Source organism: Polynucleobacter sp. 15G-AUS-farblos, assembly GCF_018882445.1.
Classification (GTDB): Bacteria; Pseudomonadota; Gammaproteobacteria; order Burkholderiales; family Burkholderiaceae; genus Polynucleobacter.
The window spans coordinates 284,269-341,939 of sequence record NZ_JACVOM010000004.1 but is presented as its reverse complement, the minus strand read 5'-3'; the positions used below and the strand labels follow the sequence as shown (position 1 = coordinate 341,939).

The following is a 57,671-nucleotide window of genomic DNA, read 5'->3' as shown; positions in this document are numbered from 1 at the left end:
TAACTGGTGCACCAACCACTCTCGGTTTTGGGCAATTCGTAACCTATAACGGTACAAACGCAATACAAATGCAGATGTTTACACCTGTACAGGGCTTGTACGTCACACACTGGGCTAATATGGTTCCCTATGATGGAACGAATGCAACCCAAATTACATCAAACCCGACAACTACTGCCAACCCAGCATACTCATGGACAGCTGGAACAGTTTGGAAAATAGTTGACCCTATTTTATTTGGAAGCACCAAGCCCGGACGCTTCACAATTAATAACTATAGTGGCGGCTATTTCACGGGGACTGGCATTGGGCCAGATGGAAAAACAATTACCTTTTCTCAATTAGGCTCTGTGACTCCTGAGGGTAAGGTACTTTTTGCAACTCTGAAAACAGGAAGTGCAGAAATTGCCACTTCTTATGGCAGTATCACTGGCTCCAATACAAATGCTTCGATGGTATTGGCAGGTTATAACAACGCTACTGCTGCCTATACAGGTTATTACACAATTCTCACAGAAATCACCCCTTATGTCAGCGTCACTGCGGCAGCTAACAATCCAGCAGCAGCTGGTGCAGCTGCATCTTTATATAACCTTGGCGGAACTGCTCTTGGTTTTACTGGTGCTATGGCACCCGTCATCACAGCGATTGACAATCTCTCGGGAACCGCGCAATCAAATGCCATTAGTCAAACTATGCCGGTACTGACTGGAGCAGGCTCACAAGCAACTGCTAGTTCGCAGCGAATGTTTAATCAAAATGTACTTGCTAGACAAAATGCCTTAGCAGGTAAATCAGGTGGTGAAGATATTATTGGGAATAAAGAGGTTTGGGGTAGGATTTACGGCGCTTGGGGCAACCAAGCTACCTACGCTAATGTAGCTGGCTATAACAGTAATACTGGTGGCTTAGTTTTAGGTGCCGATAAGGTAATTTCAAGCGAAATAAGCTTAGGTGCTGTTTTAGGAATATCAACATCATCTATGAGCTCAAATAATTCTGCAGCTCCTAGCAACTTAAACATCAACAGCTACCAATTAGGGGGCTATGGAGATTACAAATTAACTCCAGCTTTAAAATTAAATTATCAGGCTGATATTGCCGTCAATCAAAATTCTGGCTCACGCAATATCAGTTTTTATGGAGTTACTGCAAACTCCAGCTATACAAGCTACACAGGCCACCTTGGAACAGGCGTACAACAAAACTTTGTTCTTAACGATAAAACCTCGATCACCCCAACCTTTCGCGTAGATTACCTCACCGTACAGTCTCAGGCCTATAACGAATCTAATGCTGGCGTATTAAATTTAAATATTAACAATCAAACATGGAATGAGTTATTTACCACTGCTGGATTAAGGGCTGATTATGAGTTCATGCCGAAAGTGAAACTATCCACCAATGTGAGCGCTGGATATAACTCTCTAAATCGTCAAGTTCTCTTGGGAGCTAGCTATGCAGGAGGAGGCAATTCATTTACCACTTACGGACTTCAGTTGTCACCATGGCTTTATAACGCCGGGGCTGGTATTTCTGGAGTGATTACTAAAGATATTGAGCTCAATGTTCGTTATGATCTTCAAACAAGCACATCAGGCTATCTAAATCAAATTGCCTCTGCTAAATTAAAGTTCTACCTATAAAAGTAGTTGAGTATTTCCATGCTACTCTAAATCCGTCAGCGTCTACCTTGCCCTTTTAATCCGTTGGTCGCGAGTTCGAATCTTTCCTGACTGCTTCTGGCCGATAGCAGCCATCAAGCGTCCTGTAACTAGACGCTGAAATTTATTGTTCTAAATGGAATACAAATTTTTGTACCAACTCAAAGCTGCGGATGCCAATTCAGGAATATAGGAAACCGCTGGGAGCCATAAAATTCAGTGCAGATAGGGCAGTGAGTCTTGCTCAGCTAGGACCCAATGAGTAGAGGACTATTAATCCTCTCGCCTACGTTTTCAATCCTCTGCTCTACCGACTGAGCTACCAGGCCAAGACTGGGAATTATAAATGAAACTGTGTTTTAGCCTAAAAAATGTCCTTTACTGCGTCTGATCTGGGGTGAGCCGGTGCTTTCACTCTATCTAAGCAAGCCTTTAGAATCAAGGCATGAAAACACTGCTTCGTTGCCCATGGTGTGAAGGCTTTGATCTATATCGGCAGTATCACGATACTGAATGGGGTGTTCCAATTCATGACAGTAGACAGTTATTTGAATTGCTGATCTTAGAGGGCGCCCAGGCTGGCCTATCTTGGTCTACGGTATTAAAGAAGCGAGAAAGCTATCGCGAAGCATTTAACCAATTCGACCCAAAGAAACTAGCTAAATATGACGATCAGAAGGTTGTCGAGCTGTTGGCAAATCCTGGAATTATTCGTAATCGCCTAAAAGTAGCTGCCACAATTGGTAACGCTAAAGCCTATTTAGCGCTAGAGAAAAGTGGACAACCATTCAATCAATTTCTTTGGTCATTTGTTAAACATAAATCCATTCAAAACAAACGCCATGCCTTAAGCGAAATTCCGGCAAGCTCACCTGAATCAGATGCAATGAGCAAGGCACTACTGAAGGCTGGATTTAAGTTTGTTGGAACAACAATTTGTTATGCATTTATGCAGGCTAGCGGAATGATTAATGATCATCTCGTCTCTTGTCATCGATATTCAGCAGTACAAAAGATCGGGAATACTCAGCGCAACCCTAAATAGTCTCTAGCTCAAGGGCAATATTTAAAGGCGCTCTAGGATAGTTGTATCGCTAATTGCTCTGCTTGTTTGGCAATTGCGCTCGCGGCTATCACATCACCCAGGCTTCCCATGGTTCCGGGCCCAATCATCCACAAACTATTCCAGTGCTCTCCAGATAAATGCATAACCCTAAAGTTTTTATCAACTGCAATCGCATGACCAAGCGGATCTGGAATGGCGAGGCCAACTTCAATTAGCTGCTGTAGCAATTGATCAGATGCAACACCAGTGCAGTTTAAGATTCGATCACCCTCAACTTCAATACCGTTTCCTAAGAGCGCTGTGACATTCATTTCAGAGCATTTAATTTCTTTAGCTCGTCCCATTACAAACTGAATCTGATTTTTCTCTTTTAGTCGCTGATACGCGGCAATAGTTTGGGGCGATGCTCTAAAACGATATAAAGACCAAAGCCAACCCAAACGCTTAAATAAGGACTTTTTTTGATGCGGTGAAAATTGTTGCCAGAGTGCATTCAGGTTTGGCCTTAACTCTTCCCAAGCGCTCTGCCACTCTGCGCTATTTGTGGGCGCAGAAGGCAAATAATTACGCATAAAACGAATGAGTCTCGCAGGACTTACATTCTGAGGCCAGCTGGGCTGCCCTTGTTTTTGCCAGGGAGCTTGTTCGGGAGGAAATAGAGCTCTTGGAGCAATCACATAAACCATCCCCTGATGCTTGCGCCCCTCAAGAGCATTGATAGCATCTAAGGCTGTTAGCCCTCCGCCAAGCAAAATAATATTTTCTTGGGCATCAATACTTTCTAGAAAGTGTCCTGTCCATGGATTCTCAATAAGACGGGGGGTTACTGAAGTAGGTTGTTGTAGGGTAACTTTGCATGGCCAATTAGGCGATGGGTTTCCAGCAGCAATAATGACTTTTTTTGCAATCAGCGTGCTCTGATTATCAAGCTCAAGATGCCAGTTGTTTTCTGCACCAGTTAAGTTCAGTACTTTGGCTTTGATTTGCTCTAGTTGATCCGACTCACACTCTTGGGTGATCAGCTCGCACACATAGCGCCCAAAGTCTTGGCGTCGATAGAAGTAACCTGCCTCTGTTTTTGCCTGTGGATCATTTATATTCTGCTCGGCCCACCTCGCAAAATGCAAGGGGTCTTCAGAAAATACAATCGGCAGATCCTCACGTACATTGAGTCGAAAAAATAGACTAGCGCAGTTATAGGCATTGCCTTTGCCCAAATCTCCCGGACCAATTACCGTGATCGATGATCTCGAAATACCGCGCTGTAAAAGATGCACGACCATCACTGCGGCGGCAAAGCCATCCCCAATGATGACTAACTCTTTTAAATTCGGCATTATTAAATTAGTGCTGGCTTTGGCCTAGCAAAAAACGCTTTGGAAAAATATACGGTGTATTTTTATCGGCCATCCAAATAATCATTTTGTAAACACCAAAGTAATTAAGCGCAATGCCTAAAGCTATTCCAATAAACCAATCTGATGGCCTTGCCAGGTTTTGCGAAATCACTAGATCAAAGAACAAATAAACAATGGGGACAAAAAATAGCCAGCAGGTGATTAAGCCTGGGTTGTAAAACGTCTTGCCCTTAATGTTAAAAATAATAGTGTGCGCAAGAATGTTTCCTGTGGAAACCAAAATGGTTGCAATAGCCAGCCAAATCGCGTGTTGCCAAAGCAAGGCTGCCAATACATAGCCGCCCCAACCCAAGACCACATTAACTAACATTCCGCTATTGGCATTTAATGGATAGCGATCTGGGAGGTCGCTATTAAACATCGCCTTATTTACCATGCCAGGAAAGTAGCCCGGATAGCGCCACTCTTCTACTTGGTGCAAAAAAAGCGAGCCCAAACTAAGCCATAGCAATAAAGTCATCCCCGTTGGCTGAATTAAGAAAAGGGCTAATACGAGTATGGCCGCGAGCATCAATGCAATATCAAACCAGTGGTATCTAAAAAAGTTCATTTATGCCTTAAGGAGTAATGAGAAAGTCTAGCCCGCAGCCCTCGCTCGAGCAGCATGCAATTTTTTATAGCTATCAATCATACGATGGTGCCTATCAAGTCCCTCTAGCTTCATACTGGTTGGAGTAAGCCCATAGAATCGCACACTGCCATCTACGGAGCCTAAGACAGCTTCCATTCTTTCATCGCCAAACATCCGACGAAGATTGATGAGATAGTCCTCAAGCTCCAAGTCATCATCCAGCACAATCTCTAGCACTGCATTGAGGGCTTGATAAAACAATTTACGCTCAACTGTGTTGTCGTTGTATTGAAGAAATGCACCCACTAATTCAAGGGCCTCGTCATAGTGACGCAATGCAAGCTGAATTAATAACTTCAACTCGAGCACCGTCAATTGTCCCCAAGTAGTATTTTCATCAAACTCAATACCAATCAATGTAGCAATATCACCATACTCATCAAGCTCGTTATTTTCTAAGCGCTCGAGCAATGCCTCTAAGCTAGCGTTGTCTAAAGAGGACAGATTCAAAATGTCTTTACGGAACAGTAGCGCCTTATTTGTGTTGTCCCAAACCAAATCCTCAACCGGATAAACCTCCGAATACCCTGGAACCAAGATCCTACATGCTGTTGCACCCAGCTCGTCATATACAGCTATATAAGCTTCTTTGCCCATTGATTTGAGGATGCCAAACAAAGTTGCTGCTTCCTCTGCGTTAGCGTTTTCGCCTTGACTAGAAAAGTCCCACTCAACAAATTCGTAATCTGACTTTGCACTGAAAAAGCGCCACGACACAATGCCGCTTGAATCAATGAAGTGTTCCACAAAATTATTTGGTTCAGTCACCGCTTCGCTTGCGAAAGTAGGCGGAGGCAAATCGTTCAAACCCTCCAAGCTACGGCCTTGAAGTAATTCTGTCAGACTTCGCTCCAGCGCAACCCCTAAGCTTGGATGCGCGCCAAAAGAGGCAAAGACGCCACCCGTGCGTGGATTCATTAAAGTAACGCACATCACAGGATAAGTGCCACCCAGGGAGGCGTCTTTTACTAACACTGGAAAGCCTTGTTCTTCAAGGCCTCGGATACCCGCCAGTATGCTTGGGTACTTCTCAAGCACATGCAGTGGCACATCAGGCAAGGCAATTTCTCCCTCTAAGATTTCACGTTTAACTGCTCGCTCAAAAATCTCAGATAGGCACTGGACCTGGGCCTCAGCCAAGGTATTGCCAGCACTCATGCCATTGCTGACGTATAGATTTTCAACGAGATTGGATGGGAAATACACAAGCTCGCCATCAGATTGGCGGACATAAGGCAAAGAACAAATGCCGCGCTCATGATTGCCAGAATTCGTATCGATTAAATGGGAGCCACGTAATTCACCATCAGAATTAAAAATACTCAGGCAATAGTCATCCAGAATTTCTTTTGGTAGTGCGTCATTTTTACCAGGCTTAAACCACCGCTCATTTGGGTAGTGCACAAAATTCGCATTGCCAATCTCTTCGCCCCAAAATGCTCCGGCATAAAAATGATTGTTACTCAGTCGCTCGATATACTCGCCCAAAGCCGATGCTAGAGCGCTTTCCTTTGTTGATCCCTTGCCGTTGGTAAAACACATTGGTGAGTGCGCATCACGGATATGCAAGGACCATACATTAGGAATAATGTTTCGCCACGAGGCAATTTCAATCTTGATTCCCAGATTAGCCAACACCGCAGACATATTGGCAATGGTTTGCTCAAGCGGTAAATCTTTTCCCACTATGTAAGTACTAGCATCAGCAGCTGGCTTCAAAGCCAGTAAGGCCTGCGCATCTGCATCTAAGTTCTTAACTTCTTCGATGACAAACTCAGGTCCTGCTTGAACCACTTTCTTTACTGTACAGCGCTCGATAGAGCGCAGAATACCCTGACGATCATGTGCAGAAATATCTTCGGGCAACTCAACCTGAATCTTAAAAATCTGCTGATAACGATTTTCAGGATCCACAATATTATTTTGGGAGAGACGAATATTTTCTGTAGAAATATTGCGTGTGTCACAGTACAGCTTTACAAAATAGGCAGCGCATAGCGCTGATGAGGCTAGAAAGTAATCAAACGGCCCCGGCGCAGAGCCATCGCCCTTATATCTGATGGGCTGATCAGCAATTACCGTGAAGTCATCGAACTTGGCTTCGAGGCGCAGCTTGTCAAGAAAATTAACCTTAATTTCCATACGAAATCATTCCGAAAAGGGTATGAGCGCCATTATCCGCCTTAACGCGAATGCGTTGCTGCTTTCAAAAACAATACAACAATGATTGATTGCGGATCCGCGATATTTGCTGAAGTACTTATTGCTCGCCCTTATTGCGCGAAGTATCTATGCCCAGTGCTTTGAGCTTGCGATATAGGTGGGTGCGCTCAAGACCGGTGTAGTCCGAAATCTTGGTCATGCTGCCACCCATCATTTGCATTTGATGTTCAAAATACGCCTTCTCAAACAAATCGCGCGCCTCTCTCAGCGGAAGGTCAAAGTAAGTTTTGGCAATGCCACTGATGTATTCACCCTCAGCAGGTGCTTGGCTAGTTGTTTCAGCAAGGGCTGGCCTTGGGGCTGTACTTGAGGGTACGCTGGACTGTGCTGGCTTCGCATCTTCAGCCTCAACATATTTGGGCGACAGCTCAAGCGCCTTATTCACAGTCTTTAAGAGCTTTTGTAAAGCAATCGGTTTTTCTAAGAAATTTAAAGCGCCGATACGAGTTGCTTCCACTGCTGTATCAATCGTTGCATGACCAGACATCATCACTACTGGCATAGTGAGTTGTCCCGTTTTTGACCACTCTTTTAATAAAGTAATACCGTCGGTATCGGGCATCCAAATGTCAAGCAACACCAAATCGGGTCGCATTTGTTCACGAATAGTACGAGCTTGTATGGCGCTCTCTGCGGCATACACGGTATGACCTTCATCTGTGAGAATCTCATTGAGAAGCTCACGAATTCCCATCTCGTCATCAACAACCAAAATACTAGCCATGTTTAGGCTGCCTCTTTTGCTAGATTCATAAACAACACAGATACTTGTGCCCCAATCACTTCATCTCCCCACATGCGGTTTCGGATTTCAATTTTGGCGGCATGATCTTCAATGATTTTCTTAACAACCGCCAAACCCAATCCAGTCCCTTTACTCTTGGTAGTTACATAAGGCTCAAATGCTCTTGCCAATATCTTAGCTGGAAAACCTGTTCCACCGTCACTTATTGTTAAGCGCACTGCATTTTGTACTTCCCCATTTTGCTCACCATAGGGCACAAGCTCAGTTTTTACTTCAACTGCTTCGTTTTGGTTTTTACCTTCCAAGGTTGCATCTTGAGCATTTTGAAGCAAATTGTGAATAACTTGTCGCAATTGTGTAGGGTCGCCCATGATGTCAGGGCAATTCGGATCTAAATGTGTTTGGATGTGACTGCCCTCATATAAACCCAAAATTTCAGCAGTCAAAGTATTAATCGAAATCGGCTTGAGTTGCGGGGTTGGTGTCTTTGCAAAATCTCTAAAGTCATTAACCATTTCCTTCATTGCCTGCACTTGACCAATAATTGTCTCGGTGCTTCGATTAATCATGTCCTCTTGTTCAGGGCTCAGCTTACCCGCCAACTTATGCTGTAATCGTTCAGCAGACAACTGAATTGGGGTTAATGGATTTTTGATCTCATGCGCTAAACGTCTGGCCACCTCGCTCCAAGCGATAGATCTTTGTGCAGTGACCACATCCGTGATGTCATCAAAAACTACCATGCGAAGATCGCCGGTTAATTCTGTACCACGCACAAATAAGGTAACTCCTAGTTCGTTTTCATATTCATTGGTAGCATGTAATTGAATTTGTTTTTGCCAAACTGGTGCAGATTCTTGCTCTCCGCTAGCTATGCCCTTCATCCCTTCACTGGTCACCGCCAACTTCATCGTGGCGAAGCCTCCTTTGATCGCCTCTTCAAACTCTGCGAGAGTAGGGCTGTGGCTTAATGGTCCGCTTTCTAAATTAGTCAGATCTTGACCAAAAATTCGGTCAGCGCCTGCGTTACTAGACACCAAGTTATATCCTTTATCAAAGATACAAACGCCTGCAGTTAGGCTTCCCAACACTGTTTCCAAAAAGGCTTTGGACTCCTGCAAGGAGGTGCGGGTATCTGCAAGCTGTCTTGTCATCACATTAAATTGGCGGGTCAACATGCCCAGCTCATCGCCGGTATCTAACTCTGGCTTAGGTGATAAATCGCCTTGCGCAACGGCTTGAGTTCCTCTCAGCAACATGAGAAGGGGGCGCGCTAACTGACGGCCGAGCATTAGAGCCAAGGTGATGGCCACAAACACTGCGAAGAAAAGGGTGAGCGTAAGCGTACCCACAAACATTTTTCTAAGGCCAGAGCGACCTAAGGACTTTTCTTGGTAATCGCTGTAAGCAGCCTGAACAGCAAGGGAGTTTTTAGAAATACTCTCGGGCACTGCCTTGGTTAACTGAAGATACCAAAGCTCTTTTTGGTACTGTGTATTAAGTCCAAAACCCCGCGTGCTTACAGTGCTTTCTTTTACCAAAGGGAGAACTACCCGTAATGAGTACGCTTGAGGCCCACTAGCTGAAACAGGCTCATCAATAATGCTGACATGGCCTACCTTGGATGCTTGTACCATCACCTCTGAGCTTGGAGAGGGCGACTGCTTCAGAAGAGCGCCTGAAGCCGCTGTGGCAACTACAGCCTGATGACTATCAAAAATAGTAATTTCTTGAATGCCGAATTGATCTCGCATTCTTGAAAGCAATAGGGTCAATTCCGCAGGGCTTGAATAATTGGGAATGGTGCGGATTTGATCAATCACAATCCGCCCCTCATCTTGTAGCTCTATTAAAGAGCTGCTCAAAGTAGCGCGCCCCAATTCAAGGCCAGCCTCAAGCGCTGATTCAACCTTAACGTCAAACCAGGTTTCAATACTGCGGGATACGAACTGCAGAGACACTCCATACAAAATCAGCCCTGGAACAACGCCCACCAAAGCAAAAATCATGGCCAACTTTGCAACTAGGCGCGTACCAAAATGCCCGCGATACCAGCGCACTGCAATGACAGATACCAATATCAAAATAACAAGTGTGAGGCATATGCCAATCACTACATTGGCTGCATACAACCAAATAAAGTAGTTATCGAAAAACTGTGTATTGGATGATGCAAGAAAAAGCAGAACTAACAAGAGTAATGCGAATGCCCCAATAATCCCGATTGCAACAGGAATTATTTTTCTTCTCCATGAGCCCGATGCAAGAAAGTCGAGCTTAAGTACGCGATCTAGCAATCTCATCGCTTAACTAAATTAGGGCCTGTAGGCGAAAAGGGGAATCGATACCAATCGCTCGATACACTCCAATCGCGATTGTTTAGCGCATTAACCTGAAACGGCTTTGGTAGCTTGCTCAGATCGAGGACCATCCGCAAGGCAGCCATATAGGACTTACCTTGATCAATCTGCGCATTATCAATGACACGCCAGCCCCCAATACTGCCAACCGCCTGCAATGCTTCAGCAATGGTTGGGGCTGAAAAAGTAAACCCTTCTGAGGCAATACGAAATTGTTGCGTTAAGGGTTGATAAGAAAGGCGTATTTGTCGTTGTGCCAAAACCGCTTTTTCTTCAAACCAATACCAACGACCACGAGTGAGCTCAAACTCTGTTTGAAAATATAAGACAACGCCTTTTTGAACGGCATCCTCTAAGCCTGGTGCTAGCTCAATTTGGAATGAGGCATTTAAAAGCCAATCGCCCTCAATCTTCTCGAGCTCAAAGGACTTAATTTTGATTCCTTCTGCGCTGGCGTTTGTCATATGAACGCCTAACAACATCAGACACAAAAAGATAAATTGTTTAATCCTGTGACTCATGGTCCATTTTTCTTAAACAAAGCATAGTAAAAGCCATCATTTACTTCCGTGGGCAAAATCTGCCCTGGAGCGCCTAATCGTACCGCATTGGTATGCTCCGCCGCAAACCACAAGGCCTGCCCTTCACCCTCTTCAGGAAATATTGAGCAAGTAACGTAAAGCAATAGGCCCCCAGGCTTAAGCATCTTCCATGCTTGGCTCAAGATAGCTCGCTGCTTTTGTTGTAAAGATTTAATGTCTGCTTCACGCCTTAAAAAAGGGATATCCGGGTGTCTAGAAACGATTCCGGAAGCAGAGCAAGGGGCATCAAGGAGGATTTTGTCGAACAGGACTCCATCCCACCATCCGCCCTTAGATGCATCGCCACGCAAAATTTTTACATTATCCGAATGCAAATCAAGTCGATCTAAGTTTCCGCCGATTTTGCCTATACGTTCCCCATCTAATTCCAGGGCCGTCATTTTGCAATCAGCCAACTCCAATACATGGGCAGTTTTTCCACCTGGGGCTGCGCAAGCATCTAGCACCAGATCGCCATCTTTGGGGTCCAACAAAAGAGCGGCAAGTTGTGCGCCAGCATCCTGCACGGAAACTGCGCCACTATAAAAACCAGGCAAGTCTCCCACGGGTACGGGGCGATCTAAGATTAAAGCAGAATTCAATGGTATGCCGGCCACTGATTCAATTGGCCTTGAAGCAATGCCTACCTCATTTAATAAAGCTTGGTAGTGTTCACGCGTCTGATGTCGTAGGTTCACGCGCAATATCAAAGGAGCACGTTTTGCTTGTGCAAATAAAATCGCCTGCCAAGATTGGGGGTGATTGCGCTTCAGATTTGCTCGCCACCAAGGCGGAGTAAACACGGGGATGGGATCTGGGGGGTAGCGCGTTTCTCCCTCGGGAGCTCTTACTGCAGAACTTACTTTACGCAGTACGGCATTTACCAATCCCTTGGCATACATAGTCTTGTCATACTCGCCGCAAGCCTTCACCGCCTGATCCACAAGGGTATGCGTGGCATAGTAATTGCCATCCCCGTCTTCTTGCAAAAACAGTGCAATGGCAACACTCAGTAAATGATCGACCTCTGGCGGTGGGGCTTTAGGAATGAATTGCTTGATGAGCTCATGAGAGCGCACCCATTTACGCAATGCTTCAAAACTAAGGCTTTGTACGATTGGCCGCTCATGCACTTCTAGCTCATCTAAAACTTCTGTTAGCGATCTCCCACTCATCACCTCTCCCAGAGCTTGGGCCGCAATAGTAATTGCTTCTGATAATGGAAGGCTGCGTAATTTTTTTTGCTCAGTCAAATGGATTTACTCTGGGTCGGTACCTGAAAACGTAATGGGTTCTCTTGGTCAAGAAAAGATTGCAAACACATTTTTGCACTCATTTTTTTTCCGCCAGGTCTTTGCATTTCTAAAATTTCTATAGCGCCTTTACCGCACTGAATGTAAGCGCCATTCTCACTAAACCCTAACACCTTGCCAGGCTCGCCTGTTTGACCGCCTGTATTCTCAGCCGATAAACGGGAACTCCAGCATTTCAAAGGAACATCATTTACCAGGCCTGTTGCACCCGGGAAAGGATTAAATGCGCGGATACGGCAATCAATCTGCTGTGCACTTAAGCTCCAATCAATTTCTGCTTCGCTCTTTAATATTTTTTCTGCATATGTAACGCCTTCACTTTCTTGTGGCGTAGCTTCTATCGTTTTTTCTTTTTCTAAGGTGCCAAGAGTTTGCACAATGAGTTTGGCACCCAGCACGGCCAAACGGTCGTGCAAAGTAACGCTCGTTTCATCTGCAGTAATTTCTAGGACTTCGATTAAAACAGTATCGCCCGTATCAAGGCCGGCATCCATCTTCATAATACAAACGCCTGTTTGCTGATCGCCCGCCTCAATGGCCCTTTGAATTGGCGCTGCGCCCCGCCACCGTGGTAATAGTGAGGCATGGATATTAAAGCTGCCGTACCTGCCTGGACGCTGGGCAATATCCAAAATCTCTTGGGGCAAAATCAGGCCATAGGCCACAACAACCATGGCATCAAAATTGATTGTTGCTAGCTGTTGATACGCCTCTTGTGCTTCTACTTTATTTTGTGAATCAAGACTATTGCGTCTTAAGCTGAGTGGCTGCAAAACTGGAATCTGGTGTTCTAGTGCAAAGGCTTTTACAGGGCTTGCCTGTAAATGCATTCCTCTACCAGCCCTACGATCGGGCTGCGTCAAGGCCAAAACAATTTCATGACCAGCATCATGAATAGCGCGCATTGCTTGCGCAGCAAACTCCGGAGTTCCAGCAAAAACAATTTTCATGGGGCGCTTAGCGCTCTTCCAATAATTCTTTGGCGCGCTTTTTTAATTTTTGCGAGATGCGGGTACGTTTCAGCAAAGACAAATACTCAACAAATACTTTTCCTTGCAAATGATCTAGTTCATGCTGCAAGCACACCGCCAACAAACCGTCGGCCTCCATTTCAAACTCTTTGCCGTCAAGATCAAGTGCTCTGACCCTAATTTGAGAGGGTCTTTCAACTTCGTCGTAAAAATCTGGCACAGAAAGACAACCCTCTCTCCATGATTTTTTCTCAGGACTAGACCAAATAATTTCTGGATTAATAAACACCCTTAATTCATTCTGCTCATCAGATACGTCAATCACTACGATGCGCTCATGGATGTCCACCTGAGTTGCTGCCAGACCAACTCCTGGGGCTTGATACATCGTGTCAGCCATATCAGCGACTATTTTCTTTATGCGAGCGTCTACTTGCGCCACTGGTTTTGCAACTTTGTGTAGGCGTGGATCTGGATAGCAAAGGACGGTTAATAGGGCCATGTAGGGAATTATCCAACAGAGTAATCAGGCTTTGCTGATTGTGCCAATTTCTTTCAAAGTCAAAATCATTTGATGCTAAACCCCTCCGAACACGCCATCATCAAAATTCAACGGGATAACCCGCTTTACCCCGCTCGGCTAAACCACTTATATGATCCACCAGATTGCCTCTATATAAAAGGGGATATACGCTTACTGGCAATGCCAATGATTGCCGTTGTAGGCTCGCGCCGGGCCAGTAGCGAAGGGCTGAGAAATGCCCGGGCTTTTGCTCAAGGCCTCTCCAAAGCTGGTGCTCTGATCGTATCTGGCCTGGCAAGGGGCATTGATGGGGAGGCACATCAGGCCGCTATCGATCTTGGCAGGCGTCATTACACCCTAGCAGTTTGTGGCACTGGCTTAGACCAAACCTACCCTCGAGAGCACCTTGGTCTCGCTAAAGAGATCAGCCAACAAGGCCTCCTGATCTCTGAGCTCCCATTAGGGGCGGGACCAAAGGCCTTTCACTTCCCAAGGAGAAATCGCTTGATTGCAGCGCTGGCATTGGGTGTTGTCGTCATCGAGGCGGCAGAAAAATCAGGCTCCCTCATTACTGCTCGCATCGCAGCCGACCTGGGAAGGGAGGTTTTTGCACTCCCAGGCCCCATTAGCAGCCCATTTTCATCCGGCTGTCACCGGTTGATCCAGCAGGGGGCAAAGCTTGTAAGTAGCCCAAAAGAAGTTTTGGAAGAGCTCATTTTTTAGAAAAACCCGCTTTAAAGGGTTTTTAAGTGGGTTTTTGAGGTTTTTGCTGGCAAAACCAAAGGGCTCAGAATGGGCAAAATAGGGTGAATTTGGACTTTTCTCAATTTATCGGTTAATAATAAAAAAGGGGTAAAAAGCGGATCAAATACTGAATCGGTATAAATTGATCAGGCTTTTTCCCATTAAAAACATCATTTCAGGCTCAAATTTAGGCAAACGCGTGGCTAAAGCATCTACCAAAAGCAGCTCCAAAACCGTATCAGTGGACCATCCAAAGGCCCTCATCATTGCCGAGAAACCCTCGGTTGCCAATGACATCGCCAAAGCGCTGGGCGGATTTACCAAGCACGAGGATTATTTCGAAAGCGATGACTTTGTCATCTCTTCTGCGGTAGGTCACCTCTTAGAAATTGCCGCCCCTGAAGAGTTTGATGTCAAACGAGGCAAGTGGTCATTTGCCAATCTGCCAGTGGTGCCTCCTTATTTTGATTTGCGCCCTATTGCAAAAACAGAATCGCGTCTAAAAGTTTTACAACGCCTCATTAAACGCAAAGATGTCACTACCTTAATCAATGCTTGTGACGCAGGTCGTGAAGGTGAATTAATTTTCCGCTTGATTGCGCAACACGCTAAAGCATCACAATCGATTCAACGCCTGTGGTTGCAATCGATGACCCCTGCAGCTATTCGTGATGGTTTTGCAAACCTCCGCACTGATGTTGACATGCAACCGCTAGCGGACGCTGCTCGCTGTCGCTCTGAGGCTGACTGGTTAGTGGGAATCAATGGCACTCGCGCCATGACGGCTTTCAATAGTAAAAGTGGCGGCTTCTTTTTAACTACTGTTGGTCGCGTACAAACACCAACGCTCTCCATCGTGGTTGAGCGTGAAGAGCTCATTCGTAAATTTGTATCAAAAGATTATTGGGAAGTTAAAGCGGAATTTATTGCTGCAGCCGGTATTTATGAAGGGCGCTGGTTTGACCCCAAATTTAAGAAAGATGCGACAGAACCTGATGCACGCGAGAATCGCCTTTGGAGCGAGGCTGCGGCACAAAGTATTGTGGCTGCTTGTAGAGATAAAAAAGCTACCGTTACTGAAGAGGCAAAACCAGCCACTCAACTCGCGCCACAACTCTTTGACTTAACCAGCTTGCAACGCGAGGCAAATGCTCGCTTTGGTTTCTCGGCAAAAAATACATTAGGCCTAGCACAGGCGCTCTATGAGCGTCACAAAGTATTAACTTATCCGCGTACCGATGCAAAAGCACTTCCAGAAGATTATTTGGAAACAGTCAAACAGACTATGGAAAACCTTGCTGAGCATTCACAAGAATATCGGCCATTCGCAAAACAAATTCTTCAAGGCGATCCGAAGGAAGCAAAAGGCAAAGGTTATGGTTGGATTAAGCCGAATAAACGCATTTTCGATAACTCAAAGATTTCAGATCACTTTGCGATCATTCCAACACTAGAGACTCCAAAGAATTTAAGTGAGCCTGAGTTCAAGTTGTATGACCTGGTGGTTCGACGCTTTTTAGCTGTCTTCTACCCAGCCGCTGAATTCCGTGTCACTACACGCATCACGGAAGCATCTGGACACCATTTCAAGACCGAAGGGCGAGTGCTCGTCAACCCAGGTTGGCTTACGGTGTATGGCAGATCAAACCAGGCCGAAGATGAATTGGTGGCGGTACAAGAGGGCGAAACCGTTCAGACTGAGTCTATTGCGGCCATACCTCTTAAAACTAAGCCGCCCGCACGCTATACAGAAGCTACCTTGCTGTCTGCAATGGAGAGTGCTGGTAAGTGGGTTGATGATGATGAAATGCGCGAGGCGATGGCTGAAAAAGGCCTGGGAACACCGGCGACAAGAGCTGCAATCATTGAAGGCTTGCTTGCTGAAAAATATATGGTGCGTGAAGCGCGCGAACTCATTCCCACAGCTAAAGCATTTCAATTAATGACTTTATTGCGCGGCTTAGATGTCGAAGAGCTTACCCGCCCAGATCTCACTGGAAGTTGGGAAAACAAACTTTCCTTGATTGAGCAAGGGAAAATGAATCGCGACACTTTCATGCAAGAGATCGCTCAAATGACTCAGCGCATCGTGAAGCGCGCCAAGGAATACGACAGCGATACTATTCCTGGCGACTATGCAACGATGAGCACGCCGTGCCCGCATTGCAAGGGCCCGGTTAAAGAAAACTATCGCCGTTTTGCCTGTGAAAAATGTGGTTTCACGATTAGCAAGACTCCGGGGGGCCGTGCATTTGAATATCCCGAAGTTGAAGAACTACTTCGTGAAAAAACCATCGGCCCACTACAGGGCTTCCGAAGCAAAATGGGGCGCCCCTTCGCTGCCATCATTAAGCTAAGTGAAATTCCAGAGGACGATGCTGACTATCCAAATGCCGGCTTTAAGTTGGAGTTTGACTTTGGAAATGCTCAAGAAGAAGAAACGGAAGCAATCGATTTCACTGGACGACTAGCTTTAGGTGTGTGCCCTAAGTGCTCTGGTGCGGTCTACGAAGATGGTATGCGCTATGTCTGTGAGAACAACACTGGCCCTAATAAATCCTGTGATTTCAAAACGGGTAAGGTCGTCTTACAGCAAGAAATTTCTGCTGAACAAATTCAAAAATTATTGAAAGAAGGTCGAACTGATTTGTTGACCAACTTTAAATCAAACCGTACTGGCCGTGGCTTTAAGGCCTATTTAGTTTTGGGTGCCGATGGAAAAACCGGCTTTGAATTCGAGGCAAAAGCACCTAAAGCGGAAGGGGCCGCCAAGGCGCCCGCGAAGAAACGTGCGGGTGCAAGTGCAGCAACTAAATCTGCTGCAAAACCAAAGCGCGCCAGTAAAGCCAAGTCCTCGTCAAGCACCTGAGCAGTAATTAGCTTTGCTGCAAGGGCTGACCACAAGGCCCCTCTTGAACCTAGGGCGGTAGCCAGGAAAATGCCTGGCCGCTGAGTAAGTGCGCCAATGATAGGCAGTCGATCTCCGGCCACACAACGCACACCCACAAACTCTCCTAGCTTTTTCAGGCCCTCAGTATTTCCTTCCGGATAGTCCACCAAGCCCTTGGCCTGCTCTCGATTAAATTCGTCGCTGCTCTCTCTGGCAGCGAGATCATCTTCGCCCTCATCAAAACTAGAGCCCACGATCCAGCGATAACTGCCGTCCTCAAGACAATCGGCCGGAAGGCAATAGCCATCACCTGAAATGCCAACCCTTGGCAGACGAGACGCCCATGGATCTTGAGGGCCTACAGAAAAAATGCTGAGCTGGCCACGCACAGGCTTGAGAGGTAAGCGGACACCAATGCTATTCATTAATGGCTTAGTTTCCATAGCAGCCGCAATCACTACTTTGTCTGCAGAAAGGATTTCGTTTTGGCTCTCGTCATACAAAATCCATTTTTCGTTTCGATTTTCTAAATGGGTAATACGTGTATTCCAGATACAAGTTAAGCGTTTTTGATCTTGTAATAGATCATGTGTAGTTTCAAATAAATTGAGTGAGGCCGCACGCGGCATCCAAACACCACTCTGTGCAATCCCACAAACTTGCTTTGCCTCTTCGGCACTTAATGGCAAAGCAATAGATTCATCAAGGTCCAAAGCAATTAAATGTTTTGCAACTTCTACACGATTAAATATTTTGTCTTTTTTGCTTGGCTGAAAAATACCATGCGCCCGCCAAGCCAAGCCCCAGCGGGCTTCAGCAAGCAAAAAGGCAATGCGCGTTAGGCGTAATAAGCGGGGTGATCCTTTGCCAATATGAGGATGTGCAATGGCATAAGCATGGCTTGAGCAAGCTGAGGCGGGGGTTGATGCGGCATCAACAACACAAACTGATTTGCCGCGCAGAAGCAACTCATTGGCAATGGTTGCGCCACAAATGCCTGCCCCAATCACCACTATTTCATGGTGTTGGGGGTTGGTCATTTAACTGGGTTTAGGTAAAACGAATGCCGCTAAAACTTAAGCGTTTAATCGTTGTTCGATTTTTGCGCGGGTTTCTTTTAACTCTTTAGGCAGACGATCGCCCAGGTGATCAAACAACTCTGTGTGGAGCTTTAATTCATTCTTCCAGTCATCAACAGCAACATTGATGGCCTTTGTAAATTTCTCAACTGAGTAATCTAAACCGCCCCAATGCATGTCGGTGTATTCAGGAGTAATACCAAATGGCGTTTCTTTGCCGCTCGCTTTACCTTCTGCACGATCCAAGATCCAAGAAAGAACGCGCATGTTTTCACCAAAGCCTGGCCATACAAATTTACCGTTCTCATCCTTGCGGAACCAGTTCACACAGTAGATCTTAGGCAATACAGCGCCTTCGGCCTCGAGCTTCTTGCCGATATTTAACCAATGCTGGAAATAATCACTCATGTTGTAACCAGCAAATGCAATCATCGCAAATGGGTCGCGGCGAACTACGCCAATTTGGCCAGTAATCGCAGCGGTGGTTTCTGAGCCTAGAGTTGCTGCCATGTAAACGCCCTCAACCCAGTCGCGCGCTTCGCTAACTAGCGGAACAGTGTTGGAGCGACGACCGCCGAACAAGAACGCATCAATTGGGACGCCTTCAGGATCATCCCATTTAGGATCTACTGCTGGATTATTTGTAGCTGCTACAGTGAAGCGTGAATTAGGGTGTGCGGCTTTGCGGCCTGCAGCTCCATCAGCTGGAGTCCAATCTTTACCCTGCCAATCGATCAAATGGGCAGGTGGCGTTTCAGTCAAGCCTTCCCACCAAACATCACCATCATCAGTTAAACCAACGTTTGTAAATATGACGTCTTGGTTTAATGAGTCAATACAGTTTTGGTTGGTTTGACGGTTTGTGCCTGGCGCTACGCCGAAGTAACCAGACTCTGGGTTAATCGCAAACAAACGGGTTTTGCCAGTGACGGAGTCTTTGCGTGGCTTGATCCATGCAATGTCATCACCAATGGTGGTTACCTTCCAACCATCAAAGCCTGCTGGAGGAATCATCATAGAGAAATTGGTTTTGCCGCATGCAGATGGGAAGGCAGCTGCAATATGGTATTTCTTACCTTGAGGAGATGTCACACCCAAGATCAACATGTGCTCTGCCAACCAGCCTTGGTCGCGACCCATGTTTGAAGCAATACGCAAAGCAAAGCACTTCTTGCCTAACAAGGCATTACCACCGTAGCCTGAACCGAATGACCAAATTTCACGGGACTCAGGGTAGTGAACGATATATTTGGTTTTGTTATTGGGCCATGCCACGTCTTTTTCGCCAGCAGCCAATGGCTTGCCAACGGTGTGTACACAAGGAACAAATTCGCCATCGGCGCCAAGCTGATCAATCACCGCTTTGCCCATCCGAGTCATGAGGCGCATATTGATTGCAACATATGGGCTATCAGATAGCTCTACGCCGATGTGGGCGATAGGGGAGCCAATTGGTCCCATTGAGAAAGGTACGACATACATTGTTCGCCCACGCATACAGCCATCAAATAATGGATTCAAAGTTGCGCGCATTTCGCTTGGCTCAACCCAGTTATTTGTTGGACCAGCGTCTTCTTTTTTGGCTGAACAAATAAAAGTGCGATCTTCAACACGGGCCACATCCTCTGGGTCGGAAAGGGCCAAGAAAGAATTTTTACGTTTTGCAGGGTTCAGGCGCTTAAATACGCCAGCCTGAACAAGCAACTCGCACAACTCGTCATACTCAGTTTGTGAACCATCACACCAACGAATGTTGTCTGGCTTGGTCAGAGCAGCGATTTCGCTAACCCATTCAATTAAGCGCTTATTTTTTACATAAGCCGGCGCATTGACGTTAATTTGTCCGCTGGTTGCTGTTGTCATGTGTTTTCCTATGAAGAATTAAATTTTTTAATCCGTCGATTTTAACATTTTGGACATATTTGTGCCCTTTCCACCTAGGGGTATAAGCCCTTACTTGCCAATACAAAATTGACTAAAAATTTTGCCCAAAAGGTCATCCGGAAGCAGTTTTCCGGTGATTTGGCCAAGGTGATTTTGAGCTAAAAAGAGCTCTTCTGCGAATAATTCAAGCGAATTGTTGCCATTTGCTGCGAATTTCTCTGATTTTTCAATATGTTCGGCGGCGCGCTCTAAGCAATCAAGGTGGCGCCTGCGGGCTATTATTGCCCCTTCTTGAGGCCCATTCCAGCCAACAGTTTCAAGTATTTTCTGTTTTAGGGCATCAATACCCTGGCCGGTCTTAGCTGAAATCAGCAAAGCGGCCTTATTTGTTGCATTCGAGTCTTGCCCCAATAAATCAGACTTATTAATCAACTCCAAAACCGGGCACTTAGGCGGCAAGGCCTCCAAGATTTGAGCTCTCAGGTCGTTCGCCTCTTTTTCAGCATTTGGGGCGGTTAGGAAAATCACCAAGTCCGCTAGACGAATGGCATCCCAGGTTCGCTCGATTCCTTTGGCCTCAACCTCGTCCGAGGTTTGTCTCAGGCCGGCTGTATCAATAATGTGCATCGGCACACCCTCAATCTGAATACTTTCCTTTACTCGATCACGGGTAGTACCGGCGATTGGGGTCACAATCGCCACCTCTTCTCCCGCAAGGCGGTTCAAAAGGGAGCTTTTGCCCACATTAGGGGCGCCCACCAAAACAAGCTGAATACCATCGCGCAAAATTTTGCCTTGTTTTGCACCAGAACGGAGGGTTTGTAGTTTTGTCTTTACTGCCAACAAACGCTGTCGCGCTTGTGCGTTTTCTAAAAACTCAATTTCTTCTTCGGGGAAGTCAAGGGTGGACTCAACCAAAATACGCAACTGGGTAATCTCTTCAATCAGCGCATTTATATCATCTGAAAACGAGCCCTGCAGAGAGCGGGCTGCACCAAGGACTGCGGCCTCACTTTGGGCATCAATCAAATCAGCAATGGCTTCTGCCTGAGCCAGATCAATCTTGTTATTGAGATAAGCGCGAAGAGAAAACTCGCCCGGCTCTGCAATCACTAAGCCCTCATTTTTACCAAGTTCAAGACAGCGCTTCATCACCAACTCAAGCAATTGCGGGCCGCCATGGCACTGTAGCTCGAGCACATCCTCACCCGTAAAAGATGCGGGTGCAGAAAAATAGATTGCGATGAGTTGATCTATTGCCCGACCGTTAGAGTCACGCAAGGTCAGTAAATTCGCCTGCCTAGGATTCAGGGGTTTTTGAAATAAAGCCTGAATAATGGCTTTTAAGTTTTTTCCACTGATGCGAACTACGCCAACACCAGCCTTGCCTGGTGCGCTTGCTACAGCAATGATGGGCAACTGTCTTGTCATCATTGCTGTGTGCTTTCCATTAAATATTTATGCCATCAACAAACTACTTGGCGTGTTTTTTTCCAAACATCTGATTGATCTGCCATTGCTGGGCAATAGACAACAGGTTATTCACAACCCAATAAAGAACCAAACCTGCAGGGAAGAAAAAGAACATTACCGAGAAGATGATCGGCATATACAACATCACCTTAGCCTGTATCGGGTCTGGTGGGGTGGGGTTTAGTTTGGTTTGCACAAACATCGACACGGCCATGATGAGTGGCAAGATGTAATACGGGTCAGGCACTGATAGATCATGGATCCATAAAACCCAAGGGGCTCCGCGCATTTCCACAGAGGACAATAGCACCCAATAAAGAGAAATAAACACGGGAATTTGAATTACCACGGGCAAGCAACCGCCCAATGGATTGATTTTCTCTTTGCGATACATTTCCATCATCGCTTGATTCAGCTTTTGCGGCTCGCCCTTGTACTGCTCTCTCATTGCCATCAGGCGCGGCTGAACCTCTTTCATACGAGCCATTGATTTATAGCTTGCCGCTGAGAGCGGGAAGAACACCAGCTTAATCAAAATGGTCAAAAGAATAATTGCCCAGCCCCAGTTACCAACATAACCATGAATTTTTTCTAGCAACCAGAAAATTGGTTTGGCCAAAATGGTGAGATAACCATAATCTTTTAACAACTCAAAGCCGGGAGCAATTGTTTCTAATACGCTTTCCTCTTGAGGCCCCACAAACAAACGGGCTTTTTCTACAACAGTCGCTCCTGGTGCGATATCGCCAAGCGGAATTTGCATGCCGATGCGGTACAAACCATTGTCTATTTTTCCAGCATAAATATCACGCGCAAACTTGTCGCCCGGAAGCCATGCGCTAGCAAAATAGTGTTGAACCATCGCGATCCACGCAGGATCTCCAGCAGGAACTTGGGTAGGAATGGTGATTTTATTTTTATCGATCGCCGCGAATTCAAGCTTATTAAATTTTTCTTTATCGGTATATGCCGCTGGGCCAGTAAATGTGCTTGCGGAAAATGCGCCGTCAAATGGTCCAATTTTTTGCTCTTGGCTTCCATCACGCACGATCTCTGTGTAAAGAACCAGGGGTGCGGTGTTCGCTGTAGCTTGCGTTACACGATGGCCAACATCAACCACATAACTTCCTGGGTTGAGAATGAATGTCTTCTCCAGCTTAACGCCGCTGCGTTCGCTAGCTAAAGTGATAAATGGTCTGCCAGAACCATCTTTTCCAGATTGGATTAATTTAAAGCTGCTGGTGTGATTTGGAAGATCGGCATTATTGAGTGAGATCAATCCTGAGCGTGCAAAATATTTATGTGTTGGTGTGTACTGAAATAGTTCGACCGGCTTATTTTCTGCGGTCAAAGACTTTAATAGTTTTGCATCAATGACATTGCCGCCGCTTGAGCTGATCTCCAACACCAAGACGTCGTTTTGCAGCACAAATTTTTCTGCAGACTCAACAACGCCAGTACTAGCTGCGGGGGCCTGACCTGGTGCTGGTGCTGGCGCTGTCGCACCTGACACTTGTTTAGGCACATCGGCCTTGTTTACTACACCCGGCTTTTCTGCCACAGCAGGAGCGCTAGCTGGCACGCCGCCAAAGAAAGATGGTTTTCCCTCGTGAACTTGCCAGTTGTTGTAGAGCATGAGGCCCGACATTGAAAACACGGCCCAAAGAATTGTTTTTTTAAAATCCATTTGTGTTCACTTAAATTATTGAGATGTTTCTTTTACAGCAGGATCATAACCACCATGTGACAGAGGGTTACAACGCAAAATACGCCACACACTCAGGCCAAGGCCTTTGATAAAGCCGTAATGAGAAAAGCAATCGCAGGCATATTGGGAGCAGCTTGGAACATACTTGCAGTGCATCCCTAGATATGGGCTCAATATCACTTGATAGAGCCTAAGCAACTTAATGGCGGCTTGATTTAAGACTCGCACCTTAGATCAGCCCTGCCATTTGTTGGCGTAGCAGATCCTTCTCTTTTTTTCTTAATCTGCCCCGAGTTTCTCGACCAATTGGCTTCTTTAACTTAACCACCACATCACTTTTTAAAGTAGTGGCTTGGGCCGTCCAAACCAATTCACGAATCATTCGCTTCAAGCGATTACGATCTACCGCTCGTTTAGCTAGCTTTTTTGCAACCGCAATTCCTAAATCCGGCTTTTGACTTTCTTCGGCCGATAATAAATACATACCCCAATACAAACTTGTCTTGGGGCGTGTTTTTAATAACTCAGAAATCCTAGTGCTGTTCAACGGCTAAATTAAACGGCCAAACGTTTGCGGCCTTTTGCGCGACGTGCATTTAATACTGCGCGTCCACTCTTTGTTTTCATGCGAATACGAAAACCATGGGTACGTTTGCGGCGTGTTACTGAGGGTTGGTAAGTTCTTTTCATGATAGATCCTGGGGAAAACCAATTATTTTCCTTGTTGCGGGGCAAAAGGTCAATCTATCCTGATGAATATGTAGGTGTTTTTCTCTATTTTTGTAGTGTTTTTCCTTAAAGCCTTAATTTAAATGGTGTTTTTGGCTTTATTCACAAGTTATCCACAGCTTTTCCACGTTTTTCTAGCTTGTGGATAACTTTGTCATCTGGCTACAATGGATCCTCCAAAAATATGAGCAACTTACAAAATCCCCCCACCTTGAATTCAACCAGCCCATTGGGTTTTTGGGATAGCGCTATTGGTGCTTTATCTCGCGAGCTATCGCCCCAACAATTTAAAACTTGGATTCAACCTCTAGTTTTCCTATCATTCGATGATAGTGAGCGTTTACTAACAATAGGGGCTCCCAACCGATTTAAGCTTGATTGGATTAAAAAGACATTTGCGGATCGATTCCAAGAGTTGGCCGCCCAATACTTTGATCAGGCAATTAATATCAATTTTGTACTGGATGTTGAGGGCGCAACTCCTGCGCCCACCAAGCCAGCAGCCTCAATTGAATTGGTAAACCCTGAAAGCGCGCCCGAATTAGAGCTTGAATCAGCCAATTTGGTTGAGGAACAATCCTTTGAAATTGAGGATCACTCTAAATTAAATCCAAACCTTACTTTTGAGACTTTTGTTACAGGTAAGGCAAATCAGCTAGCAAGGGCAGCTTCTATTCAGGTTGCGCATAACCCAGGCACCTCTTATAACCCCATGTTTTTATATGGCGGGGTGGGCTTAGGTAAAACCCACTTGATTCATGCGATTGGCAACCACCTTTTAAAAGAAAAGCCAAACGCCCGAATTCGCTACATACATGCAGAACAGTACGTCTCAGATGTGGTTCGAGCCTATCAACAAAAGGCATTTGATCGATTTAAGCGCTACTACCACTCGCTTGATTTATTGCTAATTGACGATATTCAGTTTTTTAGCGGCAAGTCTCGAACTCAAGAAGAGTTTTTCTATGCTTTTGAGGCCCTTTTAAGCAACAAATCTCAGGTCATTATTACCAGCGACACCTATCCCAAGGAAATGGCGGGAATTGATGACCGACTCATTTCGCGCTTTGATTCTGGCTTAACCGTTGCGATTGAGCCCCCAGAGCTTGAAATGCGGGTCGCTATTTTGATGAAAAAGGCGATTAGTGAAGGCATCCCGATGAGCGAGGATGTGGCATTTTTTGTTGCCAAGCATTTGCGTTCAAATGTACGGGAGCTTGAGGGGGCACTCCGTAAAATCCTTGCCTTTGTTCGCTTTCACGGGCGCGAGGTAACCATTGAGGTTGCCAGAACAGCCTTAAAAGACCTGCTTTCGATCCAAAATCGCCAAATATCTGTGGAAAACATTCAAAAATCCGTCGCAGATTTTTATAGCATTAAGGTTGCCGACATGTATTCCAAAAAGCGTCCGGCCAATATTGCAAGACCGAGACAAATTGCCATGTTTATGGCCAAGGAATTAACCCAAAAAAGCCTTCCTGAAATTGGGGAATTGTTTGGTGGGCGCGATCACACGACCGTTTTGCATGCTGTTCGAAAGATTGCAGAAGAGCGCTCTCACGATAGCCAGCTCAACCATGAAATCCATGTAATTGAGCAAACTCTAAAAGCTTAGTTTTTGCCCTGTGGATAAGCTTGTGGACAACCCTAGGGATAAGTTTGGGGATTGTGTGTGGATAAATTGTGGACAGTAACCAGTTCATGCAAAAATAGGGTGTTGAATAAAAGTTATCCCCGATTTATTCAGCACTTATACAAAGGTTTTCCACAGGTTTTGTGGTCTTTAATAGATTGTTTTATATAAGGTTTTTGACTTATCCACCGAAATTAGAAGCCTTATTACTACTACTAATAAGATATATATAAGGATTTAAAAGCAATGCAACTCGTTAACACTTCTCGCGATAGCCTACTAAAACCCCTTCAGGTTGTTAGTGGGATTGTTGAACGTCGACATACATTGCCAATCTTAGCCAATCTCTTATTTAAAAAGAGTGGTGAAAAGGTTTCGTTTGTATCAACTGATATTGAAATTCAGATTACAACTAATGCCAATTTTGGTGTCGGCACTGAAGATGTCACCACCACAGTTGCAGCAAGAAAATTACTAGATATTTTGAGGGCGCTACCTGAGGGTCCTGTGTCTTTAAATCTCAAAGACAATCGCATGGTTGTGCAGAGTGGCAAAAGCCGCTTTTCTTTACAAACACTTTCTGCAACAGAGTTTCCAGTTATGCAAAGTGTTGGTGAGGTAACTGCGGCCTGGAAGATGTCGCAAAAAAGCTTTCGTCAGCTTATTAGCCAAGTTCACTTTTCTATGGCTCAACAAGATATTCGTTATTACTTAAACGGCATGTTGTTGGTTGTAGAGGGGAAGGAAGTCGTTGCAGTTGCTACTGACGGACACCGCTTGGCTTACTCTCGGGTAGAGTTAGAAGCCGCACCATCAGGCTCAGGCCAAAGACAGGAAATTATTATTCCTCGCAAAACGATTCTAGAGTGCCAACACTTGCTAGAAGATTCTGAAGAGTCTCTAGAGATTAGTTTGACGGCTAACCAAGTGAAATTTAGCTTTGGCGATATTGAGTTGATTTCAAAATTGGTTGAAGGGAAGTTCCCTGATTTCCAAAGAGTAATTCCAAAAGGTCAAAAGAATTCCCTAACAGTGGGCCGCGACTTATTGCAAGCAGCTCTTCAGCGTGCGGCTATTTTGACTACGGATAAATTTAAGGGTGTACGTTTTTCTTTATCTCCCAATCGCATCACCGTTCAATCAACCAATGCGGAGCAGGAAGAAGCGCAAGAGGAAATTGAAGTTGAGTATGGTGGTGATGCAGTAGAGATTGGGTTTAACGTAAGTTACTTACTTGATGTTTTATCAAACTTAAAGAATGACAAAATTCAAATTAGTTTGGGTGATGCAAACAGCAGTGCTGTAATTACTCTGCCTGGCTCAGAGAACTTTAAGTATGTTGTGATGCCAATGCGTATTTAATTTAGAAAAAAATGACTGAAGAAAAAAAAGTAGTAGAGCAGTACGGTGCTGCATCGATTCAAATCTTAGAGGGTCTTGAGGCTGTTCGTAAACGTCCTGGGATGTACATTGGAGATACTTCTGATGGGACTGGCCTCCACCATTTGGTATTTGAGGTTTTAGATAATTCAATCGATGAAGCTTTGGCAGGGTACTGCTCGGAGATTACGGTAGTTATTCACACTGATAACTCAATTTCTATTGTTGATAACGGTCGCGGTGTTCCAACTGGCATTAAGTACGACGACAAACACGAGCCTAAGAGAAGCGCCGCAGAAATTGTGATGACAGAGTTGCATGCTGGTGGAAAGTTTGACCAAAACAGCTACAAAGTCTCAGGTGGTCTCCATGGTGTGGGTGTTAGTTGCGTTAACGCACTATCTAAATGGTTGAAGTTAACTATCCGTCGCGATGGTAAAGCGCATTACATGGAATTTGCGCGTGGCGTTATTCAAAACCGCAATATTCAAGATGAGAATGGCATCATTACATCACCCATTACTGTTACCGGTGATACAGAGCTATCGGGAACAGAAGTTCACTTCTTAGCAGATGAAACTATTTTTGGTAATGTGGAATTTCATTACGAAATTCTAGTAAAGCGTATTCGTGAGCTTTCCTTCTTAAACAACGGCGTGCATATTAAGTTGATTGATCAACGTAGTGGTCAAGAAGAAGATTTCGCATTTTCTGGTGGTGTTAAAGGATTCGTTGAATACATTAACCAAAATAAAAATGTTTTGCACCCAAATATTTTTTATGCCGAGGGTATTCGTCCATCTGATTTGGGTGGCCAAATTACTGCTGAAGTATCCATGCAGTGGAACGACAGTTTTAGTGAACAAGTACTTTGTTTTACTAACAACATTCCTCAACGTGATGGCGGGACCCACCTAACAGGGCTGCGTGCAGCAATGACACGCGTTATTAATAAGTACATTGATGAGAATGAAGTTGCTAAAAAGGCAAAGGTAGAAATTTCCGGTGATGATATGCGTGAAGGTTTGGCATGCGTTTTATCGGTTAAGGTGCCAGAACCAAAATTTTCAAGCCAAACTAAAGATAAATTGGTTTCTAGTGAAGTCCGCGGCCCCGTTGAGGAGATTGTTGCGGAAGCACTGAGTGCCTATTTGCAAGAACGCCCTGCAGACGCAAAAATCCTCTGTGGAAAAATTGTTGATGCTGCTCGTGCGCGAGAGGCTGCTCGCAAAGCGCGTGACATGACAAGGCGTAAAGGTGTTTTAGATGGTTTAGGTTTACCTGGAAAGTTAGCCGATTGCCAAGAGAAAGACCCCACCAAATCTGAATTATTTATTGTCGAGGGTGATTCTGCTGGAGGCTCTGCTAAACAGGGTCGGGACCGCCGCTTTCAAGCAATTCTTCCTTTAAAGGGAAAAATTCTGAATGTGGAAAAGGCGCGCTTCGACAAAATGTTGGCAAGCCAAGAGGTTGTAACCCTGATCACGGTTTTGGGTACCGGTATTGGCATTGAAGAATACAAGGCTGATAAGTTGCGCTATCACCGCATCATCATCATGACTGATGCGGACGTAGACGGTAGCCACATCCGCACCCTGCTATTAACTTTCTTCTATAGACAGATGCCAGAGCTAATTGAGCGCGGCCATATTTATATTGCTCAGCCACCACTTTATAAAGTGAAGTTTGGTAAGAGCGAGAAATATATTAAAGACGATGCAGAGTTAAACCAATTGCTCTTAAAAATTGCTTTAGAGACAGCCTCTCTGCAAACTCCCGGTGGTGAAGTTGTTGAAGGTGAAGCTCTAAATGAGCTAGCCAAACATTATCAGGTGATCCAATCGATCGTTGATCGCCTCTCGAGAACAATCGATGAAGATGCTTTGAGGGCTATTGCATCTGGCACCCAGCTCAACCTGGACACAGAGGCGTCTGCCAACGACTCTGCCGAACGATTGAGAAAGGCCTTGTCAGACTCTTTAAACCCATTGGCCCTCCCACCAGAAATCATTGTTCAAAAAGAGGATCGCACAGAGCGCTTTAGATTGTTGTTATCACGTCGTATTCATGGAAATCTAAAGCTCTCTTCCATTAACTCTGACTTTGTTCACAGCGACGACTATCAAAGCCTTGCTAATGCTGCGGCTGTTTTGTCTGGAAAAGTATTGCCGGGCTCAAAAGTGCGCCGCGGCGATCCTGATAAAAATCAGAAAGAGCAAACCATCAATGACTTTAGGGCTGCCTTTGCTTGGCTTCTATCTGAGGCTGAACGCGTTCTGAGTCGTCAGCGCTATAAGGGTCTTGGAGAGATGAATCCGTCGCAGTTGTGGGAAACCACGATGGATGCAAGTTCGCGCACCTTATTGCAGGTTAAGATTGAAGATGCGATTGCTGCAGATCAAGTCTTTACGACGCTGATGGGGGATGAGGTAGAGCCTCGCCGTGCGTTTATTGAAAAGAACGCGCTCATAGCGCGTAACCTAGACGTTTAATTTATGACATCAAAAAAAACAAAACCACCCAAAGTGGATCGCGCTTCTATTGTTGTTAAGTCTTCACCAATTCATGGCAAAGGTGTTTTTGTTGCCAAACCCATTAAAAAGGGCCAAGCAATTATTGAATACAAAGGTGAGCGCATTAGTTGGAAGTTGGCAGAAAAGCGCCACCCACATGACCCAAAGGACCCGAACCACACCTTCTATTTTTCTTTAGATGATGGTCGTGTAATTGATGCGAAGTATGGCGGCAATGCTGCCCGATGGATTAACCACTCCTGCAAGCCAAGCTGTGAGACCCGCGAAGACAGCTTTAACGGTAAACCACGCGTCTTTATTTATGCCAAGCGAGCGCTGAAGGTTGGGGAAGAGCTGTTTTATGACTATTCACTTGATATTGAAGGCCGCATTACGAAGCAAATGAAGAGGGATTACGAGTGTCGGTGCGGCGCCAAAAAATGTCGCGGCACTATGCTGGCTGTCAAATAAAACAACGCAACTTGATTCAGCATGCTGTACGTCACCATTCAAGAACTTGAAGCTGCCATTAATTATTGGCGCAGTCAGTCTCCAGCCGAAGGGGAGGAGCTGCGCTTGTGTCTAGAGGCATCTGCGCTTGCCAAGCCATATGCACTCATGATTGTTCAAGGCGCCCAACGAGTGCCGCTTGATGTATTGGATGAGGTGGCACGAAGCGCCATCAAACAATTTATTAAAACCAAGCAAACAACTTAGTGAGTTCGGCCCCTTGCATTTAGGGTTATTGCTATAGATAGCGAGCCTATCTTGGGGTATTCTCAATGTCTTGCCCCGATTGGGGGTAGAGGGTATGAGATTGCAAGAAACAATATTAAAAACCATTGACCTAGGGAAATCTTTTAAAGGGTTTTCCGCGGTAACCGATGTGAATCTAGATGTCACCCGGGGAACTATCCACGCTCTCATTGGTCCCAATGGGGCGGGAAAAACAACCTGTTTTAATTTACTAACAAAGTTTTTAGTGCCCACCACGGGTCAGATTCTTTTTAACGGCATAGACATTACTGGTGAGGCTCCGGCTCAAATTGCTAGACGAGGCATTATCAGATCCTTTCAGATTTCAGCTGTTTTCCCACACCTGACGGTGATAGAAAATGTTCGTGTTGCACTGCAGCGAGGATTAGGCACGGAGTTCCATTTCTGGAAGTCAGGCAATTCCTTAAATGTTCTGAATGAGCGCGCAATGGAGCTCTTGCATGAGGTAGGGCTCGAGGGCTTTGCAAATGAAGAAACGCTTAACTTGGCATATGGCCGTAAAAGGGCGCTTGAAATTGCGACAACCTTGGCAATGGAGCCCGAGTTAATGTTGTTGGATGAGCCCACTCAAGGGATGGGGCACGAGGATGTAGAGCGGGTAACCGAGTTAATTGACCGGGTTGCCAAGGGACGCACTATTCTCATGGTTGAGCACAATATGAAGGTGGTCGCATCTATTGCCGATCGCATTACCGTTTTACAAAGAGGATCCGTTTTGGCGGAAGGCTCTTACCATGAGGTTTCCAACAACCCGCTGGTTGTTGAGGCCTATATGGGTAGTCAAGGGAATGACACTCTATGAGCAATATGGCCTTAGAGGTAAAAAATTTAGAGTCTTGGTATGGCGAGTCTCACATTCTCCATGGCGTTAATTTTGCTGTTCGTGATGGCGAGGTTGTCACCTTATTAGGAAGAAATGGCGCCGGACGTAGCACCATCCTAAAAACGATTTTAGGTTTGACTAGCAAAAGAACTGGTTCGGTTCAGGTCTACGGCACAGAGACGATTGAGATGCCTACCTACAAAATAGCTAGGCTTGGCGTGGGTTTTTGCCCAGAAGAGCGAGGCATCTTTGCTAGCTTAAGCGCCGAAGAGAACTTGCTGCTTTTGCCAGAGATAGCTCCAGGCGGCATGGGCTTAGATGAAATATATGAGATGTTTCCGAATTTGTATGAAAGGCGCAATAGCCCTGGCACACGACTGTCTGGGGGCGAGCAACAAATGCTTGCAATGGCGCGCATCTTAAGGACGGGTGCAAAACTTCTATTGCTTGATGAGATTACCGAGGGCTTGGCGCCAGTCATTGTCCAAAAACTAGGCGAAGTGGTCACTAGTCTTCGCAATAAAGGCTTCACAATTGTGTTGGTTGAACAAAACTTTCATTTTGCCGCTCCGCTTGCGGATCGTCATTATGTTGTTGAGCACGGAAATGTAGTTGAAGTTGTGAATCAAAACGAGCTTGCTCAAAAGGCGGCTTTATTAAATGAGTATCTTGGTGTTTAGTAGTTTTCTATAGGAGATAGGAATGAAGTTAAAGCAAATAACCGCTTGTCTGGTTGCGGCGACCATGTTTGGTTCAAACCCAGTGTTTGCACAAAGTGCGCCCAAAGTAAGTGGCGATGTTATTAAGATTGGTGTTTTAACTGACCTTTCTTCAATCTACTCTGACTTGGCTGGACCTGGTGCGGTAATTGCAGCAAAGATGGCGATCGCCGACTTTTCCAAAGATGGCACAGTTATCGGAAAGAAGATCGAGCTAGTTAGTGCTGATCACCAAAACAAGGCCGATATTGCTGCAAATAAAGCACGCGAATGGTATGACAAAGATGGTGTTGATGTCATTGTGGAATTAGTCTCAACCAACGTAGCCCTTGCCGTTATGGAAGTGGCTGAGCAAAAGAACAAGATTACTTTGGTTTCTGGCGCAGCTTCTTTGCCGATCACCAATGAAAAATGTACAGCCAACAACGTTCATTGGACGTATGACACCTATGCGCTCTCGAACGGTACAGCTAAAGCGGTTGTAAAGCAGGGTAAAAAGAATTGGTACTTCCTTACTGCGGACTACGCCTTCGGCGCTGCTTTAGAGAAAGACGCCACCAATGTTCTTACAGCTAACGGCGGTAAAGTATTAGGAACAAGCAAGCACCCATTTCCAAATAGCGATTTTTCATCCTATCTCTTGAAGGCGCAAGCTAGTGGAGCGGATGTGGTTGCCTTGGCAAATGCCGGACAAGACACTATTAACAGTGTTAAGCAAGCTTCCGAGTTCGGTATTAACAAAAAACAAACCGTTGTTCCTTTGTTGATGTTTATTACTGATGTTCACTCTTTGGGTTTGAATGCAGCTCAAGGCATGTACCTTACAGAAGGCTTCTACTGGGACAAGGATGACAAGACTCGTGCTTTTGCAAAACGCTTTATCTTGCAACACAAGCGCATGCCATCTAGCGTTCAGGCAGGCGTTTACTCATCCGTTCTGGCTTACTTAAATGCCGTACAAAAGGCTGGCACTGATGATACTCAGGCAGTGATGAAAGCGTTGAAGTCTACAAACATTGATGACGGTCTCTTCAAAGGCAAGATTCGTGCAGACGGTAAGTTTGAGCACGATATGTATTTGCTTGAAGTGAAAAAACCTTCTGAGTCTACAAGCCCATGGGATTACTACAACATAAAGGCAGTGATTCCTGCTGCTGAAGCAACTCAACCACTTTCATTGTCACGATGCAAGCTGGTTACTAACAAGTAATTGATCTCTATTAAGCATGTTTGAACTTCTTGGAATTACCCCTCAAGCGCTGGTAGCCCAGCTCTTGGTGGGGCTTATTAATGGCTCGTTTTATGCCATATTGAGTTTGGGATTGGCCATTATCTTTGGCCTTCTTAACATCATTAATTTTGCGCATGGTGCTCAGTACACCATGGGCGCTTTTATTGCGTGGATAGGCTTAACTCAAATTAGCCAATGGTTTGGCTTACCCGAACTATCCATTAACTATTGGTTTGCTTTAATTGTTGTGCCCCTAGTGATGGCTGGATTTGGATTGATCTTGGAGCGCACGATGTTGCGCCGGCTGTATCACTTGGACCACTTGTATGGTTTGTTGTTGACCTTTGGTTTGGCTTTAATTATTGAAGGCATGTTCCGTCATTGGTACGGAATTTCTGGCGAGAGCTATTCAGCACCAGAGGCTTTGCAGGGTGCTATTTCTTTAGAGGCAATCGGCATCATTTTGCCGAAGTATCGCGTGTGGGTAGTTGCCATCTCCTTAGTTGTCTGCTTCTCCACTTGGTATGTGATTGAAAGAACTAAGTTGGGTGCTTATTTGCGCGCTGGAACTGAAAACCCAAAATTGTTACAAGCCTTTGGTATTAATGTTCCCTTGATGATTTCTTTGGCTTATGCCTACGGCGTAGGTCTTGCAGGTTTTGCAGGCGTGTTAGCCGCCCCTATTTTCCAGGTTAATCCACTGATGGGCTCGAATCTCATCATTGTTGTTTTTGCCGTAGTGGTGATTGGTGGTATGGGTTCAATTATGGGCGCCATTTTGACTGGTCTCGGCCTGGGCCTTATCGAGGGTTTAACAAAAGTGTTTTACCCAGAAGCATCTGGCGTTGTAATTTTTGTGATTATGGCAATTGTTTTGTTGATTCGTCCTGCCGGGCTGTTTGGGCGAGAGAAATAATCATGAACTCCAAAACAAAATTACTTTATGGCATCTTGGTTCTCATCGCATTGTTGTTGCCTTTCCAAGACTTCATCTATTTAGTTTTTGCAATGAAGGTTTTGTGTTTTGCCCTCTTTGCATGCGCATTTAATTTATTGCTTGGCTTCACAGGGCTCCTGTCTTTTGGACATGCTGCATTCTTTGGAACCTCCGCCTACATTACTGCTTACTTTTGCAAAGAAGCCGGCCTTTCTCCCGAGCTTGGAATCATCCTGGGTGTGTTTGGTTCCGGGATATTGGGATTCTTAATCGGTTCTTTGGCTATTCGTCGACAAGGTATTTACTTTGCGATGGTGACTTTGGCGCTTTCGCAAATGGTATATTTTTTGGCCGTGCAGATGCCTTTTACCGGCGGTGAGGATGGTATACAAGGCGTTCCACGAGGAAATTTGTTTGGCTTCATCGACCTTAAAAATGACGTTGCAATGTATTATTTTGTATTGGTTGTCTTTTTGTTTGGTTTTGCGGTCATCATGCGCGCAGTTCATTCCCCGTTTGGCCAGGTGCTAAAAGCCATTCGTGAAAATGAGCCGCGCGCTATTTCTCTTGGTTACGACGTTGATCGCTTCAAACTTATTTCGTTTGTACTTTCAGCCGCACTCTCTGGCTTGGCTGGATCAATGAAGTCTTTAGTTTTCCAGCTGGCCACATTGACTGATGTTCATTGGCATATGTCAGGCGAAGTGGTCTTGATGACTCTACTTGGTGGCATGGGAACTATTTTAGGACCCGTAGTCGGTGCCGGCATCGTTGTTGGATTACAAAATTACTTGGCCAACATCGGATCATGGAGCACCATTGCAACAGGATTTATTTTTGTAATTTGTGTTTTAGCCTTCCGTCGTGGCGTCGTTGGAGAAATCGCTGCCCACTTCAAAAACAAAAACTAGCCTTTTGTTTTTTCCTTTTATTATTCGGTTTTAGTGTGGCGCAAATTTTTAATTGCGCCACACCCATTTAATTAAAAGAGACTCTCATCGAATTTTCAATTTATATCTGGCCATTGCTTTTAGCGATGGCCTTTTTCGCAGGCCTTGTGGATGCAGTAGCTGGCGGTGGTGGCCTGATTCAGGTTCCCGCTTTATTTGCCGCCTATCCTGACGCGCCTCCGGCAACGCTCCTTGCGACCAACAAGGTTTCGGCTGTTGGTGGCACTATCAATGCTGCCCGAAGATATTTGCGTCACGTATCGCTTCCCTGGGCGGTTGTTGGTCCTGCAATTGTTGCGGGTTTTATTGGTTCGCTTTTAGGTGCCAATGCCGTAAGTAATTTCCCAGCAGAGCCACTGCGCAAGGCTTTGCCGTTTGTTTTACTGTTTCTTGTTCTGTATACCTGGTTTCAGCCATCGCTTGGTGAAACACACGCCCCCAAAGGTGTTAGCCGTTACCAACAAATTAAAGGGGTGATACTGGGCCTCACCATTGGCTTTTACGATGGATTTTTTGGCCCTGGTACAGGCAGCTTTTTGCTGTTTGGGTTTGTGCGGTTTTTTGGTTTCGACTTTTTGCATGCATCCGCAGCAACCAAGCTAGTAAATGTGGCAACGAACTTTGCAGCAATTCTTATGTTGGCAAGCTTGGGTCAAATTAATTGGCCACTTGGCCTTGCCATGATGGTTGCCAATATATTTGGTAGCCAATTCGGTAGTCGACTAGCTATTAAGCATGGAAGCGCTTTTGTAAGAAAAGCCTTCCTTGTAATTGTGTCTGTGCTGATTATGAAGTCAGCTTGGAATGCTTATTTTCTCAATTAAATCAATAAGTTATAGATAAGGCCAATACCAAGGTTTTATTTTGTATCGTTTTTGTTTCACGTGAAACAAACAAAATGCTATGATCATCGCCCTATCTGAGGCAAATCATGCGGTATTCAAAAAACTTCGATGTCATTGTTGTGGGTGGCGGTCACGCTGGGACTGAGGCCGCCCTTGCATCAGCACGCATGGGATGCGATACGCTGTTAATTACCCATAGTATTGAAAGCTTGGGGGCAATGAGCTGCAATCCTTCTATTGGGGGTATTGGCAAGGGCCACCTAGTTAAAGAAATTGATGCCATGGGCGGCGCCATGGCTGCGGCAACCGATGAGGCTGGAATTCAGTTTCGGATACTCAATTCGAGCAAAGGACCGGCCGTTAGGGCGACCCGGGCACAGGGCGACCGCATTCTATATAAAGCAGCCATTCGACGTCGTTTAGAAAATCAAGAAAACCTCACTCTATTTCAGGCGGCAGTGGACGACCTTTTGGTTAGGGGTGACGAAGTCCAGGGGGTTGTTACACAAATGGGCTTGGAGTTTTTGGCTAAAAAAGTCGTTTTGACCGCCGGGACCTTTCTGGACGGAAAAATTCACGTAGGCTTAAATAACTATGCGGGCGGTCGCGCTGGCGACCCCTCCTCAGTGTCTTTATCGGCCCGCTTAAAGGAGCTAAAACTTCCTCAGGGTAGGCTAAAAACAGGAACGCCGCCACGTATTGATGGTCGGACCATTGATTTTTCGGTGATGCTAGAGCAGCCTGGCGACTTAGATCCTGTTCCGGTCTTTTCATATTTGGGCCGGCCAGAGCAGCATCCACGGCAGGTTCCTTGCTGGATATCCCACACTAATGAGAGGACCCATGACATTATTCGGGGTGGTTTAGATCGTTCACCCATGTATACCGGTGTAATTGAAGGGGTTGGCCCACGCTACTGCCCTTCCATTGAGGACAAAATACATCGCTTTGCTTCCCGCAATAGCCATCAGATCTTTTTGGAGCCCGAGGGGCTCACTACAAATGAGTTTTATCCCAACGGCATTTCTACTAGCTTGCCTTTTGATGTGCAGTGGGATTTGGTGCGCAGCATCCGAGGGCTAGAGTCCGCAGTCATTGTTCGGCCTGGCTATGCAATTGAGTACGACTTTTTTGATCCCCGTCAGCTTCGCCATAGCCTTGAAACCAGAGCAATCGGTGGCCTGTATTTTGCTGGCCAGATCAATGGCACCACCGGGTATGAGGAGGCTGCCGCCCAAGGCATGCTTGCTGGCATTAATGCTGGCTTGGCTGCCCAAGGGAAAGCGCCATGGCTACCTAAGCGTAGTGAGTCCTATATAGGGGTTTTGGTCGATGATTTGATTACCCGAGGGGTGCAAGAGCCCTATCGGATGTTTACAAGCCGAGCGGAATACCGCTTAAGCTTGCGCGAAGATAACGCAGATTTGCGATTAACTGCCATTGGGCGTGATTTGGGCTTGGTTGATGATGTTCGCTGGGAAGTATTTTGCAGAAAACAAGAGGCTGTTTCACGTGAAACATCTCGTTTGCAAGATATCTGGGTTGGCCCAAGGCATGAGGCCGCCCCCCTTGTTTCAGAATTGTTAGGCCAAGACCTGTCTCATGAGTGTAGTTTGGCAGAGCTTCTGAGGCGCCCTGGCGTTACTTATGAGTCAATTATTGCTCTGGGCAATGGCCTTTGGGCGCCCGGTGTTTTAGATGATGATCTTGGGCTTGCTGCTCAAATCAGTGATCAAGTTGAAATCTCAGTTAAATACCAGGGGTATATTGACCGCCAGGCTGTAGAAATTGCCCGTCAAGAGCATAACGAAACCTACCCCCTTCCAGAGAGCTTGGATTACACCCAAGTCTTGGGTCTTTCAAAAGAAGTTCAGCAGAAGCTCAACTTACATAAACCGGCAACTTTGGGCCAGGCCAGCAGAATTTCTGGGGTTACTCCGGCAGCGCTTTCCTTGTTATTAGTGCATCTTAAAAAAGGGTTGGGCCGCCCCCAAGAGGCGGCATGACCGATGACTTGCTTGCGCTTGGGATTGAGGGCTTAGGTTTAAATTTAAGCGAAGCGAATATTGCTGATTTAGAGCTATTTTTGCAAGAGATGGGCCGCTGGAACCAGGTACATAATTTGACGGCGATAGAAGATGAGGCGGACTCAGTAAGGCTGCATCTCATTGATTCTATTGCAGTTTTACCAGTTTTAAGGCGGTTTTTAAAAAGCCCCACCCCTCGCATTGCTGACTTAGGGTCTGGCGGCGGCCTGCCTGCCATTCCGATCGCTATTATTCAGGCAGAGTGGCGCCTCACCTTGATAGAGGCCATCAGAAAAAAGACTGCTTTTCTGCAGCATGTGCGTGGCAAATTGAAGTTGAAAAACATTGAAGTCTTAAGTGAGCGAGTTGAGAATGTTGCACTGCAACAACAGGGGCAATTTGATGCCGTTATTTCTCGTGCCTTTACAAACCTTGCGCGTTTCTTAGAGCTTTCACTGCCCCTGTTAAAACCTGATGGACTGGTGTTTGCCATGAAAGCCAAGCGTGCTGATGAAGAAATGGCAGAGGTTTGTAAGGATGATTGGCGCTTATTGGCCGATGAGGCCCTGTTTATCCCCAATTTATCAGTTGAACGCCGACTTTTGGTGTTGAGCCCCATGAGAAAATCTCCCCCTCAATTTTTAGCAAAATAACAAAGCAGCTATGGCAAAAATATTCTGTATTGCAAATCAAAAAGGTGGCGTAGGCAAAACCACTACCGCCGTCAATTTGGCGGCCGGCTTGGCGGGGCTTAAGCAGCGGGTACTGCTTGTTGACTTAGATCCGCAGGGTAATGCGACGATGGGCTCTGGCATCGAGAAGGCAGACTTAAGTGCAAGCATATACCAAGTATTAATTGGACTTGCCACGGTAAAGGAATGTGCACAACGCTGCGAAAGTTCTGCTTACGATGTCTTGCCTGCCAACCGGGATTTGGCCGGAGCAGAAATTGAATTGGTTGATATTGATGCACGTGAATCTCGATTAAAAGATGCGCTCTCACAGGTGGCAAATGATTACGACTTTATTTTGATTGATTGCCCTCCTGCATTGTCTTTATTAACCTTGAATGGATTATGTGCAGCCAATGGTGTGATTGTTCCAATGCAATGTGAGTATTTTGCGTTGGAAGGCTTATCAGATTTAGTCAACACAATTAAACAAGTGCATGCAAATTTAAATCCTGATTTAGTCATCATTGGTTTATTGCGCGTGATGTTCGATGCGCGTATGACTTTGCAACAACAAGTCTCAGATCAGTTGCTGGAGCATTTTGGCGACAAGGTATTTAAGACCATCATCCCTCGCAATGTACGCTTGGCTGAAGCCCCTTCTTATGGGCTTCCCGGGGTTGCCTTTGATAAATCATCTCGGGGGGCCAAGGCGTATTTAGAGTTCGGCGCAGAAATGATTGAACGCATTCAGCAAATGTAATTTTTAGGAAAGTAAAAGTTCATGGTTGCAATTAAGAAAAAAGGTTTGGGCAGAGGCTTAGAGGCGCTGTTAGGTGAAAAGACCCAGAATGAAAATGCCTCAACGGAAATAAACCGTTTGCCTCTGTCAGCATTGCAGGCAGGCAAGTATCAGCCGCGTCAAAAAATGGAAGCCGGTGCTTTACAAGAATTGGCAGAAAGTATTCGCGAACAAGGTGTGATGCAACCTTTACTTGTAAGACTGGTGTCTGCTGGTAAGTACGAAATTATTGCGGGAGAGCGTCGCTTTCGCGCAGCAACAATTGCGGGACTAAAAGAAGTTCCGGTTTTAGTATCTAGCGCTGATGATCAGGCCGCCGCCGCAATGGCCTTGGTCGAAAATATGCAGCGTGAGGACTTAAACCCTCTAGAAGAGTCTCAGGGGTTGGCAAGGCTGATCGAAGAGTTTGGTTTTACTCATGAGCAGGCGGCCAAGGCGGTTGGCAAGTCACGAAGCGCAATCACCAATTTATTACGCCTTGCACAGCTGGCAAAGCCAGTCCAGGCAATGCTGCTGGCTGGGGATATTGATATGGGCCATGCTCGCGCGCTCCTGCCTTTGCCGGGCTCAAGTCAAGTTGCTTTGGCACAAAGAATTGCTGCACAGGGGCTGTCCGTTCGTGAGGCGGAAAGAATGTCTACCGCCTTAGCAATCGCTGGTGGGCAGATTGGCGACAAAAAAGCCAAGCTTGCCAAGCCTGGAGGGGCGGTAGTTCAAGATGCCGATACACGTCGTTTGGCTCAAGAAATGGCAGATTTAATCGGTTTAAGCGTCCAATTTAAGCTTAAAGGCAAGGGTGGCGAGATCCGGATCGGGTTTAGCCAATTTGATGAGCTAGATTCCTTGTTAAAAAAGCTGGGTGTTGAATCTTGAAAAATACTCAAAAAATGTCCCCAAATCCTTTGACATATTGCACTGCACACATTAAACTTTCGTGGCTAAATTGATTCCTCAAAAAAATCAATTTTCCGAGGTGGATGATTGGGATGAACCTAAAGAAGAGACATATCGGGTTCTAACCAAAGCGGAAATGGTTGCACTGCAGCAAAGCAATGCAAAAAGATACCCCGCTCTGTCCCCTTGGAAAATAATATTGGCCCAAGTGCTGGTAACAGTAGTCAGCATGGTGATTTGGTCAGTTTTTGGGGAGCCGGCAGGTGTAAGCGTTTATACTCAGTCGGCCTTTTTAGGTGGTTTAATCAGCGTCTTGCCTTCGGTTTTGTTTCTAACAAGACTGGAAATGGCAAAAAAATCGCAAAGATTGAATCCAGGAAGTTTTTTGGCAGCATTAGTTTCCGGCGAATTTATAAAAATTGTCGTGACAATAATGCTGTTTATTGGGATTGCTTTCCTCATCCCCGGCGTGCTTTGGGTCCCTTTATTGGTGACTTACCTGCTTGCCTTGAAGTGCGTTTGGCTGGCGTGGTTGTGGCCTAAGAAGTAAAAATTGTGATTGAAACAAAGGACTAGTTAAGAGATGTCTAGCGAAGTAAACCAAGCCCACGGGGCAGCCGAGCCGATGACGCCAACAGCGTACATTTCAGAGCATTTACAAAATCTCAACAATAGTGGTGGGCCACAGACATCCATTATTGATTTCAGCATTATTAATTTAGATACTATTTTTTGGGCATCCGCTATGGGCTTGCTCGCTGTATTTATTTTGTTAATCGCAGCACGTCGTGCAACTCCAGGTGTGCCAGGCCGCTTCCAGTGTTTCGTTGAAATGATTGTAGAAATGGCAGAGACACAATCTAAGAGCATTGTTCATGGCGATCGCACCTACATTGCCCCGCTTGCCTTGTTTGTATTTTTTTGGATCATTCTTCTGAATACCCTCGACTTGATACCAGTAGATTGGGTATTGGGCGTAAACCAGTTCATTGAAAGTTTTGGTGTTCACGTTCCGCACCACAAGGTTGTTCCAACGACTGACCTGAATGCAACGATGGGCATGTCCATGTCTGTTTTGCTCTTGGTGTTCTTTTACAGCTTCAAAGTAAAAGGTTTCGGCGGCTTCTTGCATGAACTTGTTTCTGCCCCATTCGGTGCGAAATGGTATTTGGCGCCATTCAACCTTGCTTTGAACATTATTGAATATTTGGCGAAAGGCGTTTCTTTGGGAATGCGACTTTTCGGCAATATGTACGCTGGCGAATTGGTCTTCTTGTTAATCGCTTTGCTTGGTAGCGTATGGACCTTTAATTTAGATTTATCCCTGTTCGGATTGGTGGGCCATGTTATTGCTGGATCAGCTTGGGCCATCTTCCACATTTTGGTTATTTTGTTGCAAGCCTTTATTTTTATGATGTTGACTTTGGTCTATATCGGGCAAGCGCATAGCCATCACTAAGATTTTATTTTTAACCTACCTCTTTTAACTTCAGGAGTCAGTAACATGCAAGCATTTCTCGCAAACATTCAAGGATTCACAGCTATTGCAATCGGCATCATCATCGGCCTCGGCGCGATCGGTGCTTGTTTAGGTATTGCATTGATGGGTGGTAAATACATCGAAGCATGTGCACGTCAACCTGAATTGATGGAACCACTCCAAACCAAAATGTTCCTCTTGGCTGGTTTGATCGACGCTGCGTTCTTGATCGGTGTTGGTGTTGCAATGTTGTTTGCTTTCGCAAACCCACTGCTCGCAGTTATTAAGTAATTGTTTTGGCGTGGATGACCAACAGGTCATCCAATAGTTCTCAACAATACTGAAAGGAATATCGTGAATCTGAACGCGACCCTATTCGCGCAAATGATCGTCTTCTTTGTCTTATGGTGGGTAGTTGCACGTTTTGTGTGGCCACCGCTTGTTAAGGCATTAGATGAGCGTTCAAGCAAAATTGCTGATGGTTTAGCTGCTGCCGAGCGCGGTAAAGAAGCGCTTGCACTGGCCAGCAATGAAGCAGAGCAAGAATTAAATAAAGCACGCCAAGAAGGTGTGCAACGTGTTGCTGAAGCTGAAAAACGTGCACAAATGTCTGCCGATGAAATTCGCGCTAACGCACAAGCTGAAGCTGCTCGAATCATTTCTCAAGCGCAGCAAGACGCAGCTCAACAAGTTACTCGCGCACGTGAAGTATTGCGTGCCGAAGTTGCTCTGCTTGCTGTTAAAGGCGCTGAGCAAATTTTGCGTCGTGAAGTTGATGCAAAAGCGCACGGCCAGTTACTTGACCAACTAAAGGCAGAACTTTGATATGGCTGAATTAGCCACTATTGCACGTCCTTATGCTGAAGCGCTTTTTCAAAGCGCAAAGCCAGCAGAGCTTGCTGGATGCTTGGAGCAGTTAAATGAATTGGCTCAGCTTGCTGCTTTGCCAGAGGTTGCTGCCTTATCCAACAATCCAAAAGTTTCCGCTGATGATTTAAGCAAACTGCTTTCTGGCATGGTCAAGACCAAGCTAGATCCAAAAGTTGCTAGCTTTTTGAATCTTGTAAATCAAAACCACCGCTTGGCAGCCGTTCCAGAAATTGCACAGCAATTTGAAGCAATGAAGAACAAGAGCGAAGGCGCAGCAGAAGTAAACATTACCAGCGCATTCCCTTTAGAGGGTTCTGCGTTAAATGATTTGTTGTCAAGTTTGAAGAAGCGCTTTGGGGGTAAAGAATTGCGCCCAACTATTCAAGTTGATCCAACATTGATTGGCGGAGTTCGCATTCAGGTTGGCGACGAAGTAATGGATAGTTCAGTTAAGGCCCAGTTAGCTCAAATGCAAGCAAGTCTTGGCGCATAAGTGATCCCTATTAAGAACATACGAAATAAGACCCAGGAGTAAGTAATGCAACTCAACCCTTCCGAGATCAGCGAGCTGATCAAAAGCCGAATTAGCGAATTGGGCGTTGACTCCCAAGTTCGCAACGAAGGCACTGTTATTTCAGTGACCGACGGTATTTGCCGCGTACATGGCTTGTCAGGCGTTATGCAGGGCGAAATGTTGGAGTTTCCAAACAACACTATCGGCCTCGCGTTAAACCTTGAGCGTGATTCTGTTGGTGCCGTAGTGTTGGGTGAATACACCCACATTAAAGAAGGCGACCCAGTGAAATGTACTGGCCGCATTTTGGAAGTGCCAGTTGGCCCAGAGTTGCTCGGTCGCGTTGTAAACGCGCTCGGTCAACCGATTGATGGCAAAGGCCCAATCAACACCAAGTTAACTGACTTTATTGAAAAAGTTGCTCCTGGCGTGATCGCACGACAATCTGTTAGCCAGCCAGTACAAACTGGTTTGAAGGCGATTGATGCGATGGTTCCAATTGGTCGTGGTCAGCGTGAGTTGATCATTGGCGACCGCCAAACTGGTAAGACAGCCGTTGCGGTTGACGCGATCATTAACCAAAAAGGTAAAGGCGTTTATTGCGTTTACGTGGCGATCGGTCAAAAAGCTTCTACTATTGCTAACGTTGTTCGCAAGCTCACAGAATTGGGCGCGATGGAGTACACCGTAGTTGTTGCGGCGAGTGCTTCTGAGTCTGCAGCGATGCAGTACCTCTCTGCTTACGCAGGTTGCACCATGGGTGAATACTTCCGTGACCGCGGCGAAGACGCTTTGATTGTTTACGATGACTTGACCAAGCAAGCAGTTGCCTATCGTCAAATCTCCTTGTTGCTCCGCCGCCCTCCAGGCCGCGAAGCTTATCCTGGCGACGTGTTCTACCTCCACTCACGCTTGCTCGAGCGCGCTGCTCGTGTAAATGCCGAGTATGTTGAGAAGTTCACTAACGGCGCAGTAAAAGGCAAAACTGGTTCTTTGACAGCATTGCCAATTATTGAAACTCAAGCTGGTGACGTTTCTGCATTCGTTCCAACCAACGTAATTTCGATTACTGACGGCCAGATCTTCTTAGAAACTGACTTATTTAACGCTGGTGTACGTCCTGCGATTAACGCTGGTATTTCTGTATCCCGCGTTGGTGGTGCAGCCCAGACTAAAGTGATTAAGAAATTGTCCGGCGGTATTCGTACCGACTTGGCGCAGTATCGTGAATTAGCAGCGTTTGCGCAGTTTGCATCTGACCTTGATGATGCAACCCGTAAGCAACTTGAGCGCGGTAAGCGTGTTACAGAGTTATGTAAGCAAGCACAGTACAAGCCTTTGCAGGTTTGGGAAATGGCTGCCTCACTTTATGCAATGAATAATGGCTACTTCGATGACCTTGAGGTGAAGCATGTATTGGCATTTGAAAAAGGCTTGCAAGATCATTTGAAATCTAAATACGCTGACTTAGTTGGCCGTATTGAAGAAACCAAAGATCTGAGCAAAGATGACGAAGCTGCTTTGCGTGCTGCAATTGAGGATTACAAGCGCTCAGCCTCTTTCTAAGAGGGTTCGCATAAATCATGGCAAGCACAAAAGAGATACGATCAAAGATCAAGAGCGTGCAAAACACGCGCAAGATCACGAAGGCAATGGAAATGGTCGCCGCATCCAAGATGCGTCGCGCCCAGGAGCGCATGCGTAATGCGCGCCCATACGCTGAAAAAATTCGTGAGATTGTTGCCAATCTTTCTAAAGCAAATCCTGAGTTCCGCCCTGCCTACATGGCAACTCGGGAGGTGAAGAAGGTTGGCACGATTTTGGTTACGACAGACAAGGGCTTGTGCGGTGGTTTAAATACCAACGTCTTGCGTTTGATTGCTAACCAAGTGCGCGATTTGCAAGAAAATAATATTGAGATTGCGTACACCGCAATTGGTTCAAAAGGCCTGCAGTTTTTGAATCGCTCAAAAGCAAAGTTAATTTCTCAAACGATTCAAATTGGTGATACGCCGCATTTGGACGTTTTGATTGGCGCAATTACTGCTCAGCTAGAAGCATTTGAGCGTGGCGAGATTGATGCTGTTTATTTGGCATTCACCCGCTTTGTAAATGCGATGAAACAAGAGCCTGTTTTAGAAAAACTCTTGCCTTTAGAGTCGGAAGCATTGACACCGGAAGAGCAAACAGGAAATTCTTGGGATTACATATACGAGCCTGACGCCGAGTCGATTTTGAATGGCTTGTTAAAGCGTTATGTTGAAGCAATGATTTATCAGGCTGTTGCCGAAAATATGGCCTCTGAGCAATCTGCACGTATGGTCTCTATGAAGGCCGCTTCAGATAATGCAAAGAACGTCATTGGCGAATTGCAATTGGAATACAACAAGACACGACAGGCTGCAATTACTAAAGAGTTGTCAGAAATTGTTGGCGGAGCGGCTGCAGTTTAAGCGGCCGGCGTTTAGGAATACGAAAGAATTCAGGAATTAAAAGCGGAGAAATGCGATGAGTAACGGAAATATTGTGCAGTGTATCGGTCCAGTGGTGGATATTCAGTTCCCACGCGACAAAATGCCAAACATTTATGATGCATTGACATTGGTTGAGAGCGGCGAAAAATCATTTGCTGAAAAAGGGTTGACCTTTGAGGTTCAGCAACAAATCGGTGACGGCGTAGTTCGCGCTATTGCCATGGGTGCGAGCGATGGCTTGCGTCGTGGCATGGAAGTGAAATCGACTGGCGCACCAATTTCTGTACCTGTTGGCCCAGCAACATTGGGGCGCATCATGGACGTTTTAGGTCGCCCAATTGATGACGCAGGTCCGATTGCTACTGAAGAGCGTCGCGCTATTCACCAGCCAGCACCGAAGTTTGATGAACTGTCACCTTCTGTTGACCTGCTCGAAACCGGTATTAAGGTTATTGACTTAGTTTGCCCATTTGCTAAGGGCGGTAAGGTCGGCTTGTTCGGTGGTGCGGGTGTTGGTAAGACCGTGAACATGATGGAATTGATTAACAACATCGCTAAGCAACACTCAGGTTTGTCAGTGTTTGCTGGTGTTGGTGAGCGTACTCGTGAAGGTAATGACTTCTACCACGAGATGAAAGAATCAAACGTTGTTGATAAAGTGGCTATGGTGTTTGGTCAAATGAACGAGCCTCCTGGTAACCGTTTGCGCGTTGCGTTGACCGGTTTGACAATGGCGGAAGCATTCCGTGACGAAGGCCGTGATATTTTGTTCTTCGTTGACAACATCTATCGTTACACATTGGCCGGTACTGAAGTATCTGCGTTGCTCGGTCGTATGCCTTCTGCCGTGGGTTATCAGCCGACATTGGCTGAAGAGATGGGTAAATTGCAAGAACGTATTACCTCTACTAAGACTGGTTCTGTTACCTCTATTCAGGCCGTTTACGTTCCTGCGGATGACTTGACCGATCCGTCACCAGCTACAACCTTCTTGCACTTAGACTCTACCGTTGTGTTGTCACGTGACATCGCTGCATTAGGTATCTACCCAGCAGTTGATCCGCTGGACTCAACCAGCCGTCAGCTTGACCCACAAGTGGTAGGTCAAGAACACTACGACGTAGCTCGTGAAGTACAGATGACATTGCAGCGTTACAAAGAGTTGCGCGACATTATTGCGATTTTGGGTATGGACGAATTGTCTCCAGAAGACAAATTGGCAGTATCACGTGCTCGTAAGATCCAACGTTTCTTGTCACAGCCTTTCCACGTTGCTGAGGTATTTACTGGTTCACCAGGTAAATACGTTCCATTGAAAGAAACTATCCGCGGCTTCAAGATGATTTGTAGCGGTGAGTTGGATCACTTGCCTGAGCAAGCGTTCTACATGGTGGGTTCAATTGATGAAGCCATCGAGAAAGCTAAGAAGCTTTAATCGAACTCATCTAGGGAAATTATGTCAACCATACGCGTCGATGTAGTAAGTGCTGAGCAGTCTATTTTCAGTGGGGAAGCTAAGTTTGTTGCGCTTCCAGGTGAAAGTGGTGAGCTCGGCATCTTGCGTGGCCACACTCCTTTGATTACACGTATTCGTCCAGGATCAGTTCGCATTGAAAAAGCGGACGGTGACGAAGAGTTTGTTTTCGTAGCAGGTGGCTATTTAGAGGTTCAACCAGATCGCGTTACTGTCTTAGCAGATACTGCTATTCGTGGCCATGATTTGGATGAAGCTAAAGCAATTGAAGCCAAAAAACGCGCAGAAGAAGCGATGCAAAATCGTGGCACTGACTTCGACTTGGCTCTGGCCCAATCTGAGTTTGCGATGGCAGCGGCGCAGTTGGCTGCTATTGCTCGCTTCCGTCGTAAAAAATAAAGAGCGGCGATCCTCTTGCTGTTAAATGATCGGTTTTTAAAGGCCTGCCTGGGCGAAGCGGTTGATCAAACTCCGCTTTGGCTCATGCGTCAAGCCGGTCGATATCTCCCTGAATACAACGCTACGCGCGCCAGAGCTGGTAGCTTTCTAGGACTGGCTAAAAATCCTGCGTATGCCACAGAAGTAACGCTTCAGCCTTTAGACCGCTATCCACTAGATGCGGCAATCTTGTTCTCCGATATTTTGACCATTCCTGATGCTATGGGTTTAGGTTTGAAATTTGCTGCGGGCGAAGGCCCTAGCTTTGATCATCCACTACGGGATGAAGAGGCCGTTAAGAAATTACGTGTTGCAGATATGGACCAGCTCAAATATGTATTTGATGCCGTGTCAGAAATTCGTAAAGCACTTGTGCAGGATGGAAAGCAGCGCGTGCCCTTAATTGGGTTCTCTGGCAGCCCATGGACTTTAGCTTGTTACATGATTGATGGCTCTGGCTCCGATGATTTCCGTCATGCAAAGACCATGATGTTTAATCGCCCAGACCTGCTCGAACACATTCTGGAAATTAATGTCCAATCGGTTGCAAATTACCTGATTGGACAAGTCAAGGCTGGCGCACAAGCACTCATGATTTTTGATACCTGGGGCGGGCTCTTGCCAGATGGCTGGTATCAGCGCATGTCATTAGCGGCTATGCAAAAAGTCATTGCACAGCTACCCCGCGAACACGAAGGCCAAAAAATCCCTGTAATTATGTTTACTAAGGGTGGTGGAATTTGGTTAAACGATATGGCTGGTGCTGGTGCAGATGTCCTGGCGCTCGATTGGACTGTGCCATTGAGCCGTGCTCGTAAGCAGCTCCTAGATCTTGGTAAGCCACTGGCCTTACAAGGCAATTTAGACCCCCTTATTCTGTTTTCTGAGCCCAAGCAAATTGCTGAGCAGGCAAATCTCCTGCTTGAGGATTTAGCAGGCGCTCCAGCCCTAAAACCAGGCCTACATTCTTTAGATGGCCATGTATTCAATTTGGGCCACGGGATTTCCCAATTTACCCCGCCAGAAAGCGTTTCTGTTTTGGCTGAAACAGTTATAAATCGCTCAAAGGCGCTTAGATCCAAGAAGTAGCGCTGAGTATTTGCTAACTTAAACCTGTCCTTGTATAAAAAGTTATGCACAGTTAGCGGCTGAAATCAAAATTCAGTGAGATTGGCAGGGAATATGATCAATAACTTTCGAAATAATCTTTAACTTATTGATTTATATATATTTTTTATAAAAAGCTCGAAAAGAGTGCAAAAATGGATAGCTGGTAAATTAGTCTATAAATCAGAATTATTTGATGATATCCACAGACTTATCCACAAGCAAAAATAGAAAACTGAAGTAGAAAATGCCCTCACCAACGGTGGTCCAAGTAGTTGTTGATAAGCCCTTGGCTCAGGGATTTGACTACCTATGGGATGCCCAAAAACTGGGTGTAGAGCCTGTCATAGGACAGATAGTTGAGGTCCCATTCGGCCGGTCTACTCTCATTGGTGTAGTAATCAAAGTAAGCGCTCACTCTGATTTTGATATCCAGAAATTAAAAGGTGTTTCAGCCTTAGCCCCACTGCCCCCTTTAGACTCAGCCGTGCTTAGGCTGATGAATTTTGCAAGCCAGTACTACATTCATGTTCTTGGGGAAACCATCATTCCTACCATTCCACAGATGTGGAAAAAATCTGCAAATTGGGAAAAGATTCCTAAGAAGCTCCTTGCGGCAGAAAAGAAAAAAGACAAAAAAGACCGCGAAATAAAAAGCGAAGGCTTGATTGTGGAATCGCGGTTAAACAATGAGCAACAATCAGCACTTGTATCTTTGCGTAATACCGCAGCTGAAAAAAAATTTAGAGCAATCCTTTTGCAAGGACAAACAGGAAGCGGAAAGACTGCCGTATTTCTAAGTTGGCTTAGCTCAATTCTTGAAGATGAAGAAGCACAAGTATTAATTTTGGTTCCTGAAATTAATCTGACACCACAATTAGAGCGCAGAGTGCGAGCCTATTTCCCAAATAAGAATATGTCAGTGCTCCATAGTGCAATCCCCGAAAACCAAAGAGGCGTTGCTTGGTATGAGGCAATGACAGGCAAGGCACAAATTATCTTGGGTACGAGGTTGGCTGCTTTAACACCGATGCCAAATTTAAAAGCCATTGTGGTTGATGAAGAGCATGACCCTTCCTATAAACAACAAGACGGCATAAGGTATTCCGCTAGAGATTTAGCAATCTGGCGCGCACATGATGTAAAGGCGCCAATTCTGCTTTCATCTGCAACCCCCTCACTCGAAACTTGGATGGCTGCGAAGGCTGGACGTTATCAATATATCCGTCTTGATCAACGAGCCCAGGGGGCGGGCCTACCCAAGGTGCATTTGATTAATACAAGAGATCCACAAAATCAATTTAGTCCCGGTGATGTTGATAAGCCGATGAGCAAAAGTCCCATTACAAAAACATTAGTACGCGCGATCAGTAAAAATTTAGATAGTAAAAAACAGAGTCTCGTATTGATTAATCGGAGAGGATATGCTCCGGTACTCAGTTGTAATGCGTGTTCTTGGCTATCAAAGTGTCAGCAGTGTAGTTCGTATATGGTGATGCATAAAGCAGGCGCTTTAAATCGAAAAGCAGTTCTCAATTGTCATCATTGTGGTTTAGTAAAGCCGATTCCAGAGCATTGCCCAGATTGCGGAAATGCTGACCTCAAAGGCTTAGGGCAAGGAACCCAAAAGGTGGAGGACTCTATCGAGGAGATATGGCCCAATGCCCGTGTCTTAAGAGTTGATACAGACTCAAGTAAAAAAAGTAAAGGCGCAGAAGAGCTGTTTCAGGAAATTCACTCCGGTAATGTGGATCTCGTTGTTGGCACACAGATGATCGCAAAAGGGCATGATTATCAAAATATTGGTTTGGTGGCGGCATTGGATGCTGACAGCAGATTATTCTCACAAGATTTTCGAGCTGCAGAAAGATTATTTGCGCAATTGGTGCAGGTTGCAGGTCGCGCGGGTAGGTCGGGTGTCGAGGGACAGGCTGGGGGTGATATGTTTATAGAAACTCAATATCCTGAGGCGCCTGTATTCCAGTATTTGCTTCGTCATGATGTAGATGGCTTTTTGTCGTATACCGCTAATGAAAGAGAAGAGGCTAAGCTTCCGCCGTTTTCTTATCAGGGCTTGATTCATGCTGAAGCAAAAAGTCTTGATAAAGCAATTCAATTTTTGAGCTCTCTAAAGGGGCGCCTAAAGGCCAAAGGCCTTATAGCTCATGGGCTTAAGGCCTATGATCCCGTGCCCAAAGCGTTGATGCGAGTAGCAGGAACAGAGCGTGCACAGTTATTGCTAGAGTCTGGAGACCGCAAGCAGTTACAGGAAATCTTAGAAGCAATTGACCAAGATTTGCGAGGCCAATCTCAAGGCCGCATTAGTAAGGGCGAGAATATTCGTTGGTTGATTGAGCGGGACCCAATTTCAATCTAATGCTTATGCACCAGGTCCTGAGGTGTATTTTTCTAAGCTTAAGAGTTGATTCAGTTCAGATGTAAGGCTGTCATCAGAACTCGGTTTGATTTTGAATAACCAAACTGCATAGGGTTTTTCATTTACCAATTCAGGTGCAGTATCAACTTCTTCATTTAAGGCAACAATTTCTCCGCTTACAGGCGCATGGATATCGCTTGCCGCCTTAACGGATTCAATAACGGCAATGGCTTCGCCCTGTTTTACATACTGGCCAATTGTGGGGGCCTTAAAAAACATCACATCACCCAACGCCTCCTGGGCATGATGACTTATACCAACCCAAACCAAGCCATCTTCCTCGATATCGGCCCATTCATGAGTTTCTGCAAATTTAAATGTATCTTGGCTCTTCATTGTTTTATCCTTTAAAAACATTTTATGCTCAGTCTCACAAATCAGTTCCGACAAATCATTCTTTTATTCGCTTATTACGTATGCCCATTAAATTAGGAATTGTTCCCGTTACTCCCTATGAACAAAATTGTTCTATTTTGGTATGTCAGGAAACGGGTGATGCTGCTGTGATTGATCCTGGTGGCGATATCGATAAGATACTGGCTGGTATTGAGCAAATGGGTGGTAATGTGAAAAAGATCTTGCTGACACATGGGCATCTAGACCATTGCGCCGCCGCTAAAGACTTGGCAGATCAATTGGGCGTGCCCATAGAGGGTCCGCAAATAGACGAGCGGTTTTGGATTGATCAATTGCCAGAACAGACTGTACGGTTTGGGTTTGGAGAGGCCAAAGTTTTTGAACCTAATCGCTGGTTAAACGATGGTGACCATGTTCAAGTTGGAAATATAGATCTCGAAGTTTTTCATTGTCCTGGCCATACTCCAGGACATGTAGTGTTTTTTGATAAAGCAGATCGCCTAGCAATTGTTGGCGATGTATTGTTTGCCGGATCAATTGGGAGAACAGATTTTCCTCGTGGCAATCATGCGGATTTGATTCATGCCATTAAGACAAAATTATTGCCGCTAGGTGATGATGTGCAGTTTGTGCCAGGACATGGACCTATGTCTACGTTCGGAGCAGAACGCAAATCGAATCCTTATGTTGGAGATGGCGCGTAAAAAATGCGCTGAAGATTTAAAGCAGCAAAACCGATGGTTTAGGTTTTTGCAGAGCCAGTACGGTGTGTGCGGTTGTATAAACAGCTTGCGCAAATCCAGCGTTGTTTGCGATTGCTCGTCGGAATCCATGTGCCACCCTCTAGTCGTTTTTCGCGACTGCAAGAAGAGCAAAATTTAAGGCTCTGGGAAGTGTCTTGGGTAGCTGCTGGAGTAGAGGTAGTCATGGGCAATCCGGGTAAGGCAAATCTTTATACAGAAGTCTATTTTACCCGTTTTGTCCCACTGGGGCTGGGCTCAGCACAACCCGGACCGATTCCGCGGTCTTATTACCATCAAAATCAAGCCAAGCCTTGTTCTCAAAGTCATAAAGCTTGCATTTGCGGGCTGTATCGAAATACCAGGCCCAAGAGAACTTTTGCACAAAAATACGCTCTGGAAGGATGGTTTCCAGGGTTGTCTGGGCTTCTTGGAGGCGATAAAGGGGCACACTCATATCCACATGATGGGCAGTGTGCTCCATGATGTTGTGCATTAATGAGCCCCAAATCCAGTTAAAGGTCAGATGGACAGTTGTGGATACAAAAGGCTGAGCACGTAACCACTCTGACTTTTTGTCATACCAAGACACATTAGGGTGGGTATGGTGAACATAGACAACAAACCCAATCATGCCGTTCCAAAACAGGAAGGGCAAGGCAAATCCAGCAAGCAAGCCAACCCAAATAGATTGGCCGGTCGCAATAGCACCGGCAATTAAGCAAGCAATCCAAACAATTGCAAACGCAGTAACGAGTAAGTTGTCTTTTAAGAAAATTGGACGATCACCCGGCTTATTTTTAGCGTTTGGAAAATACTCACGTCTCCACCAAATCTCAAGGAGGTAGTAGAAGACGGGGCCCCAGCCGCTTCGGTAAAGGCGCTCTAGAGCCTTACGTCCCGGGGATAGCGCGTCGTACTCTGATTTTGATAAGGGTGCCCAAACGAAATCAAAGCCCTTTAAATTTGTTTGGCCGTGATGGACTACGTTATGACCAACATCCCATAAGCTGTATGGTGTGAGTGAGGGCAAAAATGCGATGCGACCCAACACTTTGTTGAGTTCACGATTTGGTGTGAAGCTTTGATGGCATGCATCGTGCCCCAAAATGAAAATACGGCCAGTAACAAAGCCAGCCACTAATCCAAAGAGAATTTTGAGCAGAATATTTTCAACAAAAATAGTCCCAGCAATACAGCCCAGCCAAAGAGCTGCATCGATTGCAAGCAATGCAATCGCACGCCCAGTTTCTCCTTGTGCCATTGGAATTAACCAGCCCCGAATGATCTTGCGGTGTGGTAATGGCGCCTCAGGAGGCAGTGGATTAGTTAAAGAAGGCTCTGAAAGGGCTGAATTTAGATGTGTAGACACGATAAGAATCAATAAGTTAGATGCAAATGATAGCGGTTTTCATGATTTTTCGCATGACATAGGTCAAAACACCCCACTGTTTTGGCGCGCCCGGCAGGAATCGAACCTGCGACCCTTGGCTTCGGAGGCCAATACTCTATCCACTGAGCTACGGGCGCCAGTATTAAAAACGGATACCTCGCTATTGTAAGTGCCTATACCCCTACTCTCTAGTTATAATCTCGGCAAACCCCTTAAACCTGCTAAACGATAAATTCCTATGAGCAACGAGCACGGAAGTCTAATTAAGAACCCAAAACAACTCATCATCATGGTGTTTGCCAGCTTTTTCGTGCCCCTGATCGTTATATTGTTGTTGATGGTTTTCGTAAATAACGGCAAACGTGGCGATTCTTCTGGGACCACTGAGCAATTAATCAAGCCTGTGGGCCAGCTCAACTTCAAGGACGCTAGCGCCCCGAGCGAGCCTCAAGCAGGTGGGCAAGCAACTAAATAAATAAAGCGCCCGAACCAACAAAATAATTTTTGAATAGATTGCAAAAAGCTGGCTTTATCCCAGCTTTTTTATTTTGCGTTCTTGGCGTCTTTTGCATCGAGCGCAACTTGATAGGCTTCTTTTTTAGGCAAGCCCAGGGCTTGTGAAAGAACGGCCGCGATTTCTTTGCTACCCAAATAAGGGCTTAAGGCGTTTGCCCACTTTAAAAGAGCGGCATGGTCCGGAGCCTCATCAATGCTGGCTTGGCGGCCTGCCACCAAAACCACAAACTCCCCTTTTAAGCTCTCAGCAGCTTCAACCCATTGCGATAATTGAGCTGCCTCAAGCACCACAATTTGCTCAAATTTTTTGGTGAGCTCACGACCGACTAATACTTTACGATCAGCTTCCAAATGGGCCGCTAAAAATAATAAGGTTTCACGAATGTGATGAGGAGATTCAAAAAAAATACTGGTTTTTTTGCTGCTACGAATATCGTGCAAGAGCGCATCTCGCTCTTTGATTTTGTTTGGCCAGAAGCCTAGAAATTGAAAGCGCCCTTCCGAGCTCAACATGGCTGAGCCCGAGGCAGAAACGGCCGCTGCTACAGCGCTTGCGCCGGGTATTGGAATCACTCGATAGCCCGCTTTTTCTACTTCGTTGACGAGTCTGGCCCCTGGGTCTGATACGCCTGGCGTTCCCGCATCTGAAATATAGGCCCAACGCTCGCGATTGGCTAAATGTTGAATGACTGTTTGGGCGCCGGCGATCTCGTTGTGCTCATGTAGCGCCAGACATTTTTTATGAATACCAAATTGCTGTAAGAGTGCTGCGCTATGACGGGTGTCTTCGCACGCAATGCCATCTACAGCATTCAAAATATGCAACGCACGCAAAGTAATGTCCCCTAAATTGCCGATTGGTGTGGCAACCATATACAGGGCGCTAGGGGGCAAATCCTGTTGCTTTAGAAATTCAAATGCTGCGGCGTCCATAAGGGTCTTTTGTATCTAAGGATATTGAATAAGTAAGAGGATACGTTGCTTTTTGCAGATCTCGCTAACATCGATACTTACCCTGCCTTTGGCGCATAATATTGATATGGATAAAAACACGATTGAACGGTTGCGCCTCAGGGCATCCCAACATTTTTTAGACAGCATCGCGGTTAAGCAAGAGGCTGAAAAGGTGCTTCCAGAATCTGTTGCACATGGCGTGGTGGCGATGGTGGAATGTTTACGCGCCGGTGGCAAGATAATGGCTTGTGGTAACGGCGGCTCAGCTGCAGACGCACAGCATTTTGCTGCAGAGCTAATTGGTCGCTTTGAAAGAGAGCGTCAAGAATTGGCGGCAATTGCTTTAACAACCGATACCTCTATTCTGACTGCAGTTGGAAATGATTACAGCTATGACGAAGTATTTAGCAAACAAGTGCGAGGTCTGGGTAAAAAGGGCGATATTCTTTTGGGGATTTCTACATCTGGAAATTCAAAGAATGTTGTAAAGGCCATTGAAGCAGCTAAAAAAATGGGCATCAAAATTATTGCCCTGACTGGTAATGGCGGCGGAAAAATTGCTGGCTTGTTAGACGCGGATGATATTCATCTATGCGCGCCATCTACAAGAACTGCGCGCATACAAGAGACCCATTTAGTTTTGCTCCACGGATTATGTGATGGTGTGGACCATCTTCTGCTCGATTAAATTTTAGAAAGCGTTTACATGCAAATTCAAACCCTGAGTAAATTATTTGTTGCCATCATTGCAGTATCTCAACTCTCTGCCTGTGGTGTGATTGCGGTGGGCGGTGTTGCAGCTTCGGCAACAGTGCTTGCTGATCGACGCACGCCGGGTGTGCAGGCAATTGATAAGGGCATTGAACTTCAAGCAAGTGGTTCGTTTGATAAAACCTTCGGAGATAGCGCACACATTAATGTCACTTCATTCAATCAGAAAGTGTTGTTGACGGGCGAAGTAAAGGATGCCGCCATTAAAGCCGAAGCAGAAAAATATGCAAAGGGCATGAAGAATGTCCGATCAGTATTTAATGAATTAATCATTGGACCCAATAGCACCTATACCATGCGCGCCAACGACACTTATTTGGAGTCTAAGATCAAGACGCAGATGATCTTTACAGAACAGTTGCCATCTAACTCGATGGCTATTGTTGCAGAAGGTAGTAGCATATATTTGATGGGCATTTTGACGCAGGGCGAAGCAGATCTTGCCAAAAAAATTGCGAGCAATACGAATGGTGTAAAAGATGTTTACGCTTACTTTGACATTATTTCTAATGCAGAAAAAGTACGCTTAGAAAAGGCTGGCAAAGCGGATGAATCGCAGCCAACAAGCCCGCCAAAATTTCAATAATCTCTTCTAAAGAAATTGGATGAGTGTGTTGCAACGAATCGTCAAAATATTTTTTTGTTTTTTATATTTTGTTTTTTTTGTGCAAACCACTCATGCCGCAAGTAGCGATCAACAAGCATTGATAGTTGCAAAACAAAATGCGTGTTTAGGCTGTCACGCAGTCAATAAAAAAATTGTTGGTCCAAGTTTTGAGTCAGTCGCACTCAAATATAAAAATGATCCCAACGCACAAATTTTTTTAAAGAATAAAATTTTGAAAGGTGGTGCAGGCTCATGGGGCGTAGTTCCTATGCCTGCAAATGCAAAGCTGAGTGATGCCGATTTATCGCTCTTAGCAAGTTGGATACTACGTGGTGCGCCAAGCGCAAATTAAGGCGCTAAACCAGGGCGACCTAAAAGCCACCACCATGCTTGATTTGTTTTTTTCAGATTGGATTTCATTGCATAGTCCAAGTCTGCCCACTGTTCGTTTGCAGCCTCTTCAACAATCGTTGCAGGACTTGCTGGAGAGAGCTTGAGATAAGCGTCGGCATCTCCATAAGCATGCTCAACACGCATGCCAGCTTTTTGTGCCAAATGCATCATGGCTTTATTGCTTGCTAAGCAATGAACGTAGAGGGTTTCAATCCGCGTATTGCGTGCATGCACTGCAGATCGTTGCAAGAGCGCTGTTCCAAGCCCCTGCGCACGGCCTTCCGGTAGAACAGAGACACCAAATTCCGCAGCGCGTGTTTGGTTTTTAGACTCGGGTAAATAAGCCAGGTGCGCCATGCCAATGAGTTTCAGGTCATCATTAAAGATGCCAAAAACAGTGTCTCTATTGAAGTCTATATGCTCTACGTAGTGAGCTATAACCTCATCCGGCGTTTGAGTTCCAAATCTGAGGTGGCGATCTTCATCATTTAGCTGTAATAAATGATTCAAGATCTCATCTTTGTGGCCAGCATGTAGCTCGCGAACAGGAATCGCTTGCCCTGCCGTATAGGGCTTGCCGGGTAAGTGATTGTTCGCTAATTTATTGTGCATAGCAACATATTAACAGGAAAGCGAAAATATTTCAGGGTTTTCCCTAGTTTGTAGTCAAAAGGCTGCATGCGAGGGGGTAAAAACGAAGACTTTAGTCGGATGACTGGGGGCAAATGCTCCAAAACCCTTAAATTTTTAAAAAAAGTGAAATATTTTTTTGGTTTCTATCTTATTGATTACATTCATTTTATTTTTTTAATCAGAAAAAACTACCTCTATTTGAGGAAAAAGACTACGAAAGGTGTTGACGACCCGAAATAAGTACGCTATAGTCTCACCTCTCAGCTGAATGTTTTTTGAAATACGAAACAAGTCAGCCCTCTTTAAAAA

General features: G+C 45.6%; 55 protein-coding genes, 1 tRNA gene and 1 pseudogene (1 of these 57 running past the window's edge). 35 read left to right on the top strand and 22 right to left on the bottom strand.

Annotation, left to right across the window (positions count from 1 at the left end; all coding sequences use genetic code 11):
• Window positions 1–1,646, top strand: the 3' portion of a protein-coding gene (locus ICN41_RS08740) for an autotransporter outer membrane beta-barrel domain-containing protein (protein ID WP_216292515.1). 430 nt of this gene lie to the left of the window's left edge; the window shows 1,646 of its 2,076 coding nt (coding positions 431–2,076); the start codon falls outside the window, past its left edge; it ends in the stop codon at window positions 1,644–1,646.
• Window positions 1,647–2,109: 463 nt separating this feature from the next.
• The gene (locus ICN41_RS08735) at window positions 2,110–2,709 is read left to right on the top strand and encodes a DNA-3-methyladenine glycosylase I (protein WP_216292514.1); all 600 of its coding nucleotides are present in this window, start codon (window positions 2,110–2,112) and stop codon (window positions 2,707–2,709) included.
• 32 nt (window positions 2,710–2,741) lie between these two features.
• On the opposite strand, the gene ICN41_RS08730 is transcribed toward ICN41_RS08735, so the two are convergent.
• The 9 genes from ICN41_RS08730 to def form a co-directional block, all read right to left on the bottom strand.
• On the bottom strand, window positions 2,742–4,067 hold the full coding sequence (locus tag ICN41_RS08730; protein ID WP_216292513.1) for an FAD/NAD(P)-binding protein: 1,326 nt from the start codon (window positions 4,065–4,067) through the stop codon (window positions 2,742–2,744).
• A gap of 7 nt (window positions 4,068–4,074) precedes the next feature.
• Window positions 4,075–4,698: an HXXEE domain-containing protein gene (locus tag ICN41_RS08725; RefSeq protein ID WP_216292512.1), complete on the bottom strand. Its 624-nt coding sequence runs from the start codon at window positions 4,696–4,698 to the stop codon at window positions 4,075–4,077.
• 27 nt (window positions 4,699–4,725) lie between these two features.
• Window positions 4,726–6,921, bottom strand: coding sequence for an OsmC domain/YcaO domain-containing protein (locus tag ICN41_RS08720; protein WP_216292511.1), 2,196 nt, complete (start codon window positions 6,919–6,921; stop codon window positions 4,726–4,728).
• A gap of 118 nt (window positions 6,922–7,039) precedes the next feature.
• Window positions 7,040–7,726 (bottom strand): response regulator, encoded by a 687-nt coding sequence (locus tag ICN41_RS08715; protein ID WP_216292510.1) that lies wholly within the window; start codon window positions 7,724–7,726, stop codon window positions 7,040–7,042.
• A 2-nt stretch (window positions 7,727–7,728) separates the two neighbouring features.
• Complete coding sequence (locus ICN41_RS08710; RefSeq protein ID WP_216292509.1) at window positions 7,729–10,050, bottom strand: PAS domain-containing sensor histidine kinase; 2,322 nt, start codon at window positions 10,048–10,050, stop codon at window positions 7,729–7,731.
• Window positions 10,047–10,571 carry a DUF4390 domain-containing protein gene (locus ICN41_RS08705; protein ID WP_255537949.1) on the bottom strand — a complete coding sequence of 175 codons (525 nt, stop codon included), beginning with the start codon at window positions 10,569–10,571 and terminating at the stop codon, window positions 10,047–10,049. The genes ICN41_RS08710 and ICN41_RS08705 overlap by 4 nt, the downstream gene beginning before the upstream one ends.
• Window positions 10,572–10,624: 53 nt before the next feature.
• The gene (rsmB, locus tag ICN41_RS08700; RefSeq protein WP_216292507.1) at window positions 10,625–11,941 is read right to left on the bottom strand and encodes a 16S rRNA (cytosine(967)-C(5))-methyltransferase RsmB; all 1,317 of its coding nucleotides are present in this window, start codon (window positions 11,939–11,941) and stop codon (window positions 10,625–10,627) included.
• Window positions 11,938–12,951: a methionyl-tRNA formyltransferase gene (gene fmt, locus ICN41_RS08695; protein ID WP_216292506.1), complete on the bottom strand. Its 1,014-nt coding sequence runs from the start codon at window positions 12,949–12,951 to the stop codon at window positions 11,938–11,940. Before fmt ends, rsmB begins: the two co-directional genes overlap by 4 nt.
• A 7-nt stretch (window positions 12,952–12,958) precedes the next feature.
• Window positions 12,959–13,474 (bottom strand): peptide deformylase, encoded by a 516-nt coding sequence (gene def / locus ICN41_RS08690; protein ID WP_216292505.1) that lies wholly within the window; start codon window positions 13,472–13,474, stop codon window positions 12,959–12,961.
• Window positions 13,475–13,546: 72 nt separating this feature from the next.
• Here def and dprA point away from each other — a divergent pair, with 72 nt between their 5' ends.
• Both dprA and ICN41_RS08680 read left to right on the top strand, forming a co-directional pair.
• On the top strand, window positions 13,547–14,218 hold the full coding sequence (gene dprA, locus ICN41_RS08685; protein WP_216292504.1) for a DNA-processing protein DprA: 672 nt from the start codon (window positions 13,547–13,549) through the stop codon (window positions 14,216–14,218).
• Window positions 14,219–14,438: 220 nt separating this feature from the next.
• Window positions 14,439–17,108, top strand: coding sequence for a DNA topoisomerase III (locus ICN41_RS08680; protein WP_370629118.1), 2,670 nt, complete (start codon window positions 14,439–14,441; stop codon window positions 17,106–17,108).
• Here ICN41_RS08680 and mnmC read toward each other — a convergent pair.
• From mnmC to rpmH, 7 genes and pseudogenes are all read right to left on the bottom strand, one after another.
• Window positions 17,078–18,169, bottom strand: a pseudogene (gene mnmC, locus ICN41_RS11400) (FAD-dependent 5-carboxymethylaminomethyl-2-thiouridine(34) oxidoreductase MnmC); the annotation flags it as partial. The gene ICN41_RS08680 and the pseudogene mnmC overlap by 31 nt on opposite strands.
• A gap of 36 nt (window positions 18,170–18,205) precedes the next feature.
• The gene (locus ICN41_RS08675) at window positions 18,206–20,071 is read right to left on the bottom strand and encodes a phosphoenolpyruvate carboxykinase (GTP) (protein ID WP_216292503.1); all 1,866 of its coding nucleotides are present in this window, start codon (window positions 20,069–20,071) and stop codon (window positions 18,206–18,208) included.
• A gap of 90 nt (window positions 20,072–20,161) precedes the next feature.
• Entirely contained in the window at window positions 20,162–21,523 is a 1,362-nt protein-coding gene (mnmE, locus tag ICN41_RS08670) for a tRNA uridine-5-carboxymethylaminomethyl(34) synthesis GTPase MnmE (RefSeq protein WP_216292549.1), read from the bottom strand.
• A gap of 43 nt (window positions 21,524–21,566) precedes the next feature.
• Window positions 21,567–23,252, bottom strand: coding sequence for a membrane protein insertase YidC (gene yidC / locus ICN41_RS08665; protein WP_216292502.1), 1,686 nt, complete (start codon window positions 23,250–23,252; stop codon window positions 21,567–21,569).
• 15 nt (window positions 23,253–23,267) lie between these two features.
• Entirely contained in the window at window positions 23,268–23,501 is a 234-nt protein-coding gene (gene yidD / locus ICN41_RS08660; RefSeq protein ID WP_216292501.1) for a membrane protein insertion efficiency factor YidD, read from the bottom strand.
• A 1-nt stretch (window position 23,502) separates the two neighbouring features.
• Window positions 23,503–23,757 carry a ribonuclease P protein component gene (gene rnpA / locus ICN41_RS08655; RefSeq protein ID WP_255537947.1) on the bottom strand — a complete coding sequence of 85 codons (255 nt, stop codon included), beginning with the start codon at window positions 23,755–23,757 and terminating at the stop codon, window positions 23,503–23,505.
• 71 nt (window positions 23,758–23,828) lie between these two features.
• A complete protein-coding gene (gene rpmH / locus ICN41_RS08650) occupies window positions 23,829–23,963 on the bottom strand; it encodes a 50S ribosomal protein L34 (protein WP_011903922.1) in 135 nt (44 codons plus the stop codon).
• Window positions 23,964–24,186: 223 nt separating this feature from the next.
• On the opposite strand from rpmH, the gene dnaA reads away from it, so the two are divergent.
• The 26 genes from dnaA (at window position 24,187) to priA (ending at window position 50,938) form a co-directional block, all read left to right on the top strand.
• A complete protein-coding gene (gene dnaA, locus ICN41_RS08645; protein WP_255537946.1) occupies window positions 24,187–25,617 on the top strand; it encodes a chromosomal replication initiator protein DnaA in 1,431 nt (476 codons plus the stop codon).
• A gap of 264 nt (window positions 25,618–25,881) precedes the next feature.
• Complete coding sequence (dnaN, locus tag ICN41_RS08640; protein ID WP_216292500.1) at window positions 25,882–26,997, top strand: DNA polymerase III subunit beta; 1,116 nt, start codon at window positions 25,882–25,884, stop codon at window positions 26,995–26,997.
• A gap of 11 nt (window positions 26,998–27,008) precedes the next feature.
• Complete coding sequence (gene gyrB, locus ICN41_RS08635; protein WP_216292499.1) at window positions 27,009–29,507, top strand: DNA topoisomerase (ATP-hydrolyzing) subunit B; 2,499 nt, start codon at window positions 27,009–27,011, stop codon at window positions 29,505–29,507.
• Between the two features lie 3 nt (window positions 29,508–29,510).
• The gene (locus tag ICN41_RS08630; protein WP_216292498.1) at window positions 29,511–29,999 is read left to right on the top strand and encodes an SET domain-containing protein; all 489 of its coding nucleotides are present in this window, start codon (window positions 29,511–29,513) and stop codon (window positions 29,997–29,999) included.
• Between the two features lie 21 nt (window positions 30,000–30,020).
• Window positions 30,021–30,245: a DUF3717 domain-containing protein gene (locus ICN41_RS08625; RefSeq protein WP_216292497.1), complete on the top strand. Its 225-nt coding sequence runs from the start codon at window positions 30,021–30,023 to the stop codon at window positions 30,243–30,245.
• Window positions 30,246–30,339: 94 nt separating this feature from the next.
• Window positions 30,340–31,107, top strand: a complete 768-nt coding sequence (locus tag ICN41_RS08620; protein ID WP_216292496.1) for an ABC transporter ATP-binding protein — start codon at window positions 30,340–30,342, stop codon at window positions 31,105–31,107.
• Complete coding sequence (locus ICN41_RS08615; RefSeq protein WP_216292495.1) at window positions 31,104–31,808, top strand: ABC transporter ATP-binding protein; 705 nt, start codon at window positions 31,104–31,106, stop codon at window positions 31,806–31,808. The genes ICN41_RS08620 and ICN41_RS08615 overlap by 4 nt, the downstream gene beginning before the upstream one ends.
• A gap of 22 nt (window positions 31,809–31,830) precedes the next feature.
• Window positions 31,831–33,057 (top strand): ABC transporter substrate-binding protein, encoded by a 1,227-nt coding sequence (locus tag ICN41_RS08610; RefSeq protein WP_216292494.1) that lies wholly within the window; start codon window positions 31,831–31,833, stop codon window positions 33,055–33,057.
• Between the two features lie 16 nt (window positions 33,058–33,073).
• The gene (locus ICN41_RS08605; RefSeq protein ID WP_216292493.1) at window positions 33,074–33,994 is read left to right on the top strand and encodes a branched-chain amino acid ABC transporter permease; all 921 of its coding nucleotides are present in this window, start codon (window positions 33,074–33,076) and stop codon (window positions 33,992–33,994) included.
• 2 nt (window positions 33,995–33,996) lie between these two features.
• Window positions 33,997–34,926, top strand: a complete 930-nt coding sequence (locus ICN41_RS08600) for a branched-chain amino acid ABC transporter permease (RefSeq protein WP_216292492.1) — start codon at window positions 33,997–33,999, stop codon at window positions 34,924–34,926.
• Between the two features lie 125 nt (window positions 34,927–35,051).
• A complete protein-coding gene (locus tag ICN41_RS08595) occupies window positions 35,052–35,789 on the top strand; it encodes a TSUP family transporter (protein ID WP_216292491.1) in 738 nt (245 codons plus the stop codon).
• Window positions 35,790–35,896: 107 nt separating this feature from the next.
• Entirely contained in the window at window positions 35,897–37,816 is a 1,920-nt protein-coding gene (gene mnmG / locus ICN41_RS08590; protein WP_216292490.1) for a tRNA uridine-5-carboxymethylaminomethyl(34) synthesis enzyme MnmG, read from the top strand.
• Window positions 37,813–38,490, top strand: a complete 678-nt coding sequence (rsmG, locus tag ICN41_RS08585; protein ID WP_216292489.1) for a 16S rRNA (guanine(527)-N(7))-methyltransferase RsmG — start codon at window positions 37,813–37,815, stop codon at window positions 38,488–38,490. Before mnmG ends, rsmG begins: the two co-directional genes overlap by 4 nt.
• 10 nt (window positions 38,491–38,500) lie before the next feature.
• Window positions 38,501–39,271, top strand: coding sequence for a ParA family protein (locus ICN41_RS08580; RefSeq protein ID WP_216292488.1), 771 nt, complete (start codon window positions 38,501–38,503; stop codon window positions 39,269–39,271).
• 21 nt (window positions 39,272–39,292) lie between these two features.
• On the top strand, window positions 39,293–40,183 hold the full coding sequence (locus tag ICN41_RS08575; RefSeq protein ID WP_216292487.1) for a ParB/RepB/Spo0J family partition protein: 891 nt from the start codon (window positions 39,293–39,295) through the stop codon (window positions 40,181–40,183).
• Between the two features lie 61 nt (window positions 40,184–40,244).
• Window positions 40,245–40,754 carry an ATP synthase subunit I gene (locus ICN41_RS08570; RefSeq protein WP_370629117.1) on the top strand — a complete coding sequence of 170 codons (510 nt, stop codon included), beginning with the start codon at window positions 40,245–40,247 and terminating at the stop codon, window positions 40,752–40,754.
• A gap of 33 nt (window positions 40,755–40,787) precedes the next feature.
• Window positions 40,788–41,663 carry a F0F1 ATP synthase subunit A gene (gene atpB, locus ICN41_RS08565; protein WP_216292486.1) on the top strand — a complete coding sequence of 292 codons (876 nt, stop codon included), beginning with the start codon at window positions 40,788–40,790 and terminating at the stop codon, window positions 41,661–41,663.
• A 45-nt stretch (window positions 41,664–41,708) separates the two neighbouring features.
• The gene (gene atpE / locus ICN41_RS08560) at window positions 41,709–41,975 is read left to right on the top strand and encodes a F0F1 ATP synthase subunit C (RefSeq protein WP_216292485.1); all 267 of its coding nucleotides are present in this window, start codon (window positions 41,709–41,711) and stop codon (window positions 41,973–41,975) included.
• Window positions 41,976–42,038: 63 nt separating this feature from the next.
• A complete protein-coding gene (locus ICN41_RS08555; RefSeq protein WP_216292484.1) occupies window positions 42,039–42,509 on the top strand; it encodes a F0F1 ATP synthase subunit B in 471 nt (156 codons plus the stop codon).
• Window position 42,510: 1 nt separating this feature from the next.
• Window positions 42,511–43,047 (top strand): F0F1 ATP synthase subunit delta, encoded by a 537-nt coding sequence (locus ICN41_RS08550; protein ID WP_216292483.1) that lies wholly within the window; start codon window positions 42,511–42,513, stop codon window positions 43,045–43,047.
• Window positions 43,048–43,092: 45 nt separating this feature from the next.
• Window positions 43,093–44,634 (top strand): F0F1 ATP synthase subunit alpha, encoded by a 1,542-nt coding sequence (gene atpA / locus ICN41_RS08545; RefSeq protein ID WP_216292482.1) that lies wholly within the window; start codon window positions 43,093–43,095, stop codon window positions 44,632–44,634.
• A gap of 17 nt (window positions 44,635–44,651) precedes the next feature.
• Window positions 44,652–45,521 carry a F0F1 ATP synthase subunit gamma gene (atpG, locus tag ICN41_RS08540; RefSeq protein WP_216292481.1) on the top strand — a complete coding sequence of 290 codons (870 nt, stop codon included), beginning with the start codon at window positions 44,652–44,654 and terminating at the stop codon, window positions 45,519–45,521.
• 55 nt (window positions 45,522–45,576) lie between these two features.
• On the top strand, window positions 45,577–46,977 hold the full coding sequence (atpD, locus tag ICN41_RS08535) for a F0F1 ATP synthase subunit beta (RefSeq protein WP_216202015.1): 1,401 nt from the start codon (window positions 45,577–45,579) through the stop codon (window positions 46,975–46,977).
• Window positions 46,978–46,998: 21 nt separating this feature from the next.
• Complete coding sequence (locus ICN41_RS08530) at window positions 46,999–47,415, top strand: F0F1 ATP synthase subunit epsilon (RefSeq protein WP_215321259.1); 417 nt, start codon at window positions 46,999–47,001, stop codon at window positions 47,413–47,415.
• 9 nt (window positions 47,416–47,424) lie between these two features.
• The gene (gene hemE, locus ICN41_RS08525) at window positions 47,425–48,543 is read left to right on the top strand and encodes a uroporphyrinogen decarboxylase (RefSeq protein WP_370629121.1); all 1,119 of its coding nucleotides are present in this window, start codon (window positions 47,425–47,427) and stop codon (window positions 48,541–48,543) included.
• A gap of 265 nt (window positions 48,544–48,808) precedes the next feature.
• The gene (gene priA / locus ICN41_RS08520; protein WP_216292479.1) at window positions 48,809–50,938 is read left to right on the top strand and encodes a primosomal protein N'; all 2,130 of its coding nucleotides are present in this window, start codon (window positions 48,809–48,811) and stop codon (window positions 50,936–50,938) included.
• Between the two features lie 3 nt (window positions 50,939–50,941).
• On the opposite strand, the gene gcvH is transcribed toward priA, so the two are convergent.
• The gene (gene gcvH, locus ICN41_RS08515; protein ID WP_255537945.1) at window positions 50,942–51,334 is read right to left on the bottom strand and encodes a glycine cleavage system protein GcvH; all 393 of its coding nucleotides are present in this window, start codon (window positions 51,332–51,334) and stop codon (window positions 50,942–50,944) included.
• 80 nt (window positions 51,335–51,414) lie between these two features.
• Between gcvH and ICN41_RS08510 the strand changes: the two genes are divergently transcribed.
• On the top strand, window positions 51,415–52,059 hold the full coding sequence (locus ICN41_RS08510) for an MBL fold metallo-hydrolase (RefSeq protein WP_216862318.1): 645 nt from the start codon (window positions 51,415–51,417) through the stop codon (window positions 52,057–52,059).
• A 38-nt stretch (window positions 52,060–52,097) separates the two neighbouring features.
• Here ICN41_RS08510 and ICN41_RS08505 read toward each other — a convergent pair whose 3' ends face one another.
• The 3 genes from ICN41_RS08505 to ICN41_RS08495 all read right to left on the bottom strand — a co-directional run bounded on the left by ICN41_RS08505 (window position 52,098) and on the right by ICN41_RS08495 (window position 53,625).
• On the bottom strand, window positions 52,098–52,283 hold the full coding sequence (locus ICN41_RS08505; protein WP_129560400.1) for a hypothetical protein: 186 nt from the start codon (window positions 52,281–52,283) through the stop codon (window positions 52,098–52,100).
• A gap of 41 nt (window positions 52,284–52,324) precedes the next feature.
• On the bottom strand, window positions 52,325–53,359 hold the full coding sequence (locus ICN41_RS08500) for a fatty acid desaturase (RefSeq protein WP_216292544.1): 1,035 nt from the start codon (window positions 53,357–53,359) through the stop codon (window positions 52,325–52,327).
• A 190-nt stretch (window positions 53,360–53,549) separates the two neighbouring features.
• Window positions 53,550–53,625 (bottom strand) — tRNA-Arg (locus ICN41_RS08495).
• A gap of 101 nt (window positions 53,626–53,726) precedes the next feature.
• Here ICN41_RS08495 and ICN41_RS08490 point away from each other — a divergent pair.
• Window positions 53,727–53,963: a hypothetical protein gene (locus ICN41_RS08490; RefSeq protein ID WP_255537944.1), complete on the top strand. Its 237-nt coding sequence runs from the start codon at window positions 53,727–53,729 to the stop codon at window positions 53,961–53,963.
• A gap of 68 nt (window positions 53,964–54,031) precedes the next feature.
• Here ICN41_RS08490 and rsmI read toward each other — a convergent pair whose 3' ends face one another.
• Window positions 54,032–54,937 (bottom strand): 16S rRNA (cytidine(1402)-2'-O)-methyltransferase, encoded by a 906-nt coding sequence (rsmI, locus tag ICN41_RS08485; RefSeq protein ID WP_216292477.1) that lies wholly within the window; start codon window positions 54,935–54,937, stop codon window positions 54,032–54,034.
• 106 nt (window positions 54,938–55,043) lie between these two features.
• On the opposite strand from rsmI, the gene ICN41_RS08480 reads away from it, so the two are divergent.
• The 3 genes from ICN41_RS08480 to ICN41_RS08470 are packed head-to-tail and all read left to right on the top strand — an operon-like array spanning window position 55,044 to window position 56,688.
• Window positions 55,044–55,646: a phosphoheptose isomerase gene (locus ICN41_RS08480; RefSeq protein ID WP_216292476.1), complete on the top strand. Its 603-nt coding sequence runs from the start codon at window positions 55,044–55,046 to the stop codon at window positions 55,644–55,646.
• Between the two features lie 18 nt (window positions 55,647–55,664).
• Window positions 55,665–56,315, top strand: a complete 651-nt coding sequence (locus tag ICN41_RS08475; protein WP_216292475.1) for a BON domain-containing protein — start codon at window positions 55,665–55,667, stop codon at window positions 56,313–56,315.
• Window positions 56,316–56,334: 19 nt separating this feature from the next.
• Window positions 56,335–56,688 (top strand): c-type cytochrome, encoded by a 354-nt coding sequence (locus ICN41_RS08470; protein ID WP_216292474.1) that lies wholly within the window; start codon window positions 56,335–56,337, stop codon window positions 56,686–56,688.
• Here the strand turns inward: ICN41_RS08470 and ICN41_RS08465 are convergent.
• The gene (locus ICN41_RS08465) at window positions 56,685–57,341 is read right to left on the bottom strand and encodes a GNAT family N-acetyltransferase (protein WP_216292473.1); all 657 of its coding nucleotides are present in this window, start codon (window positions 57,339–57,341) and stop codon (window positions 56,685–56,687) included. The two genes, ICN41_RS08470 and ICN41_RS08465, sit on opposite strands and share 4 nt — an antisense overlap.
• Between the last annotated feature and the right edge of the window lie 330 nt (window positions 57,342–57,671).

Coding starts and splice junctions, on each gene's coding strand:
- atpA (WP_216292482.1), top strand. CDS start 43,093: ATGCAACTCAACCCTTCCGAGATCAGCGAGCTGATCAAAAGCCGAATT.
- ICN41_RS08620 (WP_216292496.1), top strand. CDS start 30,340: ATGAGATTGCAAGAAACAATATTAAAAACCATTGACCTAGGGAAATCT.
- atpG (WP_216292481.1), top strand. CDS start 44,652: ATGGCAAGCACAAAAGAGATACGATCAAAGATCAAGAGCGTGCAAAAC.
- ICN41_RS08465 (WP_216292473.1), bottom strand. CDS start 57,341: ATGCACAATAAATTAGCGAACAATCACTTACCCGGCAAGCCCTATACG.
- ICN41_RS08580 (WP_216292488.1), top strand. CDS start 38,501: ATGGCAAAAATATTCTGTATTGCAAATCAAAAAGGTGGCGTAGGCAAA.
- mnmG (WP_216292490.1), top strand. CDS start 35,897: ATGCGGTATTCAAAAAACTTCGATGTCATTGTTGTGGGTGGCGGTCAC.
- yidC (WP_216292502.1), bottom strand. CDS start 23,252: ATGGATTTTAAAAAAACAATTCTTTGGGCCGTGTTTTCAATGTCGGGC.
- ICN41_RS08675 (WP_216292503.1), bottom strand. CDS start 20,071: ATGACAACAGCAACCAGCGGACAAATTAACGTCAATGCGCCGGCTTAT.
- dnaA (WP_255537946.1), top strand. CDS start 24,187: ATGAGCAACTTACAAAATCCCCCCACCTTGAATTCAACCAGCCCATTG.
- ICN41_RS08475 (WP_216292475.1), top strand. CDS start 55,665: ATGCAAATTCAAACCCTGAGTAAATTATTTGTTGCCATCATTGCAGTA.
- ICN41_RS08710 (WP_216292509.1), bottom strand. CDS start 10,050: ATGAGATTGCTAGATCGCGTACTTAAGCTCGACTTTCTTGCATCGGGC.
- rsmG (WP_216292489.1), top strand. CDS start 37,813: ATGACCGATGACTTGCTTGCGCTTGGGATTGAGGGCTTAGGTTTAAAT.
- ICN41_RS08490 (WP_255537944.1), top strand. CDS start 53,727: ATGAGCAACGAGCACGGAAGTCTAATTAAGAACCCAAAACAACTCATC.
- ICN41_RS08615 (WP_216292495.1), top strand. CDS start 31,104: ATGAGCAATATGGCCTTAGAGGTAAAAAATTTAGAGTCTTGGTATGGC.
- mnmE (WP_216292549.1), bottom strand. CDS start 21,523: ATGACAAGACAGTTGCCCATCATTGCTGTAGCAAGCGCACCAGGCAAG.
- priA (WP_216292479.1), top strand. CDS start 48,809: ATGCCCTCACCAACGGTGGTCCAAGTAGTTGTTGATAAGCCCTTGGCT.
- ICN41_RS08505 (WP_129560400.1), bottom strand. CDS start 52,283: ATGACTACCTCTACTCCAGCAGCTACCCAAGACACTTCCCAGAGCCTT.
- dnaN (WP_216292500.1), top strand. CDS start 25,882: ATGCAACTCGTTAACACTTCTCGCGATAGCCTACTAAAACCCCTTCAG.
- ICN41_RS08600 (WP_216292492.1), top strand. CDS start 33,997: ATGAACTCCAAAACAAAATTACTTTATGGCATCTTGGTTCTCATCGCA.
- ICN41_RS08480 (WP_216292476.1), top strand. CDS start 55,044: ATGGATAAAAACACGATTGAACGGTTGCGCCTCAGGGCATCCCAACAT.
- ICN41_RS08720 (WP_216292511.1), bottom strand. CDS start 6,921: ATGGAAATTAAGGTTAATTTTCTTGACAAGCTGCGCCTCGAAGCCAAG.
- rnpA (WP_255537947.1), bottom strand. CDS start 23,757: ATGTATTTATTATCGGCCGAAGAAAGTCAAAAGCCGGATTTAGGAATT.
- def (WP_216292505.1), bottom strand. CDS start 13,474: ATGGCCCTATTAACCGTCCTTTGCTATCCAGATCCACGCCTACACAAA.
- gyrB (WP_216292499.1), top strand. CDS start 27,009: ATGACTGAAGAAAAAAAAGTAGTAGAGCAGTACGGTGCTGCATCGATT.
- rsmI (WP_216292477.1), bottom strand. CDS start 54,937: ATGGACGCCGCAGCATTTGAATTTCTAAAGCAACAGGATTTGCCCCCT.
- ICN41_RS08625 (WP_216292497.1), top strand. CDS start 30,021: ATGCTGTACGTCACCATTCAAGAACTTGAAGCTGCCATTAATTATTGG.
- ICN41_RS08470 (WP_216292474.1), top strand. CDS start 56,335: ATGAGTGTGTTGCAACGAATCGTCAAAATATTTTTTTGTTTTTTATAT.
- atpB (WP_216292486.1), top strand. CDS start 40,788: ATGTCTAGCGAAGTAAACCAAGCCCACGGGGCAGCCGAGCCGATGACG.
- ICN41_RS08730 (WP_216292513.1), bottom strand. CDS start 4,067: ATGCCGAATTTAAAAGAGTTAGTCATCATTGGGGATGGCTTTGCCGCC.
- ICN41_RS08510 (WP_216862318.1), top strand. CDS start 51,415: ATGCCCATTAAATTAGGAATTGTTCCCGTTACTCCCTATGAACAAAAT.
- rpmH (WP_011903922.1), bottom strand. CDS start 23,963: ATGAAAAGAACTTACCAACCCTCAGTAACACGCCGCAAACGTACCCAT.
- atpD (WP_216202015.1), top strand. CDS start 45,577: ATGAGTAACGGAAATATTGTGCAGTGTATCGGTCCAGTGGTGGATATT.
- ICN41_RS08575 (WP_216292487.1), top strand. CDS start 39,293: ATGGTTGCAATTAAGAAAAAAGGTTTGGGCAGAGGCTTAGAGGCGCTG.
- ICN41_RS08725 (WP_216292512.1), bottom strand. CDS start 4,698: ATGAACTTTTTTAGATACCACTGGTTTGATATTGCATTGATGCTCGCG.
- ICN41_RS08550 (WP_216292483.1), top strand. CDS start 42,511: ATGGCTGAATTAGCCACTATTGCACGTCCTTATGCTGAAGCGCTTTTT.
- fmt (WP_216292506.1), bottom strand. CDS start 12,951: ATGAAAATTGTTTTTGCTGGAACTCCGGAGTTTGCTGCGCAAGCAATG.
- dprA (WP_216292504.1), top strand. CDS start 13,547: ATGCTAAACCCCTCCGAACACGCCATCATCAAAATTCAACGGGATAAC.
- ICN41_RS08715 (WP_216292510.1), bottom strand. CDS start 7,726: ATGGCTAGTATTTTGGTTGTTGATGACGAGATGGGAATTCGTGAGCTT.
- ICN41_RS08530 (WP_215321259.1), top strand. CDS start 46,999: ATGTCAACCATACGCGTCGATGTAGTAAGTGCTGAGCAGTCTATTTTC.
- ICN41_RS08500 (WP_216292544.1), bottom strand. CDS start 53,359: ATGGCACAAGGAGAAACTGGGCGTGCGATTGCATTGCTTGCAATCGAT.
- ICN41_RS08605 (WP_216292493.1), top strand. CDS start 33,074: ATGTTTGAACTTCTTGGAATTACCCCTCAAGCGCTGGTAGCCCAGCTC.
- ICN41_RS08735 (WP_216292514.1), top strand. CDS start 2,110: ATGAAAACACTGCTTCGTTGCCCATGGTGTGAAGGCTTTGATCTATAT.
- ICN41_RS08630 (WP_216292498.1), top strand. CDS start 29,511: ATGACATCAAAAAAAACAAAACCACCCAAAGTGGATCGCGCTTCTATT.
- ICN41_RS08595 (WP_216292491.1), top strand. CDS start 35,052: ATGGCCTTTTTCGCAGGCCTTGTGGATGCAGTAGCTGGCGGTGGTGGC.
- ICN41_RS08705 (WP_255537949.1), bottom strand. CDS start 10,571: ATGACAAACGCCAGCGCAGAAGGAATCAAAATTAAGTCCTTTGAGCTC.
- ICN41_RS08610 (WP_216292494.1), top strand. CDS start 31,831: ATGAAGTTAAAGCAAATAACCGCTTGTCTGGTTGCGGCGACCATGTTT.
- gcvH (WP_255537945.1), bottom strand. CDS start 51,334: ATGAAGAGCCAAGATACATTTAAATTTGCAGAAACTCATGAATGGGCC.
- atpE (WP_216292485.1), top strand. CDS start 41,709: ATGCAAGCATTTCTCGCAAACATTCAAGGATTCACAGCTATTGCAATC.